General features: G+C 62.6%; 51 protein-coding genes (1 of these 51 cut by a window edge). 29 read left to right on the top strand and 22 right to left on the bottom strand.

The window, feature by feature from the left end:
• From mnmE to hemE, 4 genes are all read right to left on the bottom strand, one after another.
• A protein-coding gene (gene mnmE / locus BLU15_RS09830; RefSeq protein WP_090295174.1) for a tRNA uridine-5-carboxymethylaminomethyl(34) synthesis GTPase MnmE crosses the window boundary here: on the bottom strand, window positions 1–507 show its 5' portion. Its footprint begins 822 nt before the window's first position; only the first 507 of its 1,329 coding nucleotides appear in the window; its start codon is at window positions 505–507; the stop codon falls past the left edge of the window.
• A gap of 369 nt (window positions 508–876) precedes the next feature.
• Complete coding sequence (rho, locus tag BLU15_RS09820; protein WP_089044254.1) at window positions 877–2,142, bottom strand: transcription termination factor Rho; 1,266 nt, start codon at window positions 2,140–2,142, stop codon at window positions 877–879.
• A 194-nt stretch (window positions 2,143–2,336) separates the two neighbouring features.
• Window positions 2,337–2,879 carry a protoporphyrinogen oxidase HemJ gene (gene hemJ / locus BLU15_RS09815; protein ID WP_089044253.1) on the bottom strand — a complete coding sequence of 181 codons (543 nt, stop codon included), beginning with the start codon at window positions 2,877–2,879 and terminating at the stop codon, window positions 2,337–2,339.
• Window positions 2,876–3,907 carry a uroporphyrinogen decarboxylase gene (gene hemE / locus BLU15_RS09810; protein WP_090295171.1) on the bottom strand — a complete coding sequence of 344 codons (1,032 nt, stop codon included), beginning with the start codon at window positions 3,905–3,907 and terminating at the stop codon, window positions 2,876–2,878. The genes hemJ and hemE overlap by 4 nt, the downstream gene beginning before the upstream one ends.
• Window positions 3,908–4,314: 407 nt before the next feature.
• Between hemE and BLU15_RS09805 the strand changes: the two genes are divergently transcribed.
• Genes BLU15_RS09805 through dnaQ form a run of 5 tightly spaced genes read left to right on the top strand, consistent with a single transcriptional unit; the run spans window position 4,315 to window position 7,916 of the window.
• Window positions 4,315–5,136, top strand: a complete 822-nt coding sequence (locus tag BLU15_RS09805) for a pyruvate, water dikinase regulatory protein (RefSeq protein ID WP_090295170.1) — start codon at window positions 4,315–4,317, stop codon at window positions 5,134–5,136.
• A gap of 31 nt (window positions 5,137–5,167) precedes the next feature.
• On the top strand, window positions 5,168–5,767 hold the full coding sequence (locus BLU15_RS09800; protein WP_060521587.1) for a Maf-like protein: 600 nt from the start codon (window positions 5,168–5,170) through the stop codon (window positions 5,765–5,767).
• Window positions 5,760–6,617 carry a shikimate dehydrogenase gene (locus BLU15_RS09795; protein WP_060583740.1) on the top strand — a complete coding sequence of 286 codons (858 nt, stop codon included), beginning with the start codon at window positions 5,760–5,762 and terminating at the stop codon, window positions 6,615–6,617. Before BLU15_RS09800 ends, BLU15_RS09795 begins: the two co-directional genes overlap by 8 nt.
• The gene (gene coaE, locus BLU15_RS09790) at window positions 6,617–7,219 is read left to right on the top strand and encodes a dephospho-CoA kinase (protein WP_090295168.1); all 603 of its coding nucleotides are present in this window, start codon (window positions 6,617–6,619) and stop codon (window positions 7,217–7,219) included. Before BLU15_RS09795 ends, coaE begins: the two co-directional genes overlap by 1 nt.
• A complete protein-coding gene (gene dnaQ, locus BLU15_RS09785; RefSeq protein WP_060521525.1) occupies window positions 7,212–7,916 on the top strand; it encodes a DNA polymerase III subunit epsilon in 705 nt (234 codons plus the stop codon). The genes coaE and dnaQ overlap by 8 nt, the downstream gene beginning before the upstream one ends.
• A gap of 62 nt (window positions 7,917–7,978) precedes the next feature.
• Here dnaQ and secB read toward each other — a convergent pair whose 3' ends face one another.
• Window positions 7,979–8,476: a protein-export chaperone SecB gene (gene secB, locus BLU15_RS09780; protein WP_060521526.1), complete on the bottom strand. Its 498-nt coding sequence runs from the start codon at window positions 8,474–8,476 to the stop codon at window positions 7,979–7,981.
• A 181-nt stretch (window positions 8,477–8,657) separates the two neighbouring features.
• On the bottom strand, window positions 8,658–9,155 hold the full coding sequence (locus tag BLU15_RS09775) for an FxsA family protein (protein ID WP_090295167.1): 498 nt from the start codon (window positions 9,153–9,155) through the stop codon (window positions 8,658–8,660).
• Window positions 9,156–9,285: 130 nt separating this feature from the next.
• Here BLU15_RS09775 and BLU15_RS09770 point away from each other — a divergent pair, with 130 nt between their 5' ends.
• From BLU15_RS09770 to gyrB, 5 genes are all read left to right on the top strand, one after another.
• Window positions 9,286–9,990: a Tim44/TimA family putative adaptor protein gene (locus tag BLU15_RS09770; RefSeq protein WP_034800130.1), complete on the top strand. Its 705-nt coding sequence runs from the start codon at window positions 9,286–9,288 to the stop codon at window positions 9,988–9,990.
• A gap of 15 nt (window positions 9,991–10,005) precedes the next feature.
• A complete protein-coding gene (locus BLU15_RS09765; protein ID WP_090295165.1) occupies window positions 10,006–11,109 on the top strand; it encodes a murein transglycosylase A in 1,104 nt (367 codons plus the stop codon).
• Entirely contained in the window at window positions 11,102–11,671 is a 570-nt protein-coding gene (locus tag BLU15_RS09760) for a Smr/MutS family protein (protein WP_060609291.1), read from the top strand. The genes BLU15_RS09765 and BLU15_RS09760 overlap by 8 nt, the downstream gene beginning before the upstream one ends.
• A complete protein-coding gene (locus tag BLU15_RS09755) occupies window positions 11,668–12,045 on the top strand; it encodes a helix-turn-helix domain-containing protein (protein WP_034800122.1) in 378 nt (125 codons plus the stop codon). Before BLU15_RS09760 ends, BLU15_RS09755 begins: the two co-directional genes overlap by 4 nt.
• A 135-nt stretch (window positions 12,046–12,180) precedes the next feature.
• Window positions 12,181–14,616, top strand: a complete 2,436-nt coding sequence (gene gyrB / locus BLU15_RS09750) for a DNA topoisomerase (ATP-hydrolyzing) subunit B (RefSeq protein ID WP_034800121.1) — start codon at window positions 12,181–12,183, stop codon at window positions 14,614–14,616.
• 64 nt (window positions 14,617–14,680) lie between these two features.
• On the opposite strand, the gene BLU15_RS09745 is transcribed toward gyrB, so the two are convergent.
• Entirely contained in the window at window positions 14,681–15,277 is a 597-nt protein-coding gene (locus tag BLU15_RS09745; RefSeq protein WP_090295164.1) for a nitroreductase family protein, read from the bottom strand.
• Between the two features lie 246 nt (window positions 15,278–15,523).
• Here BLU15_RS09745 and gabD point away from each other — a divergent pair, with 246 nt between their 5' ends.
• Together gabD and hpaI are read left to right on the top strand one after the other, a co-directional pair.
• Window positions 15,524–16,978, top strand: a complete 1,455-nt coding sequence (gene gabD / locus BLU15_RS09740; protein WP_090295162.1) for an NADP-dependent succinate-semialdehyde dehydrogenase — start codon at window positions 15,524–15,526, stop codon at window positions 16,976–16,978.
• Between the two features lie 127 nt (window positions 16,979–17,105).
• Window positions 17,106–17,912: a 4-hydroxy-2-oxoheptanedioate aldolase gene (gene hpaI / locus BLU15_RS09735; RefSeq protein WP_090295161.1), complete on the top strand. Its 807-nt coding sequence runs from the start codon at window positions 17,106–17,108 to the stop codon at window positions 17,910–17,912.
• Here hpaI and BLU15_RS09730 read toward each other — a convergent pair.
• On the bottom strand, window positions 17,906–18,994 hold the full coding sequence (locus BLU15_RS09730) for a mannitol dehydrogenase family protein (RefSeq protein WP_090295159.1): 1,089 nt from the start codon (window positions 18,992–18,994) through the stop codon (window positions 17,906–17,908). The two genes, hpaI and BLU15_RS09730, sit on opposite strands and share 7 nt — an antisense overlap.
• Window positions 18,995–19,014: 20 nt before the next feature.
• Window positions 19,015–19,893, bottom strand: a complete 879-nt coding sequence (locus tag BLU15_RS09725; protein ID WP_034801634.1) for a GntR family transcriptional regulator — start codon at window positions 19,891–19,893, stop codon at window positions 19,015–19,017.
• Between the two features lie 218 nt (window positions 19,894–20,111).
• Here BLU15_RS09725 and BLU15_RS09720 point away from each other — a divergent pair, with 218 nt between their 5' ends.
• From BLU15_RS09720 to BLU15_RS09680, 9 genes are all read left to right on the top strand, one after another.
• Window positions 20,112–21,617 (top strand): UxaA family hydrolase, encoded by a 1,506-nt coding sequence (locus BLU15_RS09720; protein WP_090295158.1) that lies wholly within the window; start codon window positions 20,112–20,114, stop codon window positions 21,615–21,617.
• Window positions 21,618–21,648: 31 nt separating this feature from the next.
• Window positions 21,649–22,668, top strand: a complete 1,020-nt coding sequence (locus tag BLU15_RS09715; protein WP_060608954.1) for an aldo/keto reductase — start codon at window positions 21,649–21,651, stop codon at window positions 22,666–22,668.
• Window positions 22,669–22,835: 167 nt separating this feature from the next.
• Window positions 22,836–23,825 (top strand): ABC transporter substrate-binding protein, encoded by a 990-nt coding sequence (locus BLU15_RS09710; protein ID WP_090295156.1) that lies wholly within the window; start codon window positions 22,836–22,838, stop codon window positions 23,823–23,825.
• Window positions 23,826–23,919: 94 nt separating this feature from the next.
• Entirely contained in the window at window positions 23,920–25,473 is a 1,554-nt protein-coding gene (locus BLU15_RS09705) for a sugar ABC transporter ATP-binding protein (RefSeq protein ID WP_090295155.1), read from the top strand.
• A gap of 39 nt (window positions 25,474–25,512) precedes the next feature.
• Window positions 25,513–26,490, top strand: a complete 978-nt coding sequence (locus BLU15_RS09700; protein ID WP_034801644.1) for an ABC transporter permease — start codon at window positions 25,513–25,515, stop codon at window positions 26,488–26,490.
• Window positions 26,491–26,516: 26 nt separating this feature from the next.
• Entirely contained in the window at window positions 26,517–27,539 is a 1,023-nt protein-coding gene (locus BLU15_RS09695) for a zinc-binding alcohol dehydrogenase family protein (RefSeq protein ID WP_090295153.1), read from the top strand.
• 333 nt (window positions 27,540–27,872) lie between these two features.
• Window positions 27,873–29,147, top strand: coding sequence for a polyhydroxyalkanoate depolymerase (gene phaZ / locus BLU15_RS09690; RefSeq protein ID WP_090295152.1), 1,275 nt, complete (start codon window positions 27,873–27,875; stop codon window positions 29,145–29,147).
• A gap of 147 nt (window positions 29,148–29,294) precedes the next feature.
• Window positions 29,295–29,714, top strand: a complete 420-nt coding sequence (locus tag BLU15_RS09685) for a DUF2852 domain-containing protein (RefSeq protein WP_034801651.1) — start codon at window positions 29,295–29,297, stop codon at window positions 29,712–29,714.
• A gap of 109 nt (window positions 29,715–29,823) precedes the next feature.
• Window positions 29,824–30,576, top strand: a complete 753-nt coding sequence (locus tag BLU15_RS09680) for a M48 family metallopeptidase (RefSeq protein ID WP_090295150.1) — start codon at window positions 29,824–29,826, stop codon at window positions 30,574–30,576.
• A gap of 25 nt (window positions 30,577–30,601) precedes the next feature.
• Here BLU15_RS09680 and BLU15_RS09675 read toward each other — a convergent pair whose 3' ends face one another.
• Window positions 30,602–30,796: a YqaE/Pmp3 family membrane protein gene (locus BLU15_RS09675; protein WP_034801662.1), complete on the bottom strand. Its 195-nt coding sequence runs from the start codon at window positions 30,794–30,796 to the stop codon at window positions 30,602–30,604.
• Window positions 30,797–30,952: 156 nt separating this feature from the next.
• Here BLU15_RS09675 and BLU15_RS09670 point away from each other — a divergent pair, with 156 nt between their 5' ends.
• The 5 genes from BLU15_RS09670 to BLU15_RS09650 all read left to right on the top strand — a co-directional run bounded on the left by BLU15_RS09670 (window position 30,953) and on the right by BLU15_RS09650 (window position 36,154).
• Window positions 30,953–31,627 (top strand): phosphoribosylanthranilate isomerase, encoded by a 675-nt coding sequence (locus BLU15_RS09670; protein ID WP_090295148.1) that lies wholly within the window; start codon window positions 30,953–30,955, stop codon window positions 31,625–31,627.
• On the top strand, window positions 31,624–32,844 hold the full coding sequence (gene trpB / locus BLU15_RS09665) for a tryptophan synthase subunit beta (RefSeq protein WP_034801666.1): 1,221 nt from the start codon (window positions 31,624–31,626) through the stop codon (window positions 32,842–32,844). The genes BLU15_RS09670 and trpB overlap by 4 nt, the downstream gene beginning before the upstream one ends.
• A gap of 4 nt (window positions 32,845–32,848) precedes the next feature.
• Entirely contained in the window at window positions 32,849–33,688 is an 840-nt protein-coding gene (gene trpA, locus BLU15_RS09660; RefSeq protein ID WP_034801668.1) for a tryptophan synthase subunit alpha, read from the top strand.
• A 50-nt stretch (window positions 33,689–33,738) separates the two neighbouring features.
• Window positions 33,739–34,653: an acetyl-CoA carboxylase, carboxyltransferase subunit beta gene (gene accD / locus BLU15_RS09655; RefSeq protein ID WP_034801670.1), complete on the top strand. Its 915-nt coding sequence runs from the start codon at window positions 33,739–33,741 to the stop codon at window positions 34,651–34,653.
• 157 nt (window positions 34,654–34,810) lie between these two features.
• Entirely contained in the window at window positions 34,811–36,154 is a 1,344-nt protein-coding gene (locus BLU15_RS09650; protein ID WP_034801672.1) for a bifunctional folylpolyglutamate synthase/dihydrofolate synthase, read from the top strand.
• 93 nt (window positions 36,155–36,247) lie between these two features.
• Here BLU15_RS09650 and trxA read toward each other — a convergent pair whose 3' ends face one another.
• From trxA to chvI, 12 genes are all read right to left on the bottom strand, one after another.
• Window positions 36,248–36,571: a thioredoxin gene (gene trxA / locus BLU15_RS09645; protein ID WP_034801674.1), complete on the bottom strand. Its 324-nt coding sequence runs from the start codon at window positions 36,569–36,571 to the stop codon at window positions 36,248–36,250.
• 86 nt (window positions 36,572–36,657) lie between these two features.
• Window positions 36,658–40,224 (bottom strand): double-strand break repair helicase AddA, encoded by a 3,567-nt coding sequence (gene addA, locus BLU15_RS09640; RefSeq protein WP_090295147.1) that lies wholly within the window; start codon window positions 40,222–40,224, stop codon window positions 36,658–36,660.
• Entirely contained in the window at window positions 40,214–43,396 is a 3,183-nt protein-coding gene (gene addB / locus BLU15_RS09635) for a double-strand break repair protein AddB (RefSeq protein WP_371589655.1), read from the bottom strand. The genes addA and addB overlap by 11 nt, the downstream gene beginning before the upstream one ends.
• Before the next feature lie 2 nt (window positions 43,397–43,398).
• Window positions 43,399–44,130, bottom strand: coding sequence for a nucleotidyltransferase family protein (locus tag BLU15_RS09630; RefSeq protein WP_090295144.1), 732 nt, complete (start codon window positions 44,128–44,130; stop codon window positions 43,399–43,401).
• A 10-nt stretch (window positions 44,131–44,140) separates the two neighbouring features.
• Window positions 44,141–45,652 carry a tRNA (adenosine(37)-N6)-threonylcarbamoyltransferase complex ATPase subunit type 1 TsaE gene (tsaE, locus tag BLU15_RS09625; protein WP_090295142.1) on the bottom strand — a complete coding sequence of 504 codons (1,512 nt, stop codon included), beginning with the start codon at window positions 45,650–45,652 and terminating at the stop codon, window positions 44,141–44,143.
• The gene (locus BLU15_RS09620; protein ID WP_090295140.1) at window positions 45,652–48,132 is read right to left on the bottom strand and encodes an ATP-binding protein; all 2,481 of its coding nucleotides are present in this window, start codon (window positions 48,130–48,132) and stop codon (window positions 45,652–45,654) included. Before BLU15_RS09620 ends, tsaE begins: the two co-directional genes overlap by 1 nt.
• 306 nt (window positions 48,133–48,438) lie before the next feature.
• A complete protein-coding gene (gene ahcY / locus BLU15_RS09615; RefSeq protein WP_034801698.1) occupies window positions 48,439–49,839 on the bottom strand; it encodes an adenosylhomocysteinase in 1,401 nt (466 codons plus the stop codon).
• Between the two features lie 166 nt (window positions 49,840–50,005).
• The gene (locus BLU15_RS09610; protein WP_043624332.1) at window positions 50,006–50,296 is read right to left on the bottom strand and encodes an HPr family phosphocarrier protein; all 291 of its coding nucleotides are present in this window, start codon (window positions 50,294–50,296) and stop codon (window positions 50,006–50,008) included.
• Window positions 50,296–50,697 carry a PTS sugar transporter subunit IIA gene (locus tag BLU15_RS09605; RefSeq protein ID WP_034801684.1) on the bottom strand — a complete coding sequence of 134 codons (402 nt, stop codon included), beginning with the start codon at window positions 50,695–50,697 and terminating at the stop codon, window positions 50,296–50,298. Before BLU15_RS09605 ends, BLU15_RS09610 begins: the two co-directional genes overlap by 1 nt.
• Window positions 50,698–50,853: 156 nt before the next feature.
• Window positions 50,854–51,312 carry an HPr kinase/phosphorylase gene (locus BLU15_RS09600; protein ID WP_060583460.1) on the bottom strand — a complete coding sequence of 153 codons (459 nt, stop codon included), beginning with the start codon at window positions 51,310–51,312 and terminating at the stop codon, window positions 50,854–50,856.
• Window positions 51,309–53,042 (bottom strand): sensor histidine kinase, encoded by a 1,734-nt coding sequence (locus tag BLU15_RS09595; RefSeq protein ID WP_218685636.1) that lies wholly within the window; start codon window positions 53,040–53,042, stop codon window positions 51,309–51,311. The genes BLU15_RS09600 and BLU15_RS09595 overlap by 4 nt, the downstream gene beginning before the upstream one ends.
• Before the next feature lie 239 nt (window positions 53,043–53,281).
• Window positions 53,282–54,007 (bottom strand): two-component system response regulator ChvI, encoded by a 726-nt coding sequence (gene chvI, locus BLU15_RS09590; protein WP_034801691.1) that lies wholly within the window; start codon window positions 54,005–54,007, stop codon window positions 53,282–53,284.
• A gap of 324 nt (window positions 54,008–54,331) precedes the next feature.
• On the opposite strand from chvI, the gene BLU15_RS09585 reads away from it, so the two are divergent.
• The 3 genes from BLU15_RS09585 to BLU15_RS09575 form a co-directional block, all read left to right on the top strand.
• Window positions 54,332–55,942, top strand: coding sequence for a phosphoenolpyruvate carboxykinase (locus BLU15_RS09585; protein WP_090295432.1), 1,611 nt, complete (start codon window positions 54,332–54,334; stop codon window positions 55,940–55,942).
• 203 nt (window positions 55,943–56,145) lie between these two features.
• The gene (gene arfB / locus BLU15_RS09580; protein WP_034801693.1) at window positions 56,146–56,580 is read left to right on the top strand and encodes an alternative ribosome rescue aminoacyl-tRNA hydrolase ArfB; all 435 of its coding nucleotides are present in this window, start codon (window positions 56,146–56,148) and stop codon (window positions 56,578–56,580) included.
• Window positions 56,581–56,787: 207 nt separating this feature from the next.
• Window positions 56,788–56,980, top strand: a 193-nt coding sequence (locus BLU15_RS09575) for an IS110 family transposase (RefSeq protein ID WP_143034209.1), incomplete at its 3' end; no start/stop codon positions are given.

Genomic DNA, 56,980 nt, shown 5'->3' with positions numbered 1-56,980 from the left:
CATCGCCCGCGCATGGGTCAAGCGCTTCGCCCAGCCGGCATAGATCTTTGATTGTCCACCGCCGGAGTGTTCGATCGCGAGCCGGCGCTGCATCTCGGTTTCCGCAGCAATCAGGTCGGCGAGACCCTCCACCTCGACCAGGTCGAGCTTGCCGTTCTGGAAGGCGCGACGCGAAAACTCACCGGCTTCCGCATGGCGCAAACCCTCGAGCTTCGAGAGTTCCTCAAGCAAGGCGTTTACTGCCGCCCGACCACCATGGATCTGAAGCTCGGCGCAGTCTTCTCCTGTAAAGGAGGCAGGTCCGCGAAAATAGAGAACAAGGCCGCTGTCGATGACATCACCGTTACGGGACCGAATCGATCTCAATGTCGCCGACCGAGGTGTTGGCGCACCACCACACAACGCCTGCAACACCGCTTCGGTGCGGCCGCCGCTGATACGCACGACTGCGACGCCGGCGGGCAGAGATCCGCTGGAAAGCGCATAAATCGTGTGCGTCGCTGTCATGGGCTCACCTGAAAAGACCGCGGACACGCAGGGCGCGTCGATGGTCGATGCAATGGGGATCGTCGAAGTTCCGGACCGGATCGTTCCGCTTCGCGGAGCGCGCTCACGCGGGGCAAACGCTATCTCAATGGGTCGGCGTGCTTATGCCGAAAGAATGCCGAAATTTCAAGGCCTCGCCGCATCCTCGTATTTCACGGTGGGCACGTGTTTCACGTGAATCAGCAGAAACGGTGTCTGTCTGATTGCGGGCCTAGTCGGAGATTGTTGCGAAACCGAATCGAATGACCGGAGAATCCGGCTAAGGTTTTGAAACAAGAAAACCGGCCGACGCGTGGTCGACCGGTCCCGAAGTCGGATGATGAACGCGTCTTATGTGTTCATCGAGTCGAAGAAATCGCCGTTGTTCTTCGTCTGCTTGAGCTTGTCGATGAGGAACTCGATCGCGTCGGTCGTCCCCATCGGCGCCAGAATACGGCGCAGCACAAAGATCTTCTGCAGGTCCTGGCGCGGAACGAGCAGGTCTTCCTTACGCGTACCGGACTTGAGAATGTCCATCGCCGGGAAGATACGCTTGTCGGCCACCTTGCGGTCGAGCACGATTTCCGAGTTACCGGTGCCCTTGAACTCTTCGAAGATGACTTCGTCCATGCGGCTGCCGGTGTCGATCAGCGCTGTCGCGATGATCGTCAACGAGCCGCCTTCTTCGATGTTACGGGCGGCACCGAAGAAGCGCTTCGGGCGCTGCAGAGCATTGGCGTCGACACCACCGGTCAAGACCTTGCCCGATGACGGAACAACGGTGTTGTAGGCGCGGCCGAGGCGGGTGATCGAGTCAAGCAGGATAACGACGTCACGGCCGTGTTCCACGAGGCGCTTGGCCTTTTCGATCACCATCTCGGCGACCTGTACGTGGCGGGTCGCCGGCTCGTCGAAGGTCGAGGACACGACTTCGCCCTTCACCGAGCGCTGCATGTCCGTCACTTCTTCGGGACGTTCGTCGATCAGGAGAACGATCAGGTAGCATTCCGGATGGTTCGCGGTGATCGAATGGGCGATGTTCTGCAGGAGAACAGTCTTACCGGTGCGCGGCGGAGCAACGATCAGGCCGCGCTGGCCTTTGCCGAGCGGCGCAACCAGGTCGATGACCCGGGCCGACAGATCCTTCGAGGTCGGAACGTCGAGTTCCATCTTGAAGCGCTCGTTCGGGTAAAGCGGCGTCAGGTTGTCGAAGTGAACCTTGTGACGGATCTTTTCCGGATCATCGAAGTTGATGGTGTTGACCTTGAGGAGGGCGAAGTAACGCTCGCCTTCCTTCGGTCCGCGGATCGGACCCTCGACCGTGTCGCCGGTCTTCAGCGAGAAGCGGCGGATCTGGGAGGGCGAGATGTAGATATCGTCCGGACCGGGGAGGTAGTTTGCATTCGCCGAGCGCAGAAAGCCGAAGCCGTCCTGGAGCACTTCAACGACGCCTTCACCGATAATCTCGATATCCTGGGCCGCGAGCATCTTGAGGATTGCGAACATCAGCTCCTGCTTGCGCATCGTGCTGGCGTTCTCCACCTCGAGCTCCTCGGCGAAAGCGAGCAGATCGGTCGGCGTCTTGTTCTTGAGTTCTTGTAGCTTCATTTCAGCCATGAAGGATCCATGTTTGGTATGGGTAGTGGGGAGATGGCGAGTATTCGTTAGGGAGCTGCAGCAGGAAGGGGCAGGCTCTTGTCTTTGTCACAAGCCATGAAGAGGAGATGGCAGAAAATAGCGATTCACGTGAAACCCTGCAAGGGGCTGTCGCAAATTAGAAACGCCTATGACAGGCCGCAAATCGATTAAATTCAGAATGGCTTCACGACGACCATGATGACGATGAGGATCATCAAGAGGGTAGGCGCCTCGTTCATCAACCGCCAATAGCGCGCATCGTGCCTGTTCTCGTCGCGCTGAAAGGCGCGCACAGCACGGCTGAAACGCATGTGGACACCGGTCAGCAGCACCACGAACAGAAGCTTGGCATGCAACCAGCCACCCTGGAAGCCATAAACGCTCCAGGCCAGATAAAGCCCGAGCACCCAGGAAATCATCATGGCCGGGTTCATGATGACCTTCAGGAGCCGCAACTCCATCATCTTGAAGGTTTCCGACTGGGCGGAGCCGGGCTCCGCATCCGTGTGGTAAATGAACAGCCTGGGCATGTAGAGCAACGCCGCCATCCAGGACATCACGGCGATAACATGCAGCGCCTTGATCCAGAGATAGAGATCATCCGGGCGCCAGACGAACAGACCGACGAGAAGCGCCACGAACGCACCAAGCGCGATCGCTGCCCTGAGCCGCGCCCTGTTGCCCGGCGCCCGGTCGGTCTGCTTCTCCGCCATCACCGCGCTCCACGAACCCGGGCAACCAGCGCCGAGACATGATCGGGATCGGCCTGCGGCGTTATGCCATGGCCGAGATTGAAGATCAGCGGACCGTGACCGAGTGCGTCGAGAATGCGGTCAATGCCTTCCTCAAGCGCCACGCCGCCGGCAACGACCCGCATCGGATCGAGATTGCCCTGTATCGGCCCTTCCTTCTGCAGATCCTTCGCAAAGGAAAGCGGAACGGTCCAGTCAAGACCGATCGCGTCAGCACCGGTCGCCTGCCGATATCCGTTCAACAGCTGCCCCGCGCCCTTCGCAAAGGCGATGATCCTTGCCTGCGGCCGCTGCGCCCGAACGGAGGCGATGATCCGCTGCACCGGCTTGACGGCGTAGCGGGTGAATTCCTCCTCACCGAGAACACCTGCCCAGGAATCGAAGATCTGCACGGCATCGGCGCCGGCATCGATCTGTCGCACGAGATATTCAGCCGATACATCCGCCAGAAAGGCGAGCAGATGATCGAAGGCCTCGGGATTGCGATACGCGAAGAGACGGGCAGGGGCCTGGTCCGGCGTCCCCTGGCCGGCGATCATATAGGTCGCCACCGTCCAGGGAGCGCCACAGAAGCCGAGCAGCGTCGTTTCCGAGGGAAGCTCTGCGCGCAACCGCGAAACCGTCTCAAAGACCGGCTGGAGGTGTTCAGAGATGCCCTCAGGCTTCAGGAGACGGATACCATCAGCATCGATCGGGTCCATTCGTGGCCCATGGCCTTCCTCGAAGCGCACGTTGCGTTTCAGCGCATCGGGAATGACCAGGATGTCGGAGAAGAGAATGGCGGCATCGAAAGCGTAGCGACGGATCGGCTGCAACGTGACCTCGACTGCGAGATCGGGCGTGTAGCAAAGATCGAGGAAGCTTCCGGCTACGGCGCGCGTTGCCCTGTACTCGGGCAGGTAGCGTCCCGCCTGGCGCATGAGCCAGATCGGAGGAGGTGACACCGTCTTCCCTGCCAAAACCTCCAGAACCTTTCTGCGTGTTTCGGTCACGGATCGTCTCTCCCAATTAAAAATCAAAGATATTTAGAAGGTTTCTATTTCTTAGAGTCGGTGGGTATCAAGGATTAAAACAACGCACTGACTTGTCCACGACCGGCGATCACGACGCTCAGCGAAGGGACAATGAGTTCGATCTCTGGAAAAACAGCGTGGTCAATCTCAGAAAGGCATTTTGAATCAGTTCTTTAAGTTGCGTTCGATTTTTGACGCGCCTGTGGAAAAGCAGTTGATATCCGTGACACTTTGTCCGCGCCGTGAGTCTTGTCCACATCCGTCCCGAAACAATGTCCGCCGCAGCCCCAATTGTGAATAACTCGGCTGTTTTCCACTTGCCTGGATCCAGGCCCCGTCGTTAGCTGTGTTTCATCCCGGCTTATCAACAGCACCAGGAGAATTGCGTGGAGAACAAGAAAAACTACTTCCACCTTCACCTGATTTCGGACTCAACGGGCGAGACTCTGATTGCTGCCGGGCGCGCCGCCGCGGCCCAATTTCAAAGCTCGCATGCGCTCGAGCACGTCTATCCGCTGATCCGGAACCGCAAACAGCTGCTGCAGGTTCTCGACGCGATCGACGGCGCACCGGGCATCGTTCTCTATACAATCGTCGACCGCGAACTCGCCGATATCATCGATCGCCGTTGCCGCGAGATGGGCGTCCCTTGCGTCTCCGTGCTGGATCCCATCATCGACCTCTTTCAGTCCTATCTGGGATCCCCGTCGCGGCGGAGATCCGGTGCTCAGCATGTGATGGATGCGGAATATTTCGCGCGCATCGACGCGCTGAATTTCACCATGGACCATGACGACGGTCAGCTGCCGGCCGATTTCGACGAGGCGGATGTCGTCCTCGTCGGCATCAGCCGGACGTCGAAGACGCCGACCAGCATCTATCTCGCCAACCGTGGCATCAAGACAGCGAACATCCCGATCGTCCCCGGCGTACCGTTGCCTGAAAGATTGATGGAAGCGACGAAGCCGCTCGTCGTCGGGTTGATCGCGACGGCCGACCGTATCTCGCAAGTGCGCCAGAACCGGGTGCTCGGAACGACGCAAGGCTTTCACGGCGATGAGTACACCGACAAGGCCTCGATCACCGAGGAACTGAAATATGCCCGGTCGCTCTGTGCGCGCAACAATTGGCCCGTCATCGATGTCACCCGCCGTTCGATAGAGGAAACGGCAGCGGCAATCGTTGCCCTGCGTCCACGTCTGCGTTAGAGCGGATTCGAACAATTCGGGAACTTGAATGATGACATCTTCGCTCGTCCTGGCTTCGGCCAGCCCGTTTCGCCGGGCGCTCCTGGAGAATGCCGGCCTGGTCTTTGAAGCGAAGGCAGCCGAGATCGACGAGCGGGCGCTGGAAAAGCCGCTCGAGGATAAAGGCGCTGCGCCCGAAACCGTTGCGCTCGAATTGGCGGAAGCAAAGGCACGCGATGTCGCCAGGTATTTCGCCGACGCGCTGGTGATCGGATCCGATCAGACAATGTCATTGGGGTCGCGGGTCTACCACAAGCCGAAGACCATGGCGGAAGCTGCCGCACATCTGCTTTCGCTCTCCGGCCAGACGCACCGCCTGAACAGTGCCGTCGTCCTTTTGCGTGGCGAAGATGTCATCTGGCGCCATGTGTCTTCCGCCCACATGACCGTGCGCCCGCTGACGGCAGATTTCGTCGAGCGTCATCTAGAGCGTGTCGGCGAAAAGGCGCTTTCGAGCGTCGGCGCCTACCAGCTGGAAGGCGAGGGCATCCAGCTCTTCGAAAAGATCGAGGGCGACTACTTCACCATCCTCGGTCTCCCGATGCTGCCGCTGCTTGCCAAACTCCGTGAACTGGGAACGATCGATGCGTGATTCACGTGAAACATTTGTTAACCACGCCTTCGTCACCGGCTATCCGATCAAGCATTCCCGGTCGCCGCTGATCCACGGCTATTGGCTGAAACAGCTCGGTCTGCCCGGCAGCTATCGAGCGCACGAGGTCAAGCCGGAAGAATTCGCCGCCTTCATTGCCAGCCTCAAGGACGGGACATCCGGTTTCTGCGGTGGTAATGTGACCATCCCCCACAAGGAAGTGGCCTGTCGGCTGGTGGATCAGCCGGATGAGCTCAGCCAGGAACTCGGCGCCGCCAACACGCTGTGGGTTCAGGACGGAAAGGTGCATGCCACCAATACCGACGGCCGCGGCTTTGTTGCCAACCTCGACGAGCGGGCGGCCGGCTGGGACCGGACGTCGACGGCAGTCATTCTCGGCGCCGGCGGCGCAAGCCGGGCGATCATCCAGGCTGTTCGTGATCGCGGCATCAAGACGATCCATGTCGTCAATCGCACCGTCGAACGGGCGCAGGAACTTGCCGACCGGTTCGGTCCGGCGGTGGAAGCCCATCCGATGGGCGCACTCAAGGACGTGATGACCGGCGCAGGCCTGTTCATCAATACCACCTCGCTCGGCATGGACGGCAGCGAAGCACCGGCGATCGACTTCGGCGTTATGGCTTCGAGCGCAGTCGTCACGGATATTGTCTATGTTCCGTTGAAGACGCCGATCCTGGCGCAGGCAGAGGTGCAGGGCCTTGCGATCGTCGACGGTTTGGGCATGCTTCTGCACCAGGCGGTGCCCGGCTTCGAACTCTGGTTCGGCTGTCGGCCGATGGTGGACGCCGACCTTCGACAATTGATTATCGACGACATGGACAGGCACTGATGATTATCCTTGGGCTCACCGGATCGATTGCCATGGGCAAGTCGACGACCGCCCAGATGTTTCGCGACTTCGGCGTGCCGGTGAACGATGCCGACGAGGTCGTGCATCAGCTCTATAGCGGCGAGGCGGTGGCGCCGGTGGAAGGGGCGTTTCCCGGAAGCACGAAAGATGGAAAAGTCGATCGCACCGAACTCTCGCGCCAGCTCATGCAGGCGCCGGAACGGCTGCGCGAGCTTGAGGCGATCGTCCATCCGCTGGTGCGCGGCAAGGAGCAGGAGTTCCTCGCGGAAAACCAGGCCGCCAGCGCGCCCTTCGTCGTCCTCGACATTCCTCTCCTGTTTGAAACGGGTGCGGACAAGCGGGTCGATCGCGTCGTCGTCGTGACCTGTTCGGCCGAGCTGCAGCGCCAAAGGGCGCTGAAGCGCCCAGGAATGACCGAGGAAAAACTTGCGATGATCCTTGCGCGTCAGGTGCCGGACAGCGAAAAGCGTAAACGCGCCGACTACATCATCGATACCAGCGACAGTTTCGACGTCACCCGGGGCCAGGTGAAGGCCGTCGTCGACCAACTCGCAGCCAGCAACGGAGACGCGGATGCGTGAGATCATCTTCGATACGGAAACGACAGGCCTCGACAATCGCGAGGACCGGGTGATCGAAATCGGCGGTGTCGAGCTCGAGAACCAATTTCCGACCGGCCGTACGCTGCACATCTATATCAATCCCGGCAACCGCAAGGTTCACCCGGATGCGCTCGCCATCCACGGGATCACCGACGAGTCCCTGAAGGACAAGCCGCCATTTGCCGATGTGGTCGACCAGATCCTCGAGTTTTTCGGCGACGCCCGTTGGGTCGCTCACAACGCCACCTTCGACATGGGCTTTATCAACGCCGAGTTTGCGCGTCTGGGCATGCCGCCGATCGCCATCGAGCGTGTGACCGACACGCTGGCGCTTGCCCGCCGCAAACACCCGATGGGGCCGAACTCGCTGGACGCGCTTTGCCGTCGCTACGGTATCGACAACTCGCACCGCGCCAAGCACGGCGCGCTTCTCGACTCCGAACTGCTGGCGGAAGTCTACATCGAGATGATCGGCGGCCGTCAGGCAGCACTCGGCCTTGTGTCCAGCAGATCGACCGATCAGGCAATCGAACTCGACGACGCGCCGATCCTTATCGGCCAGCGGCCGCGTCCTTTGCCGAACCGGCTCTCGGAGGCGGACCTCGCCGCCCACGCGGCGTTGATCGCGAAGATCGGCGCCAAGGCGATCTGGGCAAAATACGACCCCCAGGACTAAGGCAGATACGAAAAAGCCCGGCACATTGGCCGGGCTTTTCGTTTCAGCAATCTGAAATTCGATCAGTTTGCGGTTTCGTTCGAAACCTGGGCGCGGACCTTTTCTTCGGCCATGCGCTGAGCGAACATCTGCGCGAAATCGATCGGATCGATCATCAGCGGCGGGAAGCCGCCGTTGCGGGTTGCGTCGGCAACGATCTGACGGGCGAACGGGAACAGCAGGCGCGGGCACTCGATGAAGAGCAGCGGCAGCATGTGCTCCTGCGGGAAACCGGCAACGCGGAAGACGCCGCCATAGGCGAGCTCGACGTTGAACAGGACGCGGTCGCCGTCCTTGGCTTCTGCGTTCAGCGAGAGCACGACGTCGAAATCGTTCTCTGCGAGCGGGTTGGCATTGACGTTGACGTTGATATTGATCGACGGCGCCTTGTCACGGGCTTGCAGCGAACGCGGCGCGCCCGGGTTTTCGAAGGAAAGGTCCTTGATATACTGGGCGAGGATGTTCAGCGTCGGGCTCTGCTGCGCGCTGCCGTTGCCGTTGGATGCGGTATCAGTCGTCATAAGGGTTCCTCGACAAAAATAGGTGAGGCCATCTAGCATTTCGGCCTAGGGCTTACAACCCTGCGGGCCCGGCGCTTTCCAGCGGGCGCTGGGTTTCTGCTCCAAGCGGAAAGCTGAAAGCATGCTCCGGAATATGGGCGATAGAGTGCCGTTCGCGCATTCTGTCACCGTGGCCTCTTGGCTAGGGCTGGCGGCGATCGCCGACCTGTGGCGGATCCTCGTCGTCCGTTCGCGAGAATTCGCCCTCGTCGAGATCGATGACGCGCGGCGAGGGGCGCGGTTCGTGCGGCCGTGTCCAGCCGGCACCGGATGCCGCGGTCACGATCGTCATTCGCTTGCGCAGGAAACCGGCAACCGCATTTCGAACGAAAGGCAGAAACAGCAGGAGGCCGATCACGTCGCTGACGAAGCCCGGCACCACCAGCAGGATCGCCGCGACGAACAGCAATGCGCCGCCAAGCACCTCCCGGCCCGGGTCGCTACCTTTACGCGTGGCGTCCTGCATTCGCCGAATGACGGTAAATCCCTGGACTCTCAGCAGGATAACGCCGACAAATGCACTGGCAAGAACCAGCAGCAACGTCATCAGGAGGCCGATCTCCCGGCCGACGACGACAAAACCGGCGATCTCGGCCAGCGGAAGCCCTAGGATGGCAAAGGGGATAAGAAATGAACGCATCGATGCTGCCCGAAAATGAAACCTGGTGTCACATCCCCGTCTAAGGGTGCGACATCGCCATTTGAATGATCTATCCTTGCGGACTATATGGAATAGCCACGAGAAATTCTAACAGCGGTTCCGGGTGGAAATGGGCTCTTTTGACTTCATCACGTTTTTTTTCCTGATCGCCGCGGTGGTCATTTTCCTGCAACTGCGCAGCGTCTTGGGCCGCCGGACCGGGAGCGAGCGGCCGCCGTTTGATCCGTATTCGCCACGCGACATGAGCCAGGGGCCGGAAAACGGCGACAAGGGCAAGGTCGTGCAACTGCCGCGCCGCGAGAATGCGGACGAAGAAGCAAACCGCTACGAAATGATCGACGCTTTCGCCAAGACCGGAACGACGCTCAACACCCAGCTGCGGGCGCTGAGCGACGCGGATCAGGGTTTCGATCCCAAGGAATTCGTCAACGGCGCCAAGATGGCCTACGAGATGATCGTCATGGCTTTCGCGGACGGCGACCGAAAGACGCTGAAGAATCTGCTGTCCCGCGAGGTCTATGAGGGCTTCGACGCGGCGATCACCGATCGCGAGCGAAAGGGCGAAGTCGTCAAGTCCACCTTCGTCGGCATCGACAAGGCAGATATCATTCACGCCGAAGTGAAGGACAGCGAAGAGAACATCACCGTTCGCATCGTCAGCCAGCTGATTTCGGCGACCTATGACAAGCAGGGCGGTTTGATCGACGGCGACGCCGAGTCGGTTGCGGAGGTCAACGATCTCTGGACCTTCGCGCGCGACATTCGTTCGCGGGATCCGAACTGGAAGCTGATCGCCACCGAATCCGAAAACTGAGCGGACGCGGTACCGATGTCCTATCGATTTGAGCCAGCCCGTTTCGCCGAGCTTCCGGGCTGGCAGCATGATGATCCGACCGCGGTGATCGAGGCGATGCGTCGCTGTCACCAGCATGTCTCGACGGCCAAACCCTATCGCACGGGTTCTCTCGGGATTTCAGTCGACGATCTTTTGCCGGCCTTCTCCGCCTCGCGGCAGCAGGTTGGTAGCGGAGAGAACGCACGGGCGTTTTTCGAAGCGCATTTCGTCCCCTTCCGGATCGTGCCCGAAACGGGTTCCGGTTTTGTCACGGCCTTTTACGAGCCCGAGATCGATGTCCGCACCGAAGCGGACGAGACCTATCGTTATCCGCTCTACCGCCGACCGGACGATCTGGTCGATGTTCACGATGGCAACCGGCCGGAGGGCATGGATCCCTACTTCGCCTTCGGTCTCTCCGAGGGTGGCCGGATCAGCGAGTATCCGGACAGGCAAGCGATCGAGCAGGGCCATCTGGCCGGCCGCGGCCTGGAGATCGCCTATGCGAAGTCCAAGGTCGAGGTCTTCTTCGTTCATGTGCAGGGTGCCGCACGGCTCCGCTTCCCGGACGGTTCGCGTCGCCGTGTCACTTATTCGGCCAAGACCGGGCACTATTTCTCAGCCGTTGGCAAATTGCTGATCGAGCGCGGCAAGATCGATGCCGCCACCGTTTCGATGATGAGTATTCGCGACTGGCTGGAAGCGCATCCCGAAGAGGTCGATGAGGTTCTCTGGCACAACCGGTCATTCATCTTCTTCCGCGAGGCAGACGTCGAGGACGAGCGGCTGGGGCCGATTGCCGCCGCCAAGGTCTCGCTCGAACCGAACCGCTCATTGGCAGTTGATCGGCTGATCCACACCTTTGGCGTTCCTTTTTTTATCGCGAGCGAGAGCCTGACGCGGCTCGATGACGGAAAACCCTTCCAGCGTCTGATGCTGGCGCTCGATACGGGCTCGGCGATCGTTGGCCCAGCCCGCGGCGATATCTTTACCGGATCCGGTTTCGAGGCCGGTGAGCGGGCCGGAGCGGTCCGCAACGCGGCCGACTTTTACGTCTTCGTTCCCAAGGCGGCCGCGGCCCGTTACGGCCATGGCTAAGGACAAGAAACTTTCGGCCGAGGATCGCATTCTCTGGGGAAAGGTTGCCCGTTCGGCGAGACCGATGCCCGGTCGGCTCGCCGACCTGATGGAGATTCTGGCCGAGGACGAACAGGCAAAACCTCCGGAAGAGGCGAAGGGCAAGCAGCGGCCGCAACAGCCGGCAACAGCTCTCGAGCAGCCGGGCATAGCGCTGACGAAGAAGCTCGGCGAAAAAGTGCATCATCCACTGGAGCGGCCGGTCAAGCGCAAGCTGGCAAAGGGGCACCTGGTGCTTGAGGGCCGGATCGACCTGCACGGCATGATCCAGAGCGAAGCGCACGGACTTCTTCTGCAGTTTCTGCTGCGGGCGCACGAGCGGGGGCTGCGACATGTGCTCGTCATTACCGGCAAGGGCACCTCGTTCGGCAGCGACGGCGCCTTGAAGCGGGCGGTGCCACTCTGGTTCTCGCTTCCCGAATTCCGGCCGCTGATTTCGTCCTATGAGCCGGCCGCCCGTAACCATGGCGGCGACGGCGCGCTCTACGTCCGCCTGGCGCGGGTGAGAGGCAGCGCGCTATGACGCCCTTCGGCCAGGCTCTGCGCGACCTCAGGCGCCGCAAGGGCGTGTCGCAGAAGGAGATGGCAAAGGCGATCGGCGTCTCGGCCGCTTATCTCTCGGCGCTCGAGCATGGAAAGCGCGGTGCGCCGAGCTTCGACTTCCTCCAGCGCGTCACCGGTTACTTCAACGTGATCTGGGACGAGGCGGAGGATCTGTTCCGCATTGCCAACGTCTCCTCGCCAAAAACGGTGCTCGACACGTCGGGTCTGACGCCGGAGCACACGGCCTTTGCCAACCGATTGAGCGAACAAATTCGCGCTTTGTCTCCGGAGACGATCCGCAAGCTGCAAGATGTTTTGGAAAAAGCCACATTTCCTGATAATGACAGGGGATGAATGCTTGTTTCCGGCCGCCGCGCGGCGGTCCGGGATTTGGAACCCTGGACAAATTTTCTATAGTCCAAGAGGCGTCCGAGACGTGATTCGCAACGAATCACCATGTCCGAAGAACCTGGAAAGACCCGTAGCTGAATGACCGACAATCCTGAGACCGAAACCGGCGCCAGCGCCGAATATGGTGCCGATTCCATCAAGGTGCTGAAGGGCCTGGATGCCGTACGCAAGCGGCCGGGCATGTATATCGGCGACACCGACGACGGCTCCGGTCTGCACCACATGGTGTACGAGGTGGTGGACAACGCGATCGACGAAGCGCTTGCGGGCCATGCCGACATCGTGACGGTGTCGCTCAATCCGGACGGCTCGGTGACGGTAACCGACAACGGTCGCGGCATCCCGACTGACATCCATAAGGAAGAGGGCGTCTCGGCGGCCGAGGTCATCATGACCCAGCTGCACGCCGGCGGTAAGTTCGACCAGAACTCCTACAAGGTTTCGGGCGGCCTGCACGGCGTCGGCGTGTCGGTGGTCAATGCGCTTTCGGTTTCGCTCAAGCTGAAGATCCGGCGCGCAGGCAAGATTCACGAGATGAGCTTCACCCACGGTGTCGCTGACGGCTCTCTCGCCGTTACCGGCGACGCCGGCGATGAGACCGGGACCGAGGTGACGTTCCTGCCGAGCAGCGAGACCTTCACCAAGACCGAGTTCGACTACAACACGCTCGAGCACCGCTTGCGCGAACTCGCGTTCCTGAATTCAGGCGTTCATATCATCCTCACCGACAAGCGCCATTCGGACATCCGCCAGGACGAGATGATGTACGAGGGCGGTCTTGAGGCCTACGTCGCCTATCTCGACCGCGCGAAGAAGCCGCTGGTGCACAAGCCGGTATCGATCCGCGGCGAGAAGGACGGCATCACCGTCGAAGTGGCGATGTGGTGGAACGACAGCTATCACGAAAACGTGCTCTGCTTCACCAACAACATCCCGCAGCGCGACGGCGGCACGCATATGGCGGGCTTCCGTGGCGCGTTGACCCGGCAGGTCACGTCCTATGCCGATACGTCCGGCATTACAAAGAGAGAAAAGGTCACGCTCCAGGGCGAGGACTGCCGCGAAGGCCTGACGGCCGTACTCTCGGTCAAGGTTCCCGATCCGAAATTCTCGTCGCAGACCAAGGACAAGCTGGTGTCGTCGGAAGTGCGACCGGTGGTCGAAAGCCTCGTCAACGAGGCGCTCAGCACCTGGTTCGAAGAACATCCGACCGAAGCCAAGATCCTCGTCGGCAAGGTGGTCGAAGCCGCTGCCGCCCGCGAAGCTGCCCGCAAGGCGCGCGAACTGACGCGCCGCAAGGGCGCGCTCGACATCTCGTCGCTGCCGGGCAAGCTGGCGGACTGCTCCGAGCGTGACCCGGCAAAGTCCGAAGTCTTCCTGGTGGAAGGGGACTCGGCGGGTGGTTCGGCCAAGCAGGGCCGGTCGCGCGAAAACCAGGCGATCCTGCCGCTGCGCGGCAAGATCCTCAACGTCGAGCGTGCGCGCTTCGACAAGATGCTGTCGAGCCAGGAAATCGGTACGCTGATCACCGCGCTCGGCACGTCGATCGGCAAGGACGAGTTCAACGCCGACAAGCTGCGTTATCACAAGATCATCATCATGACGGACGCCGACGTCGACGGCGCCCACATCCGCACCCTGCTGCTCACCTTCTTCTTCCGACAGATGCCGGAACTGATCGAGCGCGGCCACATCTACATCGCCCAGCCGCCGCTCTATAAGGTGACGCGCGGCAAGTCGGCGCAGTATCTGAAGAACGAGCAGGCGCTCGAAGACTACCTGATTTCGATGGGTCTCGAGGAAGCGACGCTGCAGCTTGAATCGGGCGAAGTCCGTGCCGGGCAGGACCTGCGCGAGGTGATCACCGATGCCCTGCGCTTGCGTAACCTCATGAACGGGCTTCACTCGCGCTATAATCGGGCGATCGTCGAGCAGGCGGCCATCGCCGGCGCGCTGAACGTCGAGCTCAACGGCCAGCGCGACGAGTACGAAAAGACCGCCGCCGAGATCGCGCGGCGTCTCGACGTGATCGCCGAGGAAACCGAGCGCGGCTGGACCGGCACAGTTACCAGCGAAGGCGGGTTGCGGTTCGAACGCATGGTTCGCGGCGTCAAGGAATTCGCCGTACTCGACATGGCGCTGATCGGTTCGTCCGATGCCCGCTATATCGACCAACTGGCATCAAAGTTGAAAGAGATCTACTCGGCACCGCCGGTATTGCGTCGCCGTGACGGCGCGCAGGAGGTCAGCGGCCCGCGTGCGCTTCTCGACGCGATCTTTGCCGCTGGGCGCAAGGGCCTGTCGATGCAGCGCTACAAGGGTCTGGGTGAGATGAACGCCGAGCAGCTCTGGGAAACGACGCTCGATCCGAACGTCCGCTCGCTGCTGCAGGTCCGGGTCACCGACGCCACCGACGCGGATGGCCTGTTCTCGCGTCTGATGGGAGACGAGGTTGAGCCGCGTCGCGAGTTCATTCAGGAGAATGCGCTGAGCGTCGCAAACCTCGACATCTGATCGAGGCCCATGCAGAGACATAAAGAAAATCCCGGCCTCAGAGCCGGGATTTTTCGTTGGCGCTTCATTCGCCCTTGAACTGGCCCTCGAAGGCGAATTCGCCGACCGGCTGGCGTTGGCTCGGGATTTCGCGTGCGCGCAGATCGTCCGGCAACGTCGAGGAATCGGCAAGCCGGCCGATCGCAACGGCGGCTTCGACCCGGTAGTGTTCGGGAACATTCAGGGCGTGCATCGCCTTGTCGCGATCGATACCGGCCATGCCATGGGTGTGCCAGCCCGCGAGCGAGGCCTGCAAAGCGAGGCTGTACCAGGCCGCCCCAGTGTCGAAGGCGTGGGTATAGGCGTGCCGCATCTCGCCGTTCTGCGCTGCATTATGCGTTCTTGAAATCACGATCAGAAGTGCTGCCGCGTTCTTCGCCCAGCGCTGGTTTCCCTCGTCGAGCGTGTCGAGCAGCACCGGGAAGCGATCTGTGCCGCGGCGCGCATAGATGAAGCGCCAGGGTTGACGGTTGCTGGCAGACGGCGCCCAACGCGCCGCTTCGAAGAAGGAAAGCAGGGTTTTTTCGTCGATTTCCTCATTGGTGAAGGCGCGGGGCGACCAGCGCTCGATGAACATGGCATCGATCGGATGGTCAGCTTTTCTGTTGTCGGTCGCCGTCATGGACAAGCCTCTTCTCGGTGTCGCGTGAACCTGGGAATGCCGCTGGACCGACTGGCGGCCCATGGTTTGATTCGTTTCGAACGCTACATGAGGACGGATGGCGAAGAAACGGGTTGGATACATGGAAACGTGAGCGCCCGCGCGCCTTGTGCGCCTCAGGAAATTGCAGAAACGGCGACTCGAGGTCATTGCCGTTTCCAAAAAAAAAGTTGTATAAGTTCTGTAGGATTTGAGAGAGGACGGATCATGTCGTTTAAAGACCCATCATTGTTTCGCCAGGCAGCCCTCGTTGGCGGCGAGTGGATCGAGGCGGACGCGGCAAACGCGATCGAGGTGAACAATCCGGCGACGGGCGAGATCATCGGCCGGGTGCCGAAGCTCGGCGCCAAGGAAACCAGGGCTGCGATCGAGGCCGCGCGTGTGGCCCAGAAGACCTGGGCAGCGCGCACGGCCAAGGACCGCGCCGGCGTGCTGCGCAAGTGGTTCGAGCTGATGATCGAGAACAAGGACGATCTCGGCCGCATCCTGACGCTGGAGCAGGGCAAGCCGCTCACTGAGGCGACCGGCGAGATTGTCTACGGTGCAAGCTTCGTCGAGTGGTTTGCCGAAGAGGCGCGCCGCATCTATGGCGACCTGATCCCCGGCCATCAGCCCGACAAGCGCATCCTGGTCATGAAGCAGCCGATCGGCGTCGTTGCGGCGATCACGCCCTGGAACTTCCCCAATGCGATGATCACCCGCAAGGCCGGCCCGGCCTTTGCCGCCGGCTGCGCCATGGTGTTGAAGCCGGCTGCCCAGACGCCGTTCTCGGCGATCGCGATTGCGATTCTTGCCGAGCGTGCAGGCCTGCCGAAGGGCCTGTTCAGCGTCATCACCGGTTCTGCCCGTGAGATCGGCGCCGAGATGACCTCGAACCCGGTCGTGCGCAAGCTGACCTTCACCGGCTCGACGGAGGTGGGGGCCGAGCTCTATCGCCAGAGTGCTGCCACCATCAAGAAGCTCGGGCTGGAACTCGGCGGCAATGCGCCGTTCATCGTCTTCGACGATGCCGATCTCGATGCCGCCGTCGAAGGCGCGCTGATCGCCAAGTTCCGCAACAACGGCCAGACCTGCGTGTGCGCCAACCGCATTTATGTGCAGGACAAGGTCTATGATGCCTTCTCCGACAAGCTCGCCAAGGCGGTCGCCAAGCTGAAGATCGGCAACGGTCTCGACGAAGGCGTGATCCTTGGCCCGCTGATCGACAAGGCGGCGCTGGAAAAGGTCGAGGAGCATATCGCCGATGCGGCGTCCAAGGGTGCGCGGGTGATCCAGGGCGGCAAGCGTCACACGCTCGGCGGCACCTTCTATGAGGCGACGGTTCTGGCCGACGTCACCCAGGCGATGGCGGTTGCCCGTGAGGAAACCTTCGGGCCGGTGGCCCCGCTCTTCCGCTTCACCGACGAGGCGGATGTGGTCGAGCAGGCCAACGACACCGAGTTCGGTCTTGCGTCCTACTTCTACGCCAAGGACCTGGCGCGGGTGTTCCGGGTCGCCGAAGCGCTGGAATACGGCATGGTCGGCGTCAACACCGGGCTGATCTCGACGGCGGAAGCGCCGTTCGGCGGCGTCAAGCTTTCCGGACTTGGCCGCGAGGGCTCGCGCTACGGCATCGAGGAGTTCACCGAGATCAAATACGTCTGCCTCGGCGGCGTTGCGTAAGATACGGTACCCAATCTGAAAAACCGGCCGGAAAGTTCTGGCCGGTTTTTTTCTTTGCCGGTAGAAATCTCGTGATTGCGGGATTGAGGCATCGCTCGTCCCGTCGCATAGCAGGAGGAGACGACCCATGCCGGCACCGAAGAACCCTTTCAAAGCAGCCCTGCGCGAAAACCGCTTCCAGCTTGGGCTCTGGGTGGCGCTAGCCAGCCCCTATGCGGCCGAAGTGGTGTCCGGCAGCGGCTATGACTGGCTGCTCATCGACGGCGAACATGCGCCGAACGATATCCCGCTGCTGTCCGCACAGTTTCGTGCCGTCTCCGCATCGGCGAGCCACCCGATGGTTCGCCTGCCGGTGGGCGATACCGTGCTGATCAAACAGATCCTCGATACCGGCGTGCAGACCCTCCTGATCCCGATGGTCGAGAGCCTGGCGCAAGCGCAGCAGTTGGTGCGCGCCACCCGCTATCCGCCCCATGGTATTCGCGGCGTCGGCGCCGCCCTCGGGCGGGCCTCGGAGTTCGGCCGCATCGGCGACTATCTTCAGACCGCCGGCGACGAAATCTGCCTGATCCTGCAGATCGAGAGCCGCGCAGGTCTTGCCGCCATCGACGAGATTGCCGCGCTCGATGGCGTCGACGGCCTGTTCATTGGCCCCTCCGATCTGGCGGCCGACATGGGTTACCTTGGCAAGCCGGGTCATCCGGAGGTGCGCGCGGCGATCGCCGACGCGTTTGAGCGCATCAAGAAGGCCGGCAAGGCGCGGGGCATCATGACGCTCGATCTCGAACAGGCGCGAGACTATCGCAAGATGGGCGCCGATTTCATGGCGATCGGCACGGATGTCACCTCGCTCGTGCGCGCGACGACGGCATTACGCCAGGAGTTTCTCGGCGAGGCGACGTCGGTTCCGAAAAAGCAGGAATCCGGCTACTGATCGCAGATTGCCTGGAGCTCGGGCATGGCTACGCCGGGGCTCCAACGCCGCAAATCGACGATCCGCCGTTCGATCTTTTCGCGATGATGATTGGCGATATCGCCTAGGCGGTGGTTGAGGAACGGGTTTCTGAAGCGTTCCAGCGTCGCGGTCACGTAGTCTGCCGCTTCGCTCTCCAGGCCTTTTGCGGCAAAGGCGGGGATCACTTCGGATTGGTAGATTTTGTCCAAGTGCGCGGCGATGCCGGGGTCGGCCAGGATTTTCCGAACGGTCTCGTTCTGGCCGCGACCTTGCCTAAGCCAGAGCTCGGCGAGCACCGTGTGGCCGAGATTGAGAATGTGAAGCTTCAGCTTCTCGTAAGGCGTCAGGTCATCCACGAGCTTCACGCACGGATGGATGCAAGGGAGCCGCAGGCCGGACTGGTTTTCGATCGCCCAGAGCGCATAAGGTTCGGCAATTGCACCAGCAGGCTCGAGCGGCTCGGAGACGATGCGGTCGACCAGCGTGTTGGCCCAGACGACATCCTTGTCCAGCCAGTCGATAAAGGCGCTGTTTCCCATCCGCTCCGCCGCGAGCCGCAGCATCAGCGCCTTCAACACGTCGCCGTTGCGCGACACGAGCTCGCAAGGAAGAATCGTCAGCGGGCGTCGGGCCGCGTCGAAACGCGCCTTCAAGAGCAGGAGCAGCTTACCCGGAAAGGAAAGCGGAATGTCGGTTATCAGGTCGTTGTCGCCGACCTGGTAACCCGTGTCGCCGGTGTTGGAGATCAGGATTTCGGCTTCCTCGGCGATAATCGCCCGGATCTCGCTGCAGTTTTGGGCGGTCGAAAGCGCGCGCGCCACGCTTGTCACTCGCTGCGTCGCGTTGATCGTCTCGCCTTCCTGGATGCCACGGATGATGACGGGAAAGCCTTCCGGCCGGGCAAGGGCTGTAAGGCGTCCAGACCGTTCGCTCGAACCTGTCGTTTGCACGATCGTGATCGGACCGGGCGCTTCCCCCTTTTTCAGCGCTTCGCTGATGAAGAGGTCGGCATGCGCCTGAAGGAAACGGCTCGTCCCGAATTGCACGATCGGCGTCGGCATGCATAGGCTCCGATAGCTGGCTATGGAATGGATTGGAGCAGGGTTTCGCGAGCGGACTGAAGGTGTCGCCGGCAGGCCTGTTCCGCCTTGGCCGGGTCGTGCGAACGCAGTGCTTCGATATAGGCGAGGTGTTCTTCGAGCGCGCGGGCGTTGCGCTGGCGGGCATTCGTCTTGTTCCACTGGTAGTGATAGTGGAAGACGATCGCGATGATGTCGTAGAAATCGACGATGAACCGGTTGCTCGATGCCTTGTGTACCAGCAGGTGAAACTGCTCGTCGAGCTCGGAGAACTCCCGGTAGCGATTGTCGATGTCGGCGAGGATGTCCCGGTGCAGAGCCTCGATCTCCCGAAGCTCATCCCACGCCGGATGGTTGTCGGGCAAAGAGACAAAGCGCGCGGCCGAGCGCAGTTCGAACATCTCGCGCACTTCCGTCAGTTCCAGCGCGAATTCGCGGGTGAAACCCTTGAGGATCCAATGGCTGTTCGGCCGCTTCTCGATCAGGCCGAAGCGGCTGAAGCGGATCAGGAATTCACGCACGCTGGTCGTGCCGGTTCCAATGTCGCGCGCCAGTTCCAGTTCGTTGATCTGCATGCCCGGCTCGGCGCCGCCGGCGAGAATCCGGCGCATGAAGCTGCGCTCGATGATCTCGGCGAGTGAATCCGTCTCTTCCGTCGGAAAATAATCGTCGGGCCGGGGTTGTCGCAGCACGCTCTTTTTGCGCTTGTCCCAGGCAATCAGCTGCAGTTCCTCGAAGCGGCTGAGGATCGCGCGCACCGTCGTCCGGCTGACGCCGAGCATCTGTCCGAGTTCTGGCTCGGAGGGCAGCGAGGATGTGTCCGCCAGCAACTTCAGGCAGCGGTTATAGGCATCCTTGAAGACGGTGTTCTGCTTTGCCATGGGCGACGTCCGGATCGTTCGAAGTTTTCTGCGCTTACGCGGAAGGCTCCTCTATCTCGTCGCTCCGGTTTTGTCTGCGTCTGTCATCCACATCTGTTCCTCCCAAGTCGCTCCGCGGCGTCTCGGCCTGCCGCCGATGTTTTCGCTATAATACCCATTGACGGCTATCTGTCTATTGTAGATAAAAGACAGAACGAAAATCATTTGGGAGAAACCGGGTGTCTGCGCCGTCCACCATCCTGCTCGCACCGGAGGACAATGTCGTCGTGGCGACGCTGGCCATTGCCGCTGGCGACGCCCTGCCGAACAATGTTCATGCAGCAGCGAAAGTCGATGCCGGCCACAAGATCGCGATCCGCCCGATCCGCGCCGGCGAGCCGGTCTTGAAATACGCCCAGGCGATCGGCCGGGCGACCGCCGATATCGCGCCGGGCGACCACGTGCACTCCCACAACCTCGCCTTCGACAAGGATCGCTTGGCGATCAGCCCACAGGGGGTGCCGGAAGCGGCAAGCGATGCCGACAAGGCCCGCACCTTCATGGGCTATCGAAGAGGTGATGGCCGGGCAGCGACGCGCAACTACATCGGTGTCGTCGCCAGCGTGAACTGTTCCACCACGGTCTGTCGCGCCATCGCCGAGGAGGCGAACAGGCGCATTCTCCCGAGATATGAGGGTATCGATGGTTTCGTGCCGATCGTGCACGATCAGGGCTGTGGCATGTCCTCGACCGGCGACGGCATGGCCAATCTGCACCGCACGCTCGCCGGCTACGCCCGCCATGTCAATTTCGGCGGCGTTCTGATGGTCGGCCTCGGCTGCGAGGTCAACCAGTTGACGCTCTATGGTCAGAGCGGCGGCGGCGCGGAGAAACGTCATTTCAACATCCAGGAAGCCGGCGGCTCGCGTCGATCCGTTGAAAAGGCGCTGGGCATTCTCGAGGAAATTGCGGCCGAAGTCGGCAAGGAACGTCGTATTGCGATCCCGGTCAGCGAGATCATCGTCGGTTTGCAATGTGGCGGTTCGGATGGGCTTTCGGGCATCACCGCAAATCCGGCGCTGGGTGCTGCGGTCGATATCCTTGCCGCGGCCGGCGGCACGGCGATCCTCTCCGAGACTTCGGAAATCTATGGCGCCGAGCACCTGTTGCGCAGCCGTGCAGTCAACGAAGCAGTGGCGCTGAAACTTGATGGGCTGATTGCCTGGTGGGAGAGCTATGTGGCGATGCATGGCGCCTCGCTCGACAACAATCCTTCGCCGGGCAACAAACGTGGTGGCCTGACCACGATCCTCGAAAAATCGCTCGGTGCCGTCGCCAAGGGCGGCCGCTCGCCGCTGAACGCGGTCTACCGTTATGCCGAACGCGTCACCGAGCACGGGCTCGTCTTCATGGATACGCCTGGCTACGACCCGGTATCGGCCACTGGCCAGGTCGCCGGCGGCGCCAATGTCATTGCCTTTACCACCGGTCGCGGCAGCTGTTTCGGCTGTCGGCCCGCGCCGTCGATCAAGCTTACCAGCAACACGGCGCTCTACCGGGCGATGGAAGAGGACATGGATATCGATTGCGGCGTGATCGCTTCGGGGGAGGCGAACATTGCCGGGCTTGGCCGCGAGATCTTCGACCTGATCATCGAGACCGCTTCGGGCCGCAAGACCAAGAGCGAGCTTTTCGGCTACGGCGATAATGAGTTCGTGCCCTGGCATCTGGGCGCAACGCTCTAATTACGTAGGCCTTGGAGGAGGAAACGGGGAAATGCAGACGAGACGGATCGGTCGAACCGACCTATCGGTGACCGAGTTTAGCTTCGGCGCCGCCGGTCTTGGCGGCCTCTACCGCGAATGCACCCGCGAGTCGGCGATGGCGACCCTGGACGCTGCCTGGCAGTCGGGCATGCGCTACTTCGACGTTGCGCCCTTCTACGGCCTCGGCCTTGCCGAGCGCCGCGTCGGCGACTTCCTGCGCGATAAGCCGCGCGACCAGTTCGTGCTTTCCACCAAGGTCGGCCGTCTCCTGCATCCGGTGCCGCAAGACGAGGTGCCGGACTATTCCTATGTGAAGCCGCTCAATTTCGACGTCACCTACGACTACAGCTATGACGGCATCATGCGCTCGGTCGAGTTCAGCTACGCCAGGCTCGGGCTCAACCGCATCGATATCCTCTATGTGCATGATATCGGCGTCTATACCCATGGCGCCGCCCGCAATGCGATCTATCTGCGGCAATTGCTGGAGGGCGGCCTCAAGGCGTTGGAGGAGCTGAAATCCTCGGGAACGATTGCGGCCTATGGTCTTGGCGTCAACGAGGTGCCGGTCTGTCTCGACGTCCTGCGCCAGGCCGATCTCGACTGCATCCTGCTCGCTGGGCGCTATACCTTGCTAGACCGATCGGCTGTCGCCGAACTGCTGCCGCTCTGCGAGAAGAAGCAGACTTCGCTCGTCGTCGGCGGGGTCTTCAATTCGGGCATCCTGGCGACGGGACCGGTCGAAGGCGCGCATTTCGACTACATGCCGGCAACGGAAGATATCCGGCAAAAGGTCGGTGCCATGGACGCGGTCGCCCGCGGCATGAACGTGCCGCTTGCCGCACCCGCCATGCAGTTTCCGCTCGCCAGTCCGCAGGTCGCCTCGGTGCTGCTCGGCACCGCCAAGCCGCAGAGCCTGGCGCGCAACATGGCGCTCGTCGAGCACCGGTTTTCCGCCGCCGATTTCGCCGCCTTCGAGCCCTTCACACTGGTCGCACCGGAGCTCGGGGACGAGCCGGTTCGGGTTTAACGGACGGCACTAAAGCGCCGTCTAAAATGCTGTTCCGGCAGCTTGCCAAGCCGGGATTGTCGTATTAGCATTCCAATATGTTTTTTATCGATAAAAGGTCGATAAGCCAGCACCTGCGATCGATCTCCAAGAAGTGGAACACGGTGCACCAAGAGGAGAAACCTGGGATGAGCATTCTGAAAAGCAGCCTTACCCGTCGCGCCTTTACCGTCTTGGCCGGCGCCGCGATGATCGCCGGCATGTCGCCGGTCGCCTCCTTCGCGCAGGACGTGACGATCCCGATCATCGTCAAGGATACCACGTCCTTCTACTGGCAGATCGTGCTCGCTGGCGCCCGCGCCGCCGGCAAGGATCTCGGCGTCAACGTACCGGAACTCGGCGCTCAATCCGAATCCGATATCAACGGCCAGATCAGCATTCTCGAGAACGCGGTTGCGGGCGCGCCGGCTGCCGTCGTCATTTCGCCGACGGAATTCAAGGCGCTCGGCAAGCCGATCGATGAGGCGGCAAAGGCCGTTCCGATCATCGGCATCGACTCCGGTGCCGACTCCAAGGCCTTCTCGTCGTTCCTCACCACCGACAACGTCCAGGGCGGCCGCATCGCTGCCGATGGTCTCGCTGCGGCGGTCAAGGAAATGAGCGGCAAGGAAGAGGGTGAAATCGCCATCATCACCAGCCTTCCGGGCGTCGGCTCGCTCGACCAGCGCCGCGAAGGCTTCCTCGATCAGGTCAAGGCAAAGTATCCGGGCTTCAAGGTCGTCGTCGACAAATATGCCGACGGCCAGGCGACCACCGGCCTCAACATCATGACCGACTTGATCACCGCCAATCCCAACCTTGTCGGCGTCTTCGCGTCCAACCTGATCATGGCGCAGGGTGTCGGCCAGGCAATTGCCGAAAACAAGCTCGGCGACAAGATCAAGGTGATTGGCTTCGACAGCGACGACAAGACGGTCGGCTTCCTCAAGGAAGGCGTTCTGGCCGGTCTCGTCGTTCAGGATCCCTATCGCATGGGTTATGATGGCGTGAAGACGGCGCTCGCGGTCTCGAAGAAGGAGAAGGTCGAGGCGAATGTCGATACCGGCGCCAATCTGGTGACCAAGGCCAACATGGCCGAGCCGAAGATCGACGCTCTCTTGAACCCGAAGGTCAAGTGACGACGGCTGCGGCGGGCGTTGAGCCTGCCGCGCCCGCTTGCGGCCGGAACGAGGACCGGCCGCAAGCGATCTCTGCGATGGGAGGAATGCGCAGATGACCGATTTGCAAGAGGCACGCGACGGGAGGACCGAAGGACTGCATGTGGCGACACGCCATCCGGTTCCGAAAGGCGAGCCTATCCTGGAGCTGCGCGCCCTGCAGAAGAAGTATGGCGCCGTCGAAGCCTTGAAGCCGGCGTCTCTGACCTTTCTTTCCGGTGAAGTTCACGCGATCGTCGGTGAGAACGGGGCCGGCAAGTCGACGCTGATCAAGCTTCTGACCGGCGTCATCAAGCGCACATCCGGTGAAATCTTCTGGTGCGGAAAACCCGTTCAGCTTGGCACGCCGCAGGAGGCGATTGAGCGCGGTATCAATGCCGTGCACCAGGAGGTCGTACTTTGCGCGCACCTGTCGGTCGCGGCCAATATGTTTCTCGGCGACGAGATCAATCGCAACGGCCTGATGCGCAAGCGCGCCATGACCGATGCGGCACAAAGCGTGCTGGATGATCTCGGCTTTAACCTGCCGGCCGGTGCCGTGCTTGGTAGCCTGACGATCGGCCAGCAGCAGCTTGTCGCCACGGCACGCGCGGCCATGCGCGGCACGCAGTTTCTGATCTTCGATGAGCCGACCGCCTATCTCACCCGCCAGGAATCGGCACAGCTCTTCCGGCTGATTCGAAGGCTGCAGGCCGAAGGCGTGACGATCGTCTATATCAGCCATCGCATGGAGGAAGTGTTCGAGCTTGCCGACCGTGTCTCGGTGCTGCGTGACGGCACCCATGTCGGCACCCGCAAGATCGGCGAGACCAATGAGGCGGAACTGATCGCGCTGATGATCAACCGCACGATCGAGCAGATCTATCACAAGGAGCATTTTCCGCCCGGCGAGATGATCGTCGAGACGCGCAACTTGAGCGGCCCCGGCTTTCAGGATGTGTCGCTGACCGTGCGCGCCGGCGAGATCGTCGGCCTCTATGGGCTGATCGGCGCAGGACGCAGCGAGTTCGCGCTCGGCCTTTATGGCCGCCATCGTCCGACCGCCGGTGAGGTCTATTGGCAAGGCCGCAAGGTTGAGATCGCCAGCGAGCGTAAGGCCATGGACCTCGGCATTGCGCTTGCGCCGGAAAGCCGGCGCGACCAGGGCCTCTGCCTCAACCTGCCGATCGGCCTCAACATCAATCTGCCGGTTTTCAACCGGCTGACACGCGGTCTGACGATCAATGGCCAGCAGGAACGGGAAAACGCCGACCGCCAGATTCGCGACCTGAAGATCAAGACGCCGTCACGCCGGGTGCTGGCCTCCGCCATGTCCGGCGGCAACCAGCAGAAGATCGTCATCGGCAAGTGGCTGAGCCACGGCGCCAAGCTTTTCATCTTCGACGAGCCGACGGTCGGCGTCGATGTCGGAACCAAGGCGGAAATCTATCGCCTGTTCGCGCGGCTTCTGGAGAACGGGGCGGGCATCATCCTGATCTCGTCCTATCTGCCCGAGGTCTACGAACTGGCGGACCGGCTGCACGTGTTCCGGCGCGGGCGGCTGGTCGCCAACCACGACTATCGCGCCGCGAGCCATGAGGAAGTGCTGACGCAGGCAATTGGCGTTTGAACCGATAAAAACAAACTTGAGGATGCAGGGAGGAAGACGATGAGTGCGGAAACGGTGGAGAGCGGCGCCAGCGCGGCACCACGCAAGGGCGTGAGCATTCTGTTCGGCCTTACCCTCCTGGGGTTGCTTCTGTTCCTCTGGCTGCTGTTGGGCTTCGCGACCAACAGTTTCTGGACGCCTAACAACATCAGCAACCTGCTGCGCCAGGGGGCGATGACGGCGATCCTTGCGGTTGGCCAGACCTTCGTTATCATCACGGCCGGCATCGACCTTTCGGTCGGTGCCGTGGTCGGCTTCACCAGCGTTATCGTCGCCTGGCTGCTGGCCGCCGGCGTGCCGCTCTGGATCGCCATCATCCTCACGCTAGCCTTCGGTGTCCTGATCGGCGCATTCCACGCCTTCGGCATCGTGCGCATGGGCCTGCCGCCCTTCATCATCACGCTGGCGACCCTGACCTCGCTCCGCGGTATCGGCCTCTTAATCACCAATGGCTCGACCATTTCGATCACCAATGAGGCCTTCACCAATTTTTCGCGGGCGGATTTCCTGGGCGTTCCCAGCCTGTTCTGGATGGTGATCGTGGTGGCGATCCCGGCCTATGTCTTCCTGCATTTGAGCCGGTTCGGCCGCTATCTCTTCGCCGTCGGCTCCAACAGTGAGGCCGCCCGTCTCTCCGGCGTCAACGTCCACCGCACGATCTATCTCGCCTACATCCTGTCGTCGACCTGCGCCGCCTTCGTTGGCCTGCTGCTTGCCTCGCGCATCGGCATCGGCAACGCCACCCAGGCCGAGGGTTGGGAACTGCAGGCGATCGCCTCGTCGGTCATCGGCGGCACCAGCCTCTTTGGGGCCGTCGGCTCGGTGCACGGGCCGCTGCTCGGCGCCTTCATCCTCGCAACGATCAACAACGGCGCCAACCTGTTGAACGTCAACTCGTTCTGGCAGCGCATCATCACCGGCGCGCTGATCATCGTCATCGTCTATTTCGACCAATTGCGTCGCCGCAGCGCCCGCTAGGCGCCGCCGTACTCGAGAGAATTGCCATGAAAGCCGTGCTCTGCCCACAACCCGGTCGGCTGGAGGTCGTCGATCGCACACCAATCGAAACCGTGCCGGACGGTTGGGTCCGCCTTGCCGTCAGCCATGTCGGCATCTGCGGCACGGACTACCATATCTTCGCCGGCAAACATCCGTTCCTCGAATATCCGCGGGTCATGGGCCACGAGATCTCGGCAACGGTGATTTCTGGCGGGCGAGGGACGACGATAGCGCCCGGCACGCCGGTCGTGGTCAACCCCTATCTCTCCTGTGGCGCTTGTATTGCCTGCCGAAAGGGCAAACCGAACTGCTGCACGGCCATCAAGGTTCTCGGCGTCCATACCGACGGTGCGTTTTGCGAGGAGATCGTCGTGCCGGAGGGTAATCTTTATCCGGCGGAGGGTCTGTCGCCGGAGGCCGCGGCAACGGTCGAGTTCCTCGCGATCGGCGCCCACGCGGTCCGCCGGGCATCGACGGATGCAGGGGCACGGGCGCTGGTTATCGGTGCCGGGCCAATCGGACTCGGCACGGCGATCTTCTCGCGCATCGCCGGCCATGACGTGGTGCTCGCCGACACCAGTACCGAGCGGCTGGACTTTGCCGCTCGCAAGCTCGGCTTTGCCAAGGGCATCGTCGTGGATGTTGATGCGGCGGCGCGCATTGCCGCTGCGACGGACGGCGACGGTTTCGATGTCGTCTTCGACGCCACCGGGCACGGTGGTTCGATGCAGGCGGCCTTCGCCCACGTCGCCCATGGCGGTACCCTGGTCTTCGTCAGTGTCGTCAAGGACGAGATCCGCTTCTCCGATCCGGAGTTTCACAAGCGCGAGATGACCTTGATCGGCAGCCGCAACGCGACCCGGCAGGATTTCGACCACGTCGTCGCGTCGATCGCGTCCGGCCTTGTTCCTATCGACGCGCTGATCACCCACCGCACCACGCTCGATGGCGCGGTTGCCGATCTGCCGCGATGGGCGGAGGAAAAGACGGGTCTGGTGAAGGCAGTCATCCAAGTGGCGGCCACCTGAGTGATGGCGGCTTTGCTGCATCGCCACAGGGGAGCGTACCCATATTTTGCTGCGGCGAGGCGCCAGATTTTCCTGAAAACGTCAGGCAGCGTGCCTCAATGCACGAAAACAGCGGAAAACGGCCAGTTTCGAGCGAGCTCGTTTGCAAATCGTCAGGAATCCAGATTCATTCTGGCTTCAGGCCTTGTATCGAGGCGAGACGGGTATATTTGTTGCGCTGCACAAGAAAAATGGTAGTCTGGCAGCGATTGCGGACACCAAGACAAACAATCGCAAGCTTGCGTCCGACCGGGAGCGGCGTTGTCGTTGATTGAACCAAGGGGTACGCTTCCCATGTTCTACCAGCTCTATGAACTGAACCACGCAATGATGGCGCCGTGGCGCACGGCAGCCGACGCCATGCGTCTCGCGTTCAGCAATCCGATGAACCCCGTCTCGCACACTTATTTCGGTCGCGCCGCCGCCGCCGGTCTCGAAGTGTTCGAGCGCTCCACCCGCCGTTATGGCAAGCCGGAGTTCGGTCTTCCCGAGACTGTGGTCGATGGTCAATCGGTTTCGATCTACGAACGCATCGTCTGGCGGGCGCCATTCTGCAACCTCATTCATTTCGAGCGTGCGCTTCCCAAGGGCCGCGCACCCGATCCGAAGGTGCTCATCGTCGCGCCGATGTCCGGCCACTATGCGACGCTGTTGCGCGGCACGGTGGAAGCCCTGCTTCCGCATTCCGATATCTACATCACCGACTGGATCGATGCCCGCATGGTGCCGCTCAGCGAAGGCACCTTCGATTTGGATGACTACATCGACTACGTCATCCAGATGCTGCATTTCCTCGGGCCCGACACGCATGTGATCGGCGTTTGTCAGCCCGCGGTGCCGGTGCTTGCCGCCGTCGCGCTGATGGAAGCTGCCGACGATCCGCTGTCGCCGGCGACGATGACGCTTATGGGCGGTCCGATCGACACCCGCATCAACCCGACCGGCGTCAACCAGCTGGCGGAAGAACGTTCGATCGAATGGTTCCGTGACAATGTCATCATGCCGGTGCCGTGGCCGCAGCCAGGCTTCATGCGCATGGTCTATCCGGGCTTCCTGCAGCTTTCCGGCTTCATGTCGATGAATCTCGACCGGCACCTGATCGCCCACAAGGAGTTCTTCGCCCATCTGGTGAAAAACGACGGCGATGCCGCCGAGAAGCACCGTGACTTCTATGATGAATATCTCGCGGTCATGGACCTGACGGCCGAATTCTACCTGCAGACCGTGCAGGTGGTGTTCATGCAGCACGCGCTGCCGAAGGGCGAGATGATGCATCGCGGCAAGCGCGTCGACACGACCGCGATCAAGAAGGTCGCGCTCTTGACGGTCGAAGGCGAGAACGACGATATCTCGGGCGTTGGCCAGACGAAGGCGGCGCAGACCATCTGCACCAACATCCCGGATCATATGCGCATGCACTACATGCAGCCGGATGTCGGTCACTACGGCGTCTTCAACGGCTCTCGCTTCCGCCGCGAAATCGCGCCGCGCATCGTCTCGTTCCACCGCGAGCATGCGCGCCACGCAAAACCGGTAAAGCAGCTGATCAAGGGCGGAAAGTCGGCCTGATCCCGGCTCTTGGGGTCGTTTTGACCGCGTAGAGTCAAGGGTTTGTCGGATTCCGGAGGGAGGCGTCTTGCAGAGCCAGGGGCGCCTTCCCACATCGTTTTCATCGGGTCGCATGGGCGGCCCGGATGATTGCGAGGAATCCTGAAGATGAACCAATCTGCAATGATCCGTCCGGATTGGACGCCCGCGACCATCGCTCTGATGGTGCTTGGCTTTGTGGTCTTCTGGCCGCTCGGCCTGGCCATGCTCGCGTACATTCTCTTTGGCGAAAAGCTCAAGACGTTCAAGAAAGACGCAAACGATACGGTGGATGGCATGTGCTCGGCTTTCAAGCGCGGCGGCCGCCGTTCCAACTGGACGCATCGTACCGGCAACGTCGCTTTCGACGACTGGCGCGAAGCTGAACTGGCTCGCCTCGAAGAGGAGCGCCGCAAGCTCGACGAGATGCGCGAAGAATTCGACACCTATGTGCGCGAGCTTCGCCGCGCCAAGGACCAGGAAGAGTTCGACCGCTTCATGCGCGATCGCAAGAATGGTGGCTCGGGTCCGATTGTCGAAGCCCATTAACCTGACGAAACCGCTTCCGGCGTTTCACATGAAACGCCGGATCACTCTCGGCACGCATCCAACCAGCGAACAGTAGGCGAAAGCCCCGCGAATCGGTTAGAAAGCCTGCATGTTCCCTTCCTTAAAGCGGCGCATTCAACCTGCACCACCCGCAACAACGCGGCAGATCGAGGTCGCCGGCAAGTCCCTGCCGCTGACGATCAAGCAAAACGCGCGCGCGACGCGCATGACGCTGCGCATCGAGCCAGGCGGGCGGGCCCTGAAGATGACGGTGCCGCAGGGCCTCCCCGAGCGCGAGGTGAATGCCTTCCTGACACGGCACGAGGGCTGGCTGATGACCAAGCTCGCCCGCTTCTCCGGCGAAAGCCAGATCGAGGAGGGCGGTTCCATCCTCATCCGCGGCGTTGCCCACCGCATCGAGCGCACCGGCAAGATCCGTGGGCTCACGGAAGCGATCGTGATCGATGACGAACCGGTGCTGCGCGTCAGCGGTGGCGAGGAACATCTCACACGGCGCATCGTCGATTTCCTGAAGAAGGAAGCGCGCCAGGATCTCGACCGGTTGGTGGCGATCTATACCGGCCGTATCGGCCGGAGGGCAAAGTCGCTTTCGCTCAAGGACACGCGCAGCCGCTGGGGATCATGCTCAGCCGACGGGGCGCTGAGTTTTTCCTGGCGCATCGTCATGGCGCCGCCAAAGGTCATCGCCTATCTCGCTGCGCATGAAGTGGCACATTTGCAGGAAATGAATCACGGGGCCGACTTCTGGGCGCTGTGTGGGAGGCTGTGTCCGGATACGGACGATGCCAAGCGATGGCTCCGCCGCAACGGCACGATGCTTCACGCGATCGACTTCGATTGAATCTTGGAGGGCGACGAGCGGCGCGTTATGCGCGGTGGCGCAGCGCTTCGCGGATCTTCTCGTCGGTCTTGTATTGGCTGAGCGCATAGACCGACCAGATCGCCGCCGGAACCCAGCCGATCAGGGTCAACTGCAGGATCAGGCAAATGAGGCCAGCAAAGGGGCGGCCGATGGTAAAAAACTGCAGCCAAGGCAGGATAAGCGCGAGCAACAGGCGCATCAGTCTCTCCGTTGTGGTAAAATGCATATGGTGAAAGCGCGCCTGCCGCGCAAGGGGCGCGCACCCGCCAAAGGACGGGTGCAGGGGCGCTGAGTGACCGCTTTTGCGTCGGTTTTTGGCTCGACTCGCGCGGCATTTCATGCAAGGTCGCTTCTCATGAAAACCCAAGTGAAGATATGCGGGCTGAAGACCGCGGAAGCGGCCGAGCGTGCTGTCGCGCTCGGCGCATCCCATGTCGGCTTCATCTTTTTCCCGAAGAGCCCCAGGAACATCGAGCCCGACGATGCCGGCCGCATCGCCGACAGGATTCGCGGCCAGGCGAAGATCGTCGCCGTCACGGTCAATGCCGACAATGACGAGCTTGACGAGATCGTCTCGGCCCTCAATCCGGATATCCTGCAGCTTCACGGCAGCGAGGACGCGGAGCGACTGCTGACGGTCAAGGCGATGTATGGCCTTACCGTCATGAAGGCCCTTTCGGTGCGCGAAGCATCTGACCTTGAAAAGATCGATGCCTATATCGGCATTGCCGATCGCTTCCTCTTCGATGCCAAGCCGCCAAAAGGGTCCGATTTGCCCGGTGGCAACGGCGTTTCCTTTGACTGGAAGCTTCTCGATGCGCTTGACGGAAGCGTCGATTACATGCTTTCCGGTGGTCTTAACGCCGACAACATTGGCGAGGCCATGGCGCAGACCAGCGCGCGTGCCATCGATATCTCCTCCGGCGTCGAGAGCGCGCCGGGCGTCAAGGATCTGAAGCTCATGGAATCGTTTTTCAATGCCGTTCGCCAGGCGGAGGCGGGCATGCCACGGTCAGGGAGCAGGACGTGAACCAGGCGCCAAAGTTGAATTCCTTCCGGGGTGGCCCGGACGAGGACGGCCGTTTCGGTATCTTCGGTGGCCGCTTCGTGGCCGAAACCCTGATGCCGCTGATCCTCGATCTCCAGAACGAGTGGGACAACGCGAAGAACGATCCGGCCTTCAAGGCGGAGCTGGAGCATCTCGGCGCGCATTATATCGGCCGCCCGAGCCCGCTCTATTTTGCTGAACGTCTGACGGCGGAGCTTGGCGGCGCCAAGATCTACTTCAAGCGCGAAGAGCTGAACCACACCGGCTCGCACAAGATCAACAACTGCATTGGCCAGATCCTGCTTGCCAAGCGCATGGGCAAGACGCGCATCATCGCTGAGACCGGTGCCGGCCAGCATGGCGTGGCTTCGGCAACCGTCGCTGCCCGCTTCGGCCTGCCCTGCGTCGTCTACATGGGCGCGACCGACGTCGAGCGCCAGGCGCCGAACGTCTTCCGCATGAAGCTCTTGGGTGCCGAGGTAAAGCCGGTGACGGCCGGCAGCGGCACGCTCAAGGACGCCATGAACGAGGCGCTGCGTGACTGGGTCACCAATGTCGACAACACCTACTACCTGATCGGCACGGCTGCCGGCCCGCATCCCTATCCGGAGATGGTCCGCGATTTCCAGGCGGTGATCGGCCAGGAAGCCAAGGAGCAGATGCTCGCCGCCGAAGGCCGGCTGCCGGATCTCGTCATTGCCGCCGTTGGCGGTGGCTCCAACGCAATCGGCATCTTCCATCCGTTCCTCGATGACGAGAGCGTCAAGATCGTCGGCGTCGAAGCCGGCGGCAAGGGCATCGAAGGCGACGAGCATTGCGCCTCGATCACAGCCGGTTCGCCCGGCGTGCTGCATGGCAACCGCACCTATCTGCTGCAGGACGGCGACGGCCAGATCAAGGAAGGGCATTCGATTTCGGCCGGTCTCGACTATCCCGGCATCGGCCCGGAGCACGCCTGGCTGAACGATGTCGGTCGCGTCGAATACGTGCCGATCATGGACCACGAAGCGCTTGAGGCGTTCCAGACGCTGACCCGTCTCGAAGGCATCATTCCGGCGCTCGAGCCGTCGCATGCGCTTGCCGAAGTCATCAAGCGCGCGCCAAAAATGGGCAAGGACGAGATCATCCTGATGAACCTCTCCGGCCGCGGCGACAAGGACATCTTCACCGTCGGCAAGTTACTGGGAATGGGGCAGTAAGATCATGACCGCACGCATGGACAAGCGATTTGCCGATGTTGCGGCCGAAGGACGTCCGGTCCTCGTCACCTATTTCATGGGCGGCGATCCGGATTTCGAGACGTCGGTCTCAATCATGAAGGCGCTGCCGAAGGCCGGCGCCGACGTCATCGAACTCGGCATGCCTTTCTCAGACCCGATGGCCGACGGCCCGGCGATCCAGCTGGCCGGTCAACGCTCGCTGAAAAGCGGACAGACGCTCGCAAAGACGCTTGAGATCGCCCGCCGTTTCCGTGAGGACGACCAGCGCACGCCGATCGTGCTGATGGGCTATTACAACCCGATCTATATCTACGGCGTCGACCGCTTCCTGACGGATGCGCTGGCCGCCGGCATTGACGGCCTGATCGTCGTCGACCTGCCGCCGGAGATGGACGACGAACTCTGCATCCCGGCGCTGGAGAAGGGCATCAACTTCATTCGCCTGGCGACGCCGACCACGGACGACCGTCGCCTGCCGAAGGTCCTCGAAAACACCTCCGGTTTCGTCTATTACGTGTCGATGAACGGCATCACCGGTTCGGCTCTGCCCGATCCGTCGTTGATCGCCGGCGCCGTCGGGCGTATCAAGGCACACACCAATCTGCCCGTTTGCGTCGGTTTCGGCGTCAAGACGGCGGAACATGCAAGGGCCATCGGAGCATCTGCCGATGGCGTGGTCGTCGGTACGGCGATCGTCAACCAGATCGCGTCGAGCCTGACCGAAGAGGGCAAGGCGACCGATGCGACGGTTCCGGGTGTCGAAGCGCTGGTGAGAGGGCTCTCGGCAGGCGTGCGGTCCGCACGTCTCGCAGCAGCCGAATAATTGCCTATATTAGCGCGCACAACCCGAAGGAAATCTTCAGGAGTTACTAAGTGAACTGGATCACAAACTACGTTCGGCCGAAGATCAACTCGATGCTGGGCCGCCGGGAAGTTCCGGAAAATCTCTGGATCAAGTGCCCGGAAACCGGCGAGATGGTGTTCCATCGCGATCTCGAGGAAAACAAGTGGGTCATCCCGCAGTCCGGCTTCCACATGAAGATGCCGGCCAAGGCGCGGTTGAAGGACCTGTTCGACGGCGGCATCTTTGAAGCGTTTCCGCAGCCGAAGGTTGCTCAGGACCCGCTGAAGTTCCGCGATTCCAAGAAATACGTCGATCGTCTGCGCGACAGCCGCGCCAAGACTGAACTCGAAGACACGATCGTCGCCGGTCTCGGCCGCGTCCAGGGCGTCAAACTCGTCGCCGTCGTGCACGAGTTCAACTTCATTGGCGGCTCGCTCGGCATGGCTGCCGGCGAGGCGATCATCAAGGCCTTCGAACGGGCGATCGCCGAGAAGTGCCCGCTGGTCATCTTCCCGGCTTCGGGCGGCGCCCGCATGCAGGAAGGCATCCTGTCGCTGATGCAGCTGCCGCGCACCACGGTTGCCGTCAACATGCTGAAGGAAGCCGGCCTCCCCTATATCGTCGTACTCACCAACCCGACCACCGGTGGCGTCACCGCATCCTACGCGATGCTCGGCGACATTCACATGGCCGAGCCCGGCGCGGAAATCGGCTTTGCCGGGAAGCGCGTGATCGAGCAGACGCTGCGCGAGAAACTGCCGGAAGGTTTCCAGACGTCGGAATACCTGCTGGAGCACGGCATGGTCGACATGGTCGTCAAGCGCCATGATCTGCCGTCGACGCTCGCCCGGGTCCTGAAAATCCTGATGAAGAAGCCGGCGGAAGCCTCGAAGCTCAACGGCGGCACGCAGCCGGCCGCCTTGCCGGTCGCTGCCAGCGCTTGAATAAGCGCTGGGCTGGTCGAACTGCGTAGAACAAAATAATGCATCTCCGCGATTTCTTGTGTGTGGGGATGCTGCAACTCAAGGCGTTACAGCGATCGGTAGACGGCCTATAAGGCGCGCGCTGTAGCAGCCGAGCGTGTCGGGGCGGGGTTAAGAGATGGCAGCGGTGGAAGCCAGCGAAGCGGGCTACGAGATCGAAAAACTTCTCGCCCTTCACCCCAAGGGCTTCGACCTGTCGCTGGACAGGATCACCCGGCTTCTCGCCGCCCTCGGCAATCCCCAGGATCGTCTTCCGCCGGTGATCCATGTCGCCGGTACCAACGGCAAGGGCTCGGCGACCGCGTTTTCGCGGGCGATCCTCGAAGCAGCCGGCCTCAGCGTTCACGTCCACACGTCGCCGCATCTCGTCAACTGGCACGAGCGCTATCGCCTGGGCGTCAAGGGTGGCAAGGGCAGGCTCGTCAGCGATCCCGTTCTCGCCGATGCCGTGCGTCGCGTCGCCGAAGCCAATGGCGGCGAGAAGATCACCGTCTTCGAGATCCTGACCGCCGTCACCTTCCTGCTCTTTGCCGAGCACCCGGCCGACGTGGCGATCATCGAGGTTGGTCTCGGCGGCCGCTTCGACGCGACCAACGTTATTGCCCGGCCGGCCGTCTCGGTCGTCATGCCGATCTCGCTCGACCATCAGGCCTATCTCGGTGATCGGGTGGAGCTGATAGCCGCCGAAAAGGCCGGCATCATGAAGCGTGGCTGCCCCGTGGTAATCGGCCAGCAGGAGGAAGAGGCCGCCCGTGACGTGCTCGTCTCGACGGCGGAACGCCTCGGTTGCCCGATGTTTGTCTATGGCCAGGATTTCATGGCGCATGAGGAGTTCGGTCGCCTCGTCTATCAGGACGAAGGCGGGCTCGCCGATCTGCCGCTGCCGAAGCTGCCGGGGCGCCACCAGTATGCCAATGCCGCAGCCGCCATCCGCGCGGTGCGGGCCGCCGGTTTCGATGTTTCCGAAGCGGCGATCGAGAGGGGCCTCGCGGGCGTCGAATGGCCCGGACGCCTGCAGCGCCTGACCAGCGGTAAGCTCACGCATTACGGGCCCAATGGCGCGGAGATCTGGGTCGACGGCGGCCACAATCCCGGCGCCGGTCAGGTGATCGCCGAGGCAATGGCGACCTTCGAGGAGCGCGAATCGCGCCCCCTGTTCCTGATCATCGGCATGATCAACACCAAGGAGCCGATCGGCTACTTCCGCGCCTTCCTCGATCTCGCCGAGCAGGTCTTCACCGTTCCGATCCGCGGTTCCGATGCTGGGCTTGATCCTGTGGCGCTGGCCAGTGATGCCGCATCGGTCGGCTTCGAGGCTTCGGCGGTCTCGTCCGTTGCCGAGGCGCTGACGGTCATCGCCAATCTGGTCGACGAAGATCCGGCGCCGCCGCGCATCCTGATCGGTGGCTCGCTCTATCTGGTGGGCGATGTGCTTGCCGACAACGGCACGCCGCCGAAGTGATCGGCAGCTGGGACCGCCATCCCGCTTCCAGATTTAAGACAAGAAAAAAGCCCGGCATGCCGGGCTTTCAACGTTTTCAGCAGTGAACTCGCTTTAAGCGACCGCCGTGGAGATCCACGAGGACAGGGCCGTCTTCGGGGCGGCGCCAACCTTGATGTCAGCCACTTCGCCGGCCTTGAACATGGCGAGCGTCGGGATCGAGCGAACGCCGTACTGGGCGGCCAGTTCCGGGTTTTCGTCGATGTTGAGCTTGGCAACCTTGACCTTGCCGGCGAGTTCGTTCGAGATTTCCTCGAGGCTCGGGGCGATCATCTTGCACGGGCCGCACCATTCAGCCCAGAAATCGACAACCACCGGCTCGGCGGAGTTCAGCACTTCCTGCTGAAAATTGGACGTATCGACCTTTACAGTAGCCATAGGCTGCTCCTTGCGTTCGGAATGGCAGTATCCAGATGTTGTGTCTCATGTGAGAAGGCACCGCTGGATTTTCAATATCGGGTATCTCACTTTGTTGCGAGGTCTTCAAGGCTCCTGTCGAGTGCCTGGTCGGGAACGACGTGGATTGCCGGCCCCTCGGTGAAGATCAGCACACACCGAAACGCATGCGCCGGATAAAGCGGCTGCAGGAGCGCGCGGTAGATGGCAAGCTGCGCCGTGTAGGCGAAGGGAATGTCGTTAGGCGATGCCGGCACCTGCCTGTTGGTCTTGAAGTCCGCAATCGTCACGACGCCATCGCGGACGGCCAGCCGGTCGATCCGGCCTGAAACCGCGTGCTCACGCTTGCCGAGCGTCAGCGCACCCATGACCGAAACCTCGGCCCGGCTGCTCACCGAGAAAACTGCGCCGAGGTCCGGATGGTCGAGCACGGTTTCGATGCTGGCGATCAGTGCGGCGCGTTGTTCTGAAGGCCAACTGGGCACGGATCGCTCGAGATAGCGTTCGGCCGCGGCCCGGCGATCGTCTCCCGCCATCGAGGGCAGAACCTGCAGCAGGCGGTGCAGGATGGCGCCGCGCAGCATCGAGAGGTTTGCCGGGGCCTTTTCTGAGAAAAGAGCCGAGCCGACGAGCGCATCGCCATCGTCCTCGTCAACCGCGATGCCGACGCCGGAAGGACTGAGCGGCCGCGGCAGCCGTTTTTGCGGCGGCAGTGGCGTCGAAAGCGCCTTTGGCAGGGCGGTGGCGGGACGGCCCGAATCGGCCGAGCGCGCATCGCCGGAGGGCAGATCGCGTTCGAGCTGCTTCTCGCGCCAGGCATGGCCGGACCATTCCTCGCCGCCGGCGTGAAAACTGGTCGGGTGGCCGCGGCCGCTCTCGTCTCCGGCAAGGCTCGCCTGAACCATAGCGTGCCATGTATCGGTAACGGCCCGCTGGCCGCGATAACCGCAGACGATCAGGCGGTCGGCGGCGCGGGTCATGCCGACATAGAGCAGGCGACGATATTCTTCCTCAGCCAGCGTCTTCAGCCGCTCGCCGTCGGCGGTGATGAGCGAGTTCGATTCCGCGCCCGGCGCGCGCCACACCGGAAGCGGCAGGACGGTGCCGTCTCTCTGGGCAAGCTCCAGGAAGCGAAGAGAGGGCACATGCTGGTTGCTGAACGCCGCCCCGCCGCCATCGGCGAGGAAGACGACTGGCGCTTCCAGGCCCTTGGCCGCGTGCACGGTCATGATCCGGACTTCGTCGCGTTCCTTGTCCTGCTCGCGCTTGACCGTCGGCGCTTCCATTTCCAGCGTCGAGACGAAGGCCTGCAGGCCGGGCAGGCCGCTTCTTTCCTGGTCGAGCGCGAAGGTCAGGAACTCGTCGAGAATGTCGCTGACCTCGGTGCCGAGGCGCGCGAGAAAGGCGGCGCGGCCGCCATGCACGCCGAGGACGCGGGCATAGAAGTCATGCGGCGCCAGCTGGCTTGCGAGCGCCATGTAGGATTTCAGCGTTCGCGCCGTCTGGTGAAACAGGATACCGTCATCGGCTTCATGCTGCAGCCTCTCCCAGAGGCTTTCGCCTTCGCCGCGCCGCGCCGCGAGTTCGAACAGCGCGTCTTCGCCGAGGTTGAACAGCGGGCTTTTCATCAGCGCGGCCAGCGACAGGTCGTCCTGCGGCAACAGCACGAACCGCCCGAGGGCGAGCAGGTCCTGGACGGCAATATGCTTGGTGAGCACCAACCGGTCGGCGCCGGCGACCGGAATGTTGTTGCGGCGCTTGAGTGCTCTCGTCAGAGCATTGACGAAGGCGTCGCGCTTGCGGACCAGTACGATCACGTCGCCCGGGCGCATCGGCCGGCGAACGCCCTTCTCGACGATCGTCTCCTTGCCGATCCAGCTTTCCAGCGTGGCTGCGATCCGGCGGGCGAGGATGTTGACCGGCGCACTCTCCGGCGTTGCGTCGAAGGCGGCGGTCCATTCCTCGTCTGTATCCACCGGTTCGGCGGCAATCACGTCCCAGATGTCGACGGCGCCGGGATGGCCGATGCGGTTCGAAGCATGCACCACGGGCTCGTTGCGGGCGCTGAGGCCTCGCGCATGCGCCGGATTGGCAAAGACGGCGTCAACGGCCGAAAGCACGTCGACGGTTGAGCGGAAGGAGAGCTGCAGGCGGATGGGCTCGAAAGCCTTGCCGCCGTCGCGCACCCGCCGTTCGGTCTCCTGGCTCTCGCGCGAAAACCGCTCCGGACGGGCGCCCTGGAAGGAGTAGATCGACTGTTTCTCGTCACCGACAGCAAACATCGTGCGGGCAGTACCGCGTGCGCTCTCGCCCGAGAAGAAGTCGGAAGCCAGCGCCTGGATGATCGTCCACTGCGCCGGGCTGGTGTCCTGCGCCTCGTCGACGAGGATATGGTCGATGCCCTGGTCGAGCTTGTAGTGTACCCAGGCGCTGACGTCGCCGCGGGCAAAGAGCGCCGCCGTGCGGTTGATCAGGTCCTCGAAATCGAGCTGGCTGCGGCGTCGCTTCAGTTCCTCGTAGTCGGTATTCAGCCGCCCGGCGAGCGTCAGCGCCGCCAGCGTCGCCTCGAACATCCTGAGGATGCTGATGTGATCGATGCAGGCGACGACATGGCGATAGGCCTCGTCCACGAGGTCAATGAGATCGGGGGCAGCCTGCTGCATCGCCTTGTTGAGGAAGGCGGATTGCGCCCGCGGCTTGCCCGTGCCGGTGAAGAACAGATGCCTGAGCCCGTCATAGCGCGCGCTGAGATCCGTCATCTTCGAAACGGTCCTCAGCCCCTCCGCAAAGTCGAGCACCTTCGTGCCGCCGACGCTGGTGGCGAGCGAGAAGTACCGTTCGAGCGCCGCGCCGTTCAAGCCCGCCAAGGGCCAGATCGTCGCCATGGCGCCGTCGACGCTTTCCCCCGGCGAAAGCTTCAGCGCCCGGCGCAGCTCGGCCTCGGTGCCGCCGAGCCCGTCGGCATGTTCGAGGAAGACCTGGATCGCGGTTCGGTTTTCGACGATTGCGGCCAGCAGCTTTTCCAGGCCGGTATCGTCGGCGATGTCGAGCACGGTGGCAAAGGCGTGGGCAAGAGCCGGATCGTCCTTGGCCGCGGTCGCGGTCAGCAGCAGCCGGCGCGCATCGGCAAGCAGAACCGCAGCCGCGCGATCGTCGAGAACCGAGAAATGGCCGGCGACATTGGCCTCCAGCGGAAACTGGTGCAGCAGCGCCTCGCAAAAGGCATGGATCGTCTGGATCTTCAGGCCGCCCGGGGTCTCCAGCGCGCGGGCGAACAGGCGCCGCGCCTCCTGCAGCTTCAAGCGCCCGGGCCGCTCGCCCTCAATCGCCTCGATCCGCTTTTCGAGCGTCGCGTCGTCGAGCGTTACCCATTCGGCCAGCCGTTCGAACACGCGATTCGACATTTCGGAGGCCGCCGCCTTGGTATAGGTGAGGCAGAGGATCGCCGAGGGGCGGCAGCCGGCAAGCAGCAGCCGTATCACCCGCTGGGTCAGCACGTGGGTCTTGCCGGAGCCGGCATTGGCCGACACCCAGGCGGAGCGGTCCGGGTCCGAAGCCAGCGACTGCCGGCGCGAGGTCCAGTCGAGCCAGCTTTGAGGCGTCGCCTGTTCGGGGCCGAGGTCGTCATCCCTCATCGCCATCCTCCTCTTCGCTGTCGGCCGTCGACCATTCGGCTACGCGTGCCAGATGGTCGTATTCGCCGCCATAATCGCGCTCTTTCTGAACAATCACGCGCGAGGCAAAGCCATGCTTGCCCGAAAGCAGCGCGCATAGCAGCTTCCTGAGTTCGGCAAGCGACTCGTCCGCAAGCTGATCGGCCGACTTCGTCTCCTTCGACTTGCTGCCTTCGTTGTTGACCGCTTCCGGTTTGAAGCGCGCGCCCGGTTTGAGCCGGACATAGAGCAGCGACTGTGGGTGGCTGGGCGGCACGTCCTTAAAGGCGCCGGCCTTGAGGGCCGCGGCTTCCAGCGCGAGCTGCGGGTCGAGCAGCACGCGCGCTTCCTTGGTCGATGGGCTCGAGCCGGTCTTGTAGTCGACGATCTCGACGCTGCCGTCGGTCAGCGTATCGAGCCGGTCGGCAATGCCGGTCAGCCGCATGTCGGCGACGCCGAGCTCCATCGATGCCGCCACTTCGGTGCGCGACCGGCGGATGAAGCGGGCGCGGTCCCGTTCCCATTTGATGAAGGCCAAGCCGACCGCGGCAAAGCGCGGCCGCCAGATCGTGTCGATATGGGTGGGCAGTCGCGCCTCGTCGAAAGCCTCGTTCAGCAGCCGGTGCATGACCTCTTCCGCCGCCGGCAACATCAGATCGACGCCCGCGCGTACGAAACGCTCGACGATCTGGTGGTAAAGCGTGCCGCGCTCGGCCGGGCCGGGGTCGCTGTTGAACGGCAGCAGCGGATCCAGCCGAAGGATGCGTCGCGCATAGATCGCGTAGGGGTCGCGCCGTAGCCGCGACACTTCGCTGAAAGAGTACTTGCGCGGCTGCAGGTCCGCCGGTGGCTTGGGGGCGGGGCGCTCGGCCAGCGGCTGGCGGCCGCCGTCGTCAAGCATGCGGGCCCAGGCGAGATAGTCGGCGCCATTGGCGTGCAGCGCTCGCGTCAGCCGTTCGCCGCCGAGCGCCAGCAGCCGCTGCAGCCAGCGCGAGGCGACGGTGGGTGCTGCGCCCTGGCGCATCGAGCGGGTGAAGATCAGCCGCCTTGTGCCGCAGGCCATCTGGAAGTCGTGCGCAAGCTGGCCGATGCGTCGTTCAGGCGGCTCAAGACCGATCCCCGTCTTCATGGTGCGCGACAGGAACGGATCGTTGGCCGTCTGGCCCGGCCAATTGCCTTCGTTCAGGCCGCCGAGAACCACCAGGTCCATGCTCTGCAGGCGCGATTCCAGCGCGCCGAAGATGAACACCCGCGGATGGCGCATGGAGCGAGGCTTGACCGCGGCGCTGGCCGACAGGGCTTCGACGACATCGCACCATTGCGGCCCGTCCGCGGTCATCTGGCCGTCGGTCTCGATGATGCCGCGAAGGAGAGTTGCGAGCGTATCGGCGGCCTCGCCGGACCAAAGCCCACCGAGGTCGCCACGCTCGTCGGCTGAGGCCGCTTCCAGGGCCTCGCCGGTGCGCATCGCCCAGTCGGCAAAGGTAAATTCGTCCGAGAACACGCGGCTGCCGTCCCGGCTGCGCGTCAGCGCGGAGGCGAGCGGCGCCACCGCGAGACCGATCTTCGCCGCCACGTCGCGGGCCGCCTCAAGCGCGTCATCCCCGATGCCGATGCGCCATTCCGGTGGATGGCGATCGGTCTTGTGCCGGACGATCGCCGCGTCGAGCACGGACCCGAGGGCCAGCAGATCGACCGTCGCGGTGCTGCCACGCAGTGCCATGCGTTCCAGCGCGTCGGCCCCTTCGCGCATCCTGTCGCGGGAAAGCCCGAAGCGCGCCAGCGGATGCTTGAGCAGCGCGACGAACGGCACGGGATCGCCGGGGCGCAGGCATGCTTCTAGCAGCAGCCGCAGCAGGCTGCCCTGCGGCGTCGCGATGAGAGGCGTACCGGCGGAATCGTCGGCCTCGATGCCGAAGCGGGCAAGCTCGGCGCCGACCCGCCGTGCGAGATTGCGGTCCGGCGTGATCAGCGCTGCCTGGCTCTCGTCGCTGCCTTCGAGCGCGAGCCGCAAGGCGACCGCGATCGCGGCCGCTTCCTCGCGTTCGTTGGCGGTTTCGATGAGGGCTGCATCCTGGAAGGCTTGCTGCAGCAACGCCGGATCCAGCTCGCTGCGCATCGCGGTCCATGCATTGGTCGCCTTGGCCGGCAGAAGAGCGTGCGACAGGATCTCGGCACGGACGTCGAGGTCGACCTCGGCGACAGCCAGGGCGGTCACGTCGGGCCGCAGAACGCCCATGCGTTTCAGCAGCCTGTAAAAGCCGTATTGCGGGTGGCTGCGGCTTGCCGGGTCCGGCCTGCCGTCAAGGGCGGCGTCGGCGACGATCATGTCCCATTCGGCCTCGCTCATCGTCTGGTCGAGGCCAGGCAGCACGATCGTACCGTTGGGCAGCTTCTGCACGGCGGCAATCAGCGTGGCCGTTGCGGGAATGGAGCCGGTCGAACCGGCAATGATGATCGGGCCCTCGATCTTGCCGGCGGCGATGCGCTGCGTCTCGGCCTGCAGGATCGCGTTGCGGTGGCGCGCGGGCGATGATTGTTTCAGTTCCTCCAGCCGTTCCGGCCAGTAGCTGCGGGCAATCTTCAGGAATTCGAGCGTCAGCTGCCACCAGAGGGCGTGCTCGCCGGCATCGAGTTTGTCGAGCTTGTCCCAGTCGAGCTCTTCCGTCTCCATCGCGTCGATGAGGTCGGCAAGATTGCGCGCGAGCCAGATCGCATCGGCAGGGCTTGCCGGCGCAATCAGCGGGCTCTCCGCATGGATGTCGAGCACCACCTTCGGCAGCCGGTTGCGCCAGGCGAGGATAAGCCGGCCAAGCTCGATCAGGCGTGCGGTCCCGGGCAGGGGCGGGGCGAGATCGAGGATTGCCGGCACCTCGGCATCGAAGAAGCCGCTGTCGTCATCGGTCTCGCCGAGTGCCTTGATCGTGGGCAGGATGGTGGAGCGTCCGCCGAGCAGGTCGACGAACTCGGACCGGAGCACACGGGCCGAGCGCCGCGTCGGCACGAAGATCGTCACGCCGGCAAGCGGCAGGGGATCGGCCGGGTCGTAGCGGAAGTCCGGCGTCAGGCTACCGTCGCAAAGCTTTTCGGCGAGCGTCTTCAGGAAGGGGAGGCCGGGCGGGATCGTGAAGACATTGGACCGGCGGCCAAGCACGCTCATCCCTCCGGCTGGTGGCGGCGGATCGCCGCCTCCGCTTCGCCGATCGCCTCGGGCGTTCCGACCGTCATCCAGTGACCGTCGAGCAGCAGGCCGTAAAGACGGCCTTCTTCGGCGGCGCGATCGAAGTAGATGTTGAGATTGAAGGCGTCGTCGGGCGCGTCGGCAAAGAGCCGGGAGTGAAGCGCAATCGCGCCGGCATAAACCACCGGGTTCGGCAGGCCTTCGGCGTAGCGCGTGAGCTTGCCGTCGTCACCCAGCGAGAAATCCCGCTTGCCGTTGTGGCCGGTCGTATCCTCGTCGCGCACGCAAAGGAGCAGCATGTCCATGCGCTCCGCGTCGAAGGCGGCGGCCAGGCGCGTCAGGTTGCTGGGCTTGCCCTTGGGCTCGCCGACCCAGAAGAGATCGGCATTCATCACCAGAACCGGCCCCTCCGGCAGCAGTTTCAGCCCCTTGGCGAGACCGCCGCCGGAATTCATCAGCGCCTCGCGCTCGTCCGAAATCACGATCTCCGGGGCGCTGCGTTGGCTGAGATGGCCTTCCATCAGGTCGGCGAAATGATGCACGTTGACCGCGGCCGTGCTGACGCCGGCCTCCACCAGGAGGTCCAGCACGTAGTCGATCATCGGCTTGCCGGCGATCTCGACGAGCGGCTTTGGTATGGTGTTGGTGATCGGACGAAGACGGGTGCCGAGGCCCGCGGCGAGCACCATCGCATTGCTGATCGACATTGATTCTCTGTCAGTTCGCTGATTCGGAAACGAGGATTCCGGTCTTCATACACCAGTCGTGCAAGGGTTTCAGCGATTCATGTGAAAGCGCCGCCTGAAGATAGGCGAAAGTGCGCGGCATGTGCTTCATGTAGCCGGGCTTGCCGTCGCGCTGCATCAGCCGCACCCAGATGCCGACGAGCTTGCAGTTGCGCTGCGCCGACATCAGGTGCCAGTCGCGAAGGAACATTGCCTCGTCGAAGCTACCACCCGCGCGCCGTTCGGCGAGATAGGCGTCCATCATCCGGCTTGCGAGCGAAGGCGGGATGGTGACGCGGGCATCTTGAACCAAGGACGCGACGTCATAGGCAGTCGGACCGATCATTGCGTCCTGGAAATCGATGAGGCCGATCCGGTTCAGACCTTCGCGTTCCCCGCGCCAGATGATGTTCGGCGAGTGAAAATCGCGCAGCAGCAGGTTCGTTTCGGATGTCTGCAGGAGGTCGATCAGGCCGTCCCAGATCTCTCCATATTCGCGCTTCTCGTCGTCGCTTGCCGGCGCGCCGCGTTTCCAGGGCAGATACCAGTCGGTCAAAAGCCGCGTCTCGATCTTCATCGCCGTCCGGTCGAAATCCGGAATGCGGTGGATCACAGTCGGCTCGACCTTGATCTCGGCCTCGGCCGGTTCCGCGTGCAGGCGAGCAAGCAGCCGCGCGCTCTCGATGTAGCGTTCGTCGATCGGCTCTCCGTCCGCATCGAGAACGCCGTCCGAGCCCAGATCTTCGATCAAGAGGACGCCCTGGTCGATGTCGCGGGCGTAGATTTCAGGCGCCGCGAAGCCGCGGGCAATGAGCATCTGGTCGACGGCGACGAAGGGAACGACATCTTCGGCGATATGCGCCAGCTGCTGATAGTACTTTCCGTCCTGAAGGATCGGGCCCGGCTTGTGCCGCGGCGAATCCATCAGAATCCGGCTAACGGAGCCGTCCGCCGGGTAAATGCGCTCATAGGCCCGGATCGAGGCGTCGCCGCTCAGGTGCCGCCGCCGCGCCTTGGAATGTCCGTTCGTATCGAGAAACTCGCGGATCGAAAGCGTTCGGGCGATGCGCTGCAGCGTGTCATCAGGCGCCGAAATCTCGACGCGTCGCCCGTCCTTCTCGTGGGTGATCGCAAGCGTGATGCGACGTGAGGGGAGGGCGTCGTCCGCCCGTTCCGGCCATTCGACCAGGCAGATGCCCTGCGACAGGGCTTCATCGAAGCCCAGTTCGTCGAGCTCGCTGGAATCGGCCAGCCGGTAAAGGTCGAAATGCGCGACGGGTATGCGCAAGTCGTAGCTCTGGACCAGCGTGAAGGTCGGGCTCGGCACTTCCAGGCCGTCGTCATCGGCGACGGCTCTCAGAAAGGCGCGCGCCAGTGTGGATTTGCCGGCGCCGAGATCGCCCGAAAGAGCGACGCAGTCGCCAGGCTTCAGGGCGAGCGCCAGGTCCTCACCAAGCTCGATCGTTGCCGCCTCGTTTGCAAGATGGCGCTCGATCGCCGGCATTATTCGGCCGCGACGGTGGACGGCACGTCGGCCGAAGGGATGCGGCAGGTCACTTCCGTGCCTTCGCCTTCCTTGCTGCGGATCGAGACCGTGCCGTGATGCAGGCTGACGAAGCTCTCGACGATCGAAAGCCCGAGGCCGGCGCCGCCGCGCTGACCGTGGCTTTCAAAGCGGTTGAAGACCGTGTCGAGCACGTCCTGCGGAATGCCGGGGCCGCTGTCGGAGACCGAGAAGATGAAGTCGCTGCCCTCGCGGCGGCACGCCAGTTCGATGACGCTGCCATCGGGGGCGAAGTTCGCGGCATTGGTGAGCAGCTTGACGAAGATCTGCTTCAGGCGCTGCTGATCGGCGACCATCCGGCCGAGATTATCAGGTGCGGCGATCCGGAGCGTCACGCCGCTTTCGGTCAGACGGTCGGCCATCTGATACGCGATGTCGTCGAGGAAATCGGTGAGGCTGATGTCGGCAAGGTCGAGCTGGACGATGCCGGCGTCGACGGTCGCAAGATCGAGGATGTCGTTGACGATCGTCAGAAGCAGCGACGACGACGTGGCGATATGGTCGACATACTCTGCCTGGCGCTCGTTGAGGTCGCCGAAAGCCGGCGTCTTCAAGAGATCGGCAAAACCGATGATGTTGGTGAGCGGCGAGCGCAGCTCGTAGGAGACGTGGTGGACGAAGTCGTTCTTCAACGCATCGGCCTTGCGCAGCGCCTCATTCTTTTCGGTGAGCGCGCGCTCGACCCGGACGCTGTCGGTAATGTTGACGAAGGTCAGCATCGTCTGGGCGTTCGGCAGCGGGATGACCGCGTAGTCGAGAATCAGCCCAGTCCTGAGTTCGAGAATGCCGCGGCTGGAGGGCCGCTCGTCGTCGAAGCTGGTGATGATGTGGGTGAAACGCTTCCAGCCGTCGGGCTGGTCGTAGGAGATCAGGCAGGCCTGCTCGATCGCCTTGATATGCGTACCGGGTTTGGCTTCAGCCTCGCTGATGCCCCAGATCGCGCGAAACGCCGGGTTCGACAGGCGGATGCGGCCGTCCGGGCCGAACACCGCTACGCCTTCGGCCAGGTGATCGATGGTTTCGCCCTGGACCTGGACGAGGGTGTTGTAGCGCGTTTCGAGGTCGACCTTCTCGGTCAGGTTCTCGAACACCCAGGTAACGCCGCCCTGCGGGCGGGCGGTGGCAAAGACGCGCAATGTCTGTCCGTTCGGCAGGTGCCAAAGGTCGCTCTGCGTATCGAGCGCCTGGTAGACCGATAGTGCGTTCGCCTTCCACTGTTTCCAGTTGAGCTGTTCCGGTAGCTGGCCGCCGGCGCGCAGCCGATCGAGCACTTCGCCATTGTCCGGCTTGCGCTCCAGGAAGCCGATATCGAGGTTCCACAGGCGCTGGAAGGCCTGGTTGTAGAACTGCAGACGCTGGTTGCCGTCGAAGATCGCGACGGGCGTCGCCAGATGGTCGAGCGTTTCCGCATGGCTCTTGAGCGTGCGGTTGAGCTCTTCGCGCACGGCCTCGATCCCCGAAATATCGACTGCGATACCGGCCGAACCGGCGGCGCTGCGGGCGTCGACGACGTCGAAGAAGGTGCGGTTGCCGCGCACGACGGTCGAGACCTTGTCATGGAAAGGCGTATCGAACGTCGAGACCGACCGGATCTTTTCACGCGCAACGGTCGCAAGCAACTCGCGCTTTTCCGCGACGGCGGTGGCGACATCGGGTGCCTCGACGGCGTCGGCATAGGCTTCGTTGACCCAGACGAGCGCGCCGTCGGTGCCGCGCTGCCAGACGGGCAGGTCGATTGCGTCGAGGAGCGTATGGAAGGAGCGAAGCGCGATATTGAGCCGGTCGTGTTCGAGCTTCAGTTCGGCGAGCTCCGCCCGCATGTTGTTGAGCGCGATGAAGCGCACAAAGGCGCGGCCGCCGGAAACGCGTCCCTGGGCTTCCAGCACTTCATTGCGCTGCGTTTCGATGACGAGATCGAAGCTGCGGGCCTGGGTGCGAAGCGCCTCGATCGATTTTTCGAGCTCGCCTGCAGACTGCGCCTTGACCCAGCGGCCGAAGGCCAGGAAGTCGCGGTCGTCGGAAGGCGCGCCGGTTTCCGCCGGCAGCTGGCCGAGCAGTTCGGCGCGTTCGAGAAGCCCGTCCCAGATGACGATCCGGCGGTTCTTGTCGGCGACCAGCGCCTGGTAGCGCGAGAGGCGCTGGTTGGCGTCGGAAAGGTCGGACCTAAGCTCGCGGTTTTCCGCCTCGATGTTGCCGCGCTGGCGGATCAGCCAGATCGCCGAGATCATCGCAGCGGAAATGACGCCGATCAGCACGGAAAAGGTGACGACTTCCGACGAGCCGAAGATGCCGGCCTTTTGCGGGACAACCTGGGCGAGAGCATCCGTGGCGGTGAAAAGGGCGGTGCCGGCCAAAAGGCGGCGCAGGAATTTCGGACCCTTGCGGCGGGTGGCCGGAAAATCTGTCTGGTCTTTGTTCATGGCGCTGCCATCCCCATCTGTCCGAAGGGTGCTGCCGGCCTTGCTGCGCCTTGCACAGTTCCACCGGGGCCCTGTTCAAGGGTCCGCGTCAGTTCCGATTGCATCCCCGGTCTGTCTCCGTCTGTTTGCCGCTAATTCGACAAGACATCCCATCCGCGATGCCCAAGGTCCGCACCGGCATCACGAATCAATGGGTTAGAGCATACTTCCTAGTCGAATCGTCGGGAAGGGAGAGGCCCAAAAAAGCGGCCGCGCTCTCTTGTCAAGAACGCGGCCACAAGATGTTGTGGATTGCCCGGGTAAGGACTAGTACCGGTAGTGCTCAGCCTTGAACGGACCCTGCGTCTTCACGCCGATGTAGTCGGCCTGCTCTTCGGAAAGTTCCGAAAGCTTGGCGCCGAGCTTCTTGAGGTGCAGGCGAGCGACCTTCTCGTCGAGCGCCTTGGGCAGGACGTAGACTTCGTTCTTGTACTTCTCACCCTTGGTGAAGAGCTCGATCTGGGCCAGGACCTGGTTGGAGAACGAGGCCGACATCACGAAGGACGGGTGACCGGTGGCGTTGCCGAGGTTGAGCAGGCGACCTTCCGAAAGCAGGATCATGCGATTGCCCTTCGGGAACTCGATCATGTCGACCTGCGGCTTGATGTTCGTCCACTTGAGGTTACGCAGAGCCGAGACCTGGATCTCGTTGTCGAAGTGGCCGATGTTGCCGACGATCGCCATGTCCTTCATCTCGCGCATGTGGTCCATGCGGATGACGTCCTTGTTGCCGGTCGTCGTGATGAAGATGTCGGCCGAGGAGACGACGTCTTCGAGCTGGACGACTTCGAAGCCGTCCATGGCGGCCTGGAGCGCGCAGATCGGGTCGATTTCAGTGACCTTTACGCGGGCGCCGGCGCCGGAAAGCGAGGCGGCCGAACCCTTGCCGACGTCGCCGTAACCGCAGACGACGGCGACCTTGCCGGCCATCATCACGTCGGTGCCGCGGCGGATGCCGTCGACCAGCGATTCCTTGCAGCCGTACTTGTTGTCGAACTTCGACTTGGTGACGCTGTCGTTGACGTTGATCGCCGGGAAGGGCAGCAGGCCCTTGGCCTGGAGCTGGTAGAGGCGGTTGACGCCGGTGGTGGTTTCCTCGGTCACGCCCTTGATGGCGTCGCGCTGCTTGGTGAACCAGCCCGGCGAAGCGGCAAGGCGCTTCTTGATCTGCGCGACGAGGATTTCTTCTTCCTCGGAGCCCGGGTTGGAGAGCACGTCCTCGCCGGCTTCGGCGCGGGCGCCGAGCAGGATGTACATGGTGGCGTCGCCACCATCGTCGAGGATCATGTTCGAGACGCCACCGTCGGCCCACTGGAAGATCTTGTCCGTGTAGGTCCAGTATTCTTCGAGCGTCTCACCCTTGACGGCGAAGACCGGAACGCCGCTGGCGGCGATCGCGGCAGCGGCGTGGTCCTGGGTCGAGAAGATGTTGCACGAAGCCCAGCGTACGTCGGCGCCGAGCGCGACCAGCGTCTCGATGAGGACGGCGGTCTGGATGGTCATGTGCAGCGAGCCGGTGATGCGCGCGCCCTTCAGCGGCTTCGAAGCGCCGAACTCTTCGCGGCAGGCCATCAGGCCCGGCATTTCCGTTTCGGCGATCGCAATTTCCTTGCGCCCGAAATCGGCAAGTCCGATGTCGGCGACGATGTAGTCCTGAGTGGTGGTCATGGAGTTCTCCGGGCTGATCTCTTCAAGCCGCGCGGCCTTGGCCATCTCCGCGGCGCGATTATGCCTCCCACGCCTATACGACGCGGTGAGAGTGCGACCGATCTATCAGGATTCAGGGTGGAGAGCAACCTCGATATAAAGAAGTCTTTATATCTTTATATTGCCGTCAGATTTCTTCGCCGAACTTGTCGGCGACCAGAGCGTCGAGCGCGTTCAGGGCTTCTTCGGCCTGCGCGCCGCTGGCGGTCACGCAAACGCTGCAGCCGGTGCTGGCGGCCAGCATCATCAGCCCCATGATCGAGGTTCCGCCAACGGTCATGCCGTCCTTCGAAACGGTGATCTCGGCGTCATAGGCTTCGACCGTCTGCACGAACTTTGCTGACGCCCGCGCATGCAGGCCTCGCTTGTTGATGATCAGCAGTTCGCGCGTCAGCGACATGTCGGGGCGGTGATCCATTACTTTCCACTCAGGACGCGGCTGGCGACGTTGATGTATTTCCGCCCGGCCTCGGAGGCCTCGACAAGTGCCTTGTCCATGTCGCTCTCGCCGCGCACGCCGGCAAGCTTGATCAGCATCGGCAGGTTGACGCCGGCGATCACTTCGACGGTGCCGCTGCGCATCACCGAGATGGCGAGGTTGGAGGGGGTCCCGCCGAACATGTCGGTGAGAATGATGACGCCGTTGCCTTCGTCGACATTGGTGACCGCGTCGAGGATATCCTGCCGACGCTGGTCCATGTCGTCCTCGGGGCCGATGCAGACGGTCTCTATAGCTTTTTGCGGACCGACAACATGCTCAAGCGCATGTCGAAATTCCTCAGCCAGCTTGCCATGGGTGACAAGCACAAGTCCGATCATGGGTATCTTCGCTCCAACTGCACACGCAATTCACTGATGGCCAGATATCGCAATGCAGCAATTTCGTCCACCTGTTGGGGAGGGCATCTTGGCAAGGAAAAGGGGAAGTGCAAGCCAAAAATGCCGAAATTCCGGTCGCGCTGACGGTAAATCGGGCTAGAAACCTATTTTTTCAGCGATGAGCGCCTGCAAAATATTGAGAACCTGGGCGCCTTCTTCAACGGGAACGCGAACAATCGGCAATACGCGCCCGAGTGGCAGGGGGAATGTCTCGTCTTCGGGCGGTAGCCGCGGGTCGAATGGGGCGGCGACGGGCAGAATGGCCCAGTCCATGACGGCGGCAGGCACGGTTTCGATCGTGCCGATGCCGGCGCCGCGGATTTCGATGAGGCCGTGAATGGAGGGCGGGCAGCGCGCCACGATCCGGTCGTGTTCGAGCGCAAGATCCACGCGGTCGTCGGCGACGAGCGCTGCAAAATGTCCGGCCTGCCGGGCGGCCGTGATGCAGGCGAGCGCCAGTCTGGATTTGCCGCTGCCGGACGGGCCGGTAAGCAGGAAGCCGCGTGTCCCGAGCACGATTGCGGTGCCGTGGACATTGGCGCGGGCCGTTGTCACGCGTGCGGCTCGGCGGGCAGGGACAGGACGAAGCGCGCGCCGGTGATATGGCCATCCGGTCCGGCGATGTTCTCGGCCTTGAGCGTGCCGCCATGGGCTTCGGCGATCTGCCTGGAGATCGACAGCCCGAGGCCGGAGTTCTGTCCAAAATCCTCGCCTTCCGGCCGGTCGGTATAGAAGCGCTCGAAAATGCGGTCGATGTCTTCGGCCTGGATGCCCGGGCCGTTGTCCTCGACATAGACGAGGCAGCGCGAGCGCGAGCGGGTGAGGCGCACGACGATCCGCCCGCCGTCCTCGGGAACGAAGGAACGGGCGTTTTCGATCAGGTTGGTAATGATCTGGCCGATGCGCAGGTCGTAGCCGCTGACGGCAAAGCGCGCCTTGGGGCTGTCCTTGCGGTCGATGACGAAATCGAGCAGCACCGCCTTCTTCTTGCTGCGGACCTGGCGCGAGATATCGACGAGGTCGCCGAGGAGTTTTTCGAGATCGATCGTCTTGGCGTCGCTGCGGGCAAGTTCCGCGTCGAGACGCGAGGCGTCCGAGATATCGCTGATCAGGCGGTCGAGGCGGCGGACGTCATGCTGGATGACGTCCATCAGCCGCTTCTTCGATTCGTCGGTCCGCGCCAAAGGCAGCGTCTCGACGGCGCTGCGCAGTGAGGTGAGGGGGTTTTTCAGCTCGTGGCTGACGTCGGCGGCAAAGTTTTCGATCGCGGCGATCCGGTCATAGAGCGCAGTCGTCATCTCACGCAGCGCGACCGATAGGTTGCCGATCTCGTCCTGGCGCGAGGAGAAGTCGGGAATTTCCTCGCGCTCCTTGGCGCCGCCGCGGCGCACGCGCACCGCTGCTGCCGCAAGCCTGCGCAGCGGATTGGCGATCGTCGACGACAGAAGCAGCGACAGGATGATGTTGACGAGCGCCGCGACGCCGAAGACGCGGATGATGGCGAGGCGCTCGGCCTGGACGATCTTGTCGATGTCGCCGGCCTGGGTCGAAAGCAGGAGTACGCCGAGAACGGCGCGGAAGCGCTGGACGGGCACCGCCACGGAAACGATAAGCTCGCCCTTCTCGGTAACGCGCTCGACATAGCCGCGCACGCCCGTCAGAGCATTGGTCACCTCAGGGTAGATCGAGCCGTTGCCACCCGGCGGTTCTTTATAGAGCGGCAGATTGCCCGGCTGCAAAAGCTTGTTCAGCCAGCTGTTGAGCTTTTCGCCGATGCCCGTCGCCTCCGGCTCGATCGGCGGCAGGTCGAAGCGCAGCACCTGGCCGCCGCTATAGAGATGGCGCGAATCGAGCAGCAGGTCGGCGTCCGCGTCGAACAGCCGGGCGCGGGTGCGCGTCGGCGAGATCAACCGCCTCAGAACCGGCGCGACACGCTCCTGGATGATCGGGAAGTCGAGATCCTCGTCGCTCGGCAGCGGCGTGATACTCTGGCCAGCCTGCAGCTCCAGCAGCTTTTCGGGATCGATGGTGATCGAATTGGTATCGACCGAGGCGGAAGCGGAGATCGCGCCGGCGATGATTTCGCCCTGGGTCAAAAGGCTTTCGACGCGCGCGTCGATCAGCCCCTCGCGGAACTGGTTGAGGTACATGATGCCGCCGACCAGAACGACGAGCGCCACCAGGTTGAAGAAGACGATACGGCGGGTGAGGCTCGAGAAGACGGCATTGCCGAAGAGACGACGAATGAGCGTGAAGGGATGCGCCCAGCGGCGCTGGCCCTTCAGTGCCTGGGCACGCCCGTCAGTGTCTTCAATGTCGCCGTGCAAGACTTCTACCAAATGTCCCGCTCCCGCGCGGACTGTCCTTCATAATCGTTCGATAGCGGCGGCGCTGCCGGCCGGTTGCGCCGCCTTCCATGGTTTTGATCCGAAGACGGCGGAGATCGTGTCGAGCCTCAGATGAGGCCATCACCATCGCGCCGCTTCAAATGCGCCACTCTGGGCTCGATGGCAAGCCCCGAGGCTCAGGCACTCTCCCGGAAACGATAGCCGACACCGTAAAGCGTCTCGATCATGTCGAAGTCGTTGTCGACCATCTTGAACTTCTTGCGCAGCCGCTTGATGTGGCTGTCGATGGTGCGGTCGTCGACATAGACCTGTTCGTCATAGGCAGCGTCCATCAGTGCGTCGCGGCTCTTCACCACGCCCGGGCGCTGCGCCAGCGAATGGAGAATGAGGAATTCCGTCACCGTCAGGGTCACCGGCTCACTCTTCCAGGTACAGGTGTGGCGCTCCTGATCCATCACCAACTGCCCACGCTCGAGCGAGCGCGACGGCGCGTCGGTTGCCTTGACGGTATTGTTCGGATTGGCGGCCGCGGCTTCGCGGTTGGCGGCGCGGCGCAGGATCGCCTTGACGCGTTCGACCAGAAGGCGCTGCGAAAACGGCTTGGTGATGAAGTCGTCGGCGCCCATCTTCAGGCCGAAGAGTTCGTCGATCTCTTCATCCTTGGAGGTGAGGAAGATCACCGGCAGGTCCGATTTCTGCCTCAGGCGGCGCAGCAGTTCCATGCCGTCCATACGCGGCATCTTGATGTCGAAGATCGCAAGCTGCGGCGGCCGGGCGAGCAGGCCTTCGAGCGCCGAAGCGCCGTCGGTATAGGTCTCGACTTTGTAGCCTTCTGCCTCCAGGGCGATGGATACGGACGTCAGAATATTCCGGTCATCATCGACAAGCGCGATGGTCTGCATCGTGTTCAACTCCGTCTTTTGAGGTGCCGGTCCCGTCCCCGAAAACTCCGGCATTCGCGAGTCACGGGTGCGTTAGTGAGTATAAAGGTGGAACAAATTGTGGCGAAGCCCAAAAAGCACCTGTCGTGACGATAGGATAGGTCGCGTCAGATCGGTGTTCGACAGGCCGATTTCAACCGATTAAAAAAACGATAATTTTCTTTAAATCGATTAATATACTGAAATCATTATTCTTTTTTTGACGTCGCCTTGTTTTTGAGCGAGCATGCAAGTAAGGTCCGGCGAAATTCAACGCCAATGGCCAAACACGAAGGAAGCTTGACCATGGAGCAACTCGGCACTCGCAATCTCGCGAACGGCTTGGAAAAACTCGGCTTTATCGACCTGGAAACGGTTCGGTACAACCTCGAAGCCGCAGAGCTTTATGAGGAAGCTCTTCGCCGCGGCGAGGCTGAGCTGACGGCACACGGTGCGCTCGTCGCCCGTACCGGCCAGCACACCGGTCGCTCGCCGAAGGACAAGTTCGTCGTTCGCGATGCGAACACCGACGACCAGATCTGGTGGGACAACAACAAGCCGATGTCTCCGGAGCATTTTGCGCTGCTGCGCAAGGATATGCTTGAGCACGCCAAGGGCATGTCGCTCTACGTGCAGGACCTGGTTGGCGGCGCCGATGCCGACAACGCCCTGCCGACGCGCGTCGTTACCGAGTACGCCTGGCATTCGCTGTTCATCCGCAATCTGCTGATTCGCCCAGCCCGCGAAGCGCTCGGCTCCTTCCTGCCGAAGCTGACGATCATCGATCTGCCGAGCTTCAAGGCGGATCCGGAGCGCTACGGCTGCCGCACCGAGACGGTCATCGCCTGCGACTTCACCAACGGCCTGATCCTCATCGGCGGCACGTCCTATGCCGGCGAAATGAAGAAGTCGGTCTTCACCGTTCTCAACTACCTGCTGCCGAAGAAGGGCGTCATGCCGATGCACTGCTCCGCAAACGTGGGCGCGGCCGGCGACACCGCGATCTTCTTCGGCCTCTCCGGCACCGGCAAGACGACGCTTTCGGCCGACCCGACCCGCACGCTGATCGGCGACGACGAGCACGGCTGGGGCGAGCAGGGCGTCTTCAACTTCGAAGGCGGCTGCTACGCCAAGGCGATCCGCCTGTCGGAAACCGCCGAGCCGGAAATCTACGCCACGACCCGCCGCTTCGGCACCGTCATGGAAAACGTCGTGCTTGACGAGCGCCGCGTTCCTGATTTCGACGACGGTTCGCTGACGGAAAACACCCGTTGCGCCTATCCGCTCGACTTCATCCCGAATGCCAGCGCCACCGGCACCGCACCGCAGCCGCGCACCATCATCATGCTGACCGCCGATGCCTTCGGCGTGATGCCGCCGATTGCCAAGCTGACGCCGGAACAGGCGATGTACCACTTCCTTTCCGGCTACACCGCCAAGGTCGCCGGCACGGAAAAGGGCGTTACCGAGCCGGAAGCCACCTTCTCGACCTGCTTCGGCGCACCGTTCATGCCGCGTCACCCGTCGGAATACGGCAACCTGCTGAAGGACCTGATCGCCAAGAACGGCGTCACCTGCTGGCTGGTGAACACGGGCTGGACCGGCGGCGCCTACGGCACCGGCAGCCGCATGCCGATCAAGGTGACGCGCGCTCTTCTCGCGGCCGCGCTTGACGGCTCGCTGAACGCTGCGGAACTGCGCACCGATGCCAACTTCGGCTTTGCCGTTCCGGTGTCGGTCCCGGGCGTCGACGACGGCATCCTCGACCCACGCTCGACCTGGGCCGATGGTGCAGCCTATGACGCACAGGCCCGCCGCCTGGTCGACATGTTCATCACGAACTTCGCCAAGTTCGAGAGCCATGTGGACGGCAGCGTTCGCGACGCGGCTCCCGGTACGAAGATCGCCGCCGAATAAACATTGTCGGCTATGATTCACGTGAAACCCGGTCCTTGTGGCCGGGTTTTTCGCTTTCGCGTCTGCTCTATGTCCCTTTAAATCCTCTTCGATCTAAGGCGAGCCAGAGTGCTACGGCGACCTTTGCGCCTCTGAGGAGACGCGCGGCGCCGCAGTGTTTTCAACGGGTTCGCTCTGTGCCATAGATCGGGCCGAGGTGAACCATGGCCAGCGACCCGCTCTACATAAACGACAATATCGTCCTTGCCGGCTGGGAGCTGACGGAGCAATTCGTGCTGGCCGGTGGCCCGGGCGGGCAGAACGTCAACAAGGTGTCGACCGCCGTTCAGCTGTTCTTCAACGTCCAGGCGTCTCCGGCGCTTTCCGATCGCATCAAGGCCAACGCCCTGAAGATCGCCGGCAAGCGCGCCTCGAAAGAGGGCGTGCTGATGATCGAGGCGAGCCGCTTTCGCAGCCAGGAGCGCAACCGCGAGGATGCGCGCGAGCGGCTGAAGGAGTTGATCCTGAAGGCTGCCGAACCCCCGCCGCCGCCGCGCAAGAAGACCAAGCCGACGCGCGGCTCCGTCGAGCGGCGTCTCAAGGAGAAGTCGGGTCGCGGGGAGATCAAGAAGCTCAGGGGCCGGCCTGGAGGCGATTGATTCTTTTTGCGGCTCCCTTGCCTTTTGGCGGGCAGCGCCCTCTCTTATCGAGCAGTGTTTTCGCAAAAGGAGGTGGCATGAAAGAGACCGCGTCCGCTGAGAGAACGGATCACTGAGATGCAGGTGATGATTGAGGGACAGCCACGCTTCCAGCCTTTCGGCTTATCCTGTTGGGGTTTTGGAGATCTCAACACGGGAGTTGGAAGCATGACTGCGTCCTATGATTACCATATCGGCGTTGATTACCACAAATCCTATAGCCATCTGGTGGTGCAGGACAGCAGCGGCAAGACGCTGCGCTCCGGCCGGGTGAAGAACGATCGCCAGTCGCTCGGCGGGTTTCTCGAGCGGTACCGCGAAAACAGCCATGCGGTTGTCGAGGCGACGCGCAACTGGATGG

This window comes from Ensifer sp. YR511 (genome assembly GCF_900103045.1).
GTDB classification, from domain to species: Bacteria; Pseudomonadota; Alphaproteobacteria; order Rhizobiales; family Rhizobiaceae; genus Ensifer; species Ensifer adhaerens.
Note: the sequence above shows the minus strand (reverse complement) of the source record. Positions and strands in the feature narration are given on the sequence as shown.

What these genes read in the sequence shown, in the direction of transcription:
- rho (WP_089044254.1), bottom strand. Translation starts at nt 2,142, where the DNA reads ATGGCTGAAATGAAGCTACAAGAACTCAAGAACAAGACGCCGACCGAT.
- BLU15_RS09800 (WP_060521587.1), top strand. Translation starts at nt 5,168, where the DNA reads ATGACATCTTCGCTCGTCCTGGCTTCGGCCAGCCCGTTTCGCCGGGCG.
- BLU15_RS09795 (WP_060583740.1), top strand. Translation starts at nt 5,760, where the DNA reads ATGCGTGATTCACGTGAAACATTTGTTAACCACGCCTTCGTCACCGGC.
- coaE (WP_090295168.1), top strand. Translation starts at nt 6,617, where the DNA reads ATGATTATCCTTGGGCTCACCGGATCGATTGCCATGGGCAAGTCGACG.
- dnaQ (WP_060521525.1), top strand. Translation starts at nt 7,212, where the DNA reads ATGCGTGAGATCATCTTCGATACGGAAACGACAGGCCTCGACAATCGC.
- secB (WP_060521526.1), bottom strand. Translation starts at nt 8,476, where the DNA reads ATGACGACTGATACCGCATCCAACGGCAACGGCAGCGCGCAGCAGAGC.
- BLU15_RS09775 (WP_090295167.1), bottom strand. Translation starts at nt 9,155, where the DNA reads ATGCGTTCATTTCTTATCCCCTTTGCCATCCTAGGGCTTCCGCTGGCC.
- BLU15_RS09770 (WP_034800130.1), top strand. Translation starts at nt 9,286, where the DNA reads ATGGGCTCTTTTGACTTCATCACGTTTTTTTTCCTGATCGCCGCGGTG.
- BLU15_RS09765 (WP_090295165.1), top strand. Translation starts at nt 10,006, where the DNA reads ATGTCCTATCGATTTGAGCCAGCCCGTTTCGCCGAGCTTCCGGGCTGG.
- BLU15_RS09760 (WP_060609291.1), top strand. Translation starts at nt 11,102, where the DNA reads ATGGCTAAGGACAAGAAACTTTCGGCCGAGGATCGCATTCTCTGGGGA.
- BLU15_RS09755 (WP_034800122.1), top strand. Translation starts at nt 11,668, where the DNA reads ATGACGCCCTTCGGCCAGGCTCTGCGCGACCTCAGGCGCCGCAAGGGC.
- gyrB (WP_034800121.1), top strand. Translation starts at nt 12,181, where the DNA reads ATGACCGACAATCCTGAGACCGAAACCGGCGCCAGCGCCGAATATGGT.
- BLU15_RS09745 (WP_090295164.1), bottom strand. Translation starts at nt 15,277, where the DNA reads ATGACGGCGACCGACAACAGAAAAGCTGACCATCCGATCGATGCCATG.
- gabD (WP_090295162.1), top strand. Translation starts at nt 15,524, where the DNA reads ATGTCGTTTAAAGACCCATCATTGTTTCGCCAGGCAGCCCTCGTTGGC.
- hpaI (WP_090295161.1), top strand. Translation starts at nt 17,106, where the DNA reads ATGCCGGCACCGAAGAACCCTTTCAAAGCAGCCCTGCGCGAAAACCGC.
- BLU15_RS09730 (WP_090295159.1), bottom strand. Translation starts at nt 18,994, where the DNA reads ATGCCGACGCCGATCGTGCAATTCGGGACGAGCCGTTTCCTTCAGGCG.
- BLU15_RS09725 (WP_034801634.1), bottom strand. Translation starts at nt 19,893, where the DNA reads ATGGCAAAGCAGAACACCGTCTTCAAGGATGCCTATAACCGCTGCCTG.
- BLU15_RS09715 (WP_060608954.1), top strand. Translation starts at nt 21,649, where the DNA reads ATGCAGACGAGACGGATCGGTCGAACCGACCTATCGGTGACCGAGTTT.
- BLU15_RS09710 (WP_090295156.1), top strand. Translation starts at nt 22,836, where the DNA reads ATGAGCATTCTGAAAAGCAGCCTTACCCGTCGCGCCTTTACCGTCTTG.
- BLU15_RS09705 (WP_090295155.1), top strand. Translation starts at nt 23,920, where the DNA reads ATGACCGATTTGCAAGAGGCACGCGACGGGAGGACCGAAGGACTGCAT.
- BLU15_RS09700 (WP_034801644.1), top strand. Translation starts at nt 25,513, where the DNA reads ATGAGTGCGGAAACGGTGGAGAGCGGCGCCAGCGCGGCACCACGCAAG.
- BLU15_RS09695 (WP_090295153.1), top strand. Translation starts at nt 26,517, where the DNA reads ATGAAAGCCGTGCTCTGCCCACAACCCGGTCGGCTGGAGGTCGTCGAT.
- phaZ (WP_090295152.1), top strand. Translation starts at nt 27,873, where the DNA reads ATGTTCTACCAGCTCTATGAACTGAACCACGCAATGATGGCGCCGTGG.
- BLU15_RS09685 (WP_034801651.1), top strand. Translation starts at nt 29,295, where the DNA reads ATGAACCAATCTGCAATGATCCGTCCGGATTGGACGCCCGCGACCATC.
- BLU15_RS09680 (WP_090295150.1), top strand. Translation starts at nt 29,824, where the DNA reads ATGTTCCCTTCCTTAAAGCGGCGCATTCAACCTGCACCACCCGCAACA.
- BLU15_RS09675 (WP_034801662.1), bottom strand. Translation starts at nt 30,796, where the DNA reads ATGCGCCTGTTGCTCGCGCTTATCCTGCCTTGGCTGCAGTTTTTTACC.
- BLU15_RS09670 (WP_090295148.1), top strand. Translation starts at nt 30,953, where the DNA reads ATGAAAACCCAAGTGAAGATATGCGGGCTGAAGACCGCGGAAGCGGCC.
- trpA (WP_034801668.1), top strand. Translation starts at nt 32,849, where the DNA reads ATGACCGCACGCATGGACAAGCGATTTGCCGATGTTGCGGCCGAAGGA.
- BLU15_RS09650 (WP_034801672.1), top strand. Translation starts at nt 34,811, where the DNA reads ATGGCAGCGGTGGAAGCCAGCGAAGCGGGCTACGAGATCGAAAAACTT.
- trxA (WP_034801674.1), bottom strand. Translation starts at nt 36,571, where the DNA reads ATGGCTACTGTAAAGGTCGATACGTCCAATTTTCAGCAGGAAGTGCTG.
- addA (WP_090295147.1), bottom strand. Translation starts at nt 40,224, where the DNA reads ATGAGGGATGACGACCTCGGCCCCGAACAGGCGACGCCTCAAAGCTGG.
- BLU15_RS09630 (WP_090295144.1), bottom strand. Translation starts at nt 44,130, where the DNA reads ATGTCGATCAGCAATGCGATGGTGCTCGCCGCGGGCCTCGGCACCCGT.
- tsaE (WP_090295142.1), bottom strand. Translation starts at nt 45,652, where the DNA reads ATGCCGGCGATCGAGCGCCATCTTGCAAACGAGGCGGCAACGATCGAG.
- BLU15_RS09620 (WP_090295140.1), bottom strand. Translation starts at nt 48,132, where the DNA reads ATGAACAAAGACCAGACAGATTTTCCGGCCACCCGCCGCAAGGGTCCG.
- ahcY (WP_034801698.1), bottom strand. Translation starts at nt 49,839, where the DNA reads ATGACCACCACTCAGGACTACATCGTCGCCGACATCGGACTTGCCGAT.
- BLU15_RS09610 (WP_043624332.1), bottom strand. Translation starts at nt 50,296, where the DNA reads ATGGATCACCGCCCCGACATGTCGCTGACGCGCGAACTGCTGATCATC.
- BLU15_RS09605 (WP_034801684.1), bottom strand. Translation starts at nt 50,697, where the DNA reads ATGATCGGACTTGTGCTTGTCACCCATGGCAAGCTGGCTGAGGAATTT.
- chvI (WP_034801691.1), bottom strand. Translation starts at nt 54,007, where the DNA reads ATGCAGACCATCGCGCTTGTCGATGATGACCGGAATATTCTGACGTCC.
- BLU15_RS09585 (WP_090295432.1), top strand. Translation starts at nt 54,332, where the DNA reads ATGGAGCAACTCGGCACTCGCAATCTCGCGAACGGCTTGGAAAAACTC.
- arfB (WP_034801693.1), top strand. Translation starts at nt 56,146, where the DNA reads ATGGCCAGCGACCCGCTCTACATAAACGACAATATCGTCCTTGCCGGC.